42 protein-coding genes (2 of these 42 only partly in view) are annotated in these 57,671 nt (G+C 39.3%); 16 read left to right on the forward strand and 26 right to left on the reverse strand.

The genetic code is table 11. The annotated features are described in order from the left end of the window. Nucleotides 1-255, reverse strand: the 5' end (the start) of a protein-coding gene (locus ACO6S2_RS13070; RefSeq protein ID WP_422359003.1) for an O-methyltransferase. 396 nt of this gene lie to the left of the window's left edge; the window shows 255 of its 651 coding nt (coding positions 1-255); the start codon lies at nucleotides 253-255; the stop codon falls past the left edge of the window. A gap of 152 nt (nucleotides 256-407) precedes the next feature. Beyond that, complete coding sequence (gene apaG / locus ACO6S2_RS13075) at nucleotides 408-794, reverse strand: Co2+/Mg2+ efflux protein ApaG (protein ID WP_084370606.1); 387 nt, start codon at nucleotides 792-794, stop codon at nucleotides 408-410. An 80-nt stretch (nucleotides 795-874) separates the two neighbouring features. Between apaG and ung the strand changes: the two genes are divergently transcribed. Further along, the gene (ung, locus tag ACO6S2_RS13080; protein WP_422359004.1) at nucleotides 875-1,537 is read left to right on the forward strand and encodes a uracil-DNA glycosylase; all 663 of its coding nucleotides are present in this window, start codon (nucleotides 875-877) and stop codon (nucleotides 1,535-1,537) included. 56 nt (nucleotides 1,538-1,593) lie between these two features. On the opposite strand, the gene lepB is transcribed toward ung, so the two are convergent. The 7 genes from lepB to ACO6S2_RS13115 all read right to left on the reverse strand — a co-directional run bounded on the left by lepB (nucleotide 1,594) and on the right by ACO6S2_RS13115 (nucleotide 9,556). After that, nucleotides 1,594-2,685: a signal peptidase I gene (lepB, locus tag ACO6S2_RS13085; RefSeq protein ID WP_422359005.1), complete on the reverse strand. Its 1,092-nt coding sequence runs from the start codon at nucleotides 2,683-2,685 to the stop codon at nucleotides 1,594-1,596. A gap of 41 nt (nucleotides 2,686-2,726) precedes the next feature. After that, complete coding sequence (gene dapB / locus ACO6S2_RS13090) at nucleotides 2,727-3,440, reverse strand: 4-hydroxy-tetrahydrodipicolinate reductase (RefSeq protein ID WP_422359006.1); 714 nt, start codon at nucleotides 3,438-3,440, stop codon at nucleotides 2,727-2,729. Nucleotides 3,441-3,496: 56 nt separating this feature from the next. Continuing rightward, entirely contained in the window at nucleotides 3,497-4,084 is a 588-nt protein-coding gene (locus ACO6S2_RS13095) for a DUF5683 domain-containing protein (protein WP_422359007.1), read from the reverse strand. A 7-nt stretch (nucleotides 4,085-4,091) separates the two neighbouring features. Next, complete coding sequence (locus tag ACO6S2_RS13100) at nucleotides 4,092-5,006, reverse strand: ParB/RepB/Spo0J family partition protein (RefSeq protein WP_422359008.1); 915 nt, start codon at nucleotides 5,004-5,006, stop codon at nucleotides 4,092-4,094. 32 nt (nucleotides 5,007-5,038) lie between these two features. After that, the gene (locus ACO6S2_RS13105; RefSeq protein ID WP_422359009.1) at nucleotides 5,039-5,821 is read right to left on the reverse strand and encodes a ParA family protein; all 783 of its coding nucleotides are present in this window, start codon (nucleotides 5,819-5,821) and stop codon (nucleotides 5,039-5,041) included. A 260-nt stretch (nucleotides 5,822-6,081) separates the two neighbouring features. Beyond that, the gene (gene yidC, locus ACO6S2_RS13110) at nucleotides 6,082-7,917 is read right to left on the reverse strand and encodes a membrane protein insertase YidC (RefSeq protein ID WP_422359010.1); all 1,836 of its coding nucleotides are present in this window, start codon (nucleotides 7,915-7,917) and stop codon (nucleotides 6,082-6,084) included. A 4-nt stretch (nucleotides 7,918-7,921) separates the two neighbouring features. Then, the gene (locus tag ACO6S2_RS13115) at nucleotides 7,922-9,556 is read right to left on the reverse strand and encodes a CTP synthase (RefSeq protein ID WP_422359011.1); all 1,635 of its coding nucleotides are present in this window, start codon (nucleotides 9,554-9,556) and stop codon (nucleotides 7,922-7,924) included. 203 nt (nucleotides 9,557-9,759) lie between these two features. On the opposite strand from ACO6S2_RS13115, the gene ACO6S2_RS13120 reads away from it, so the two are divergent. From ACO6S2_RS13120 to ACO6S2_RS13140, 5 genes are all read left to right on the forward strand, one after another. Continuing rightward, nucleotides 9,760-10,299 carry an RNA polymerase sigma factor gene (locus ACO6S2_RS13120; RefSeq protein ID WP_422359012.1) on the forward strand — a complete coding sequence of 180 codons (540 nt, stop codon included), beginning with the start codon at nucleotides 9,760-9,762 and terminating at the stop codon, nucleotides 10,297-10,299. Nucleotides 10,300-10,342: 43 nt separating this feature from the next. Further along, nucleotides 10,343-10,786, forward strand: a complete 444-nt coding sequence (locus ACO6S2_RS13125) for a hypothetical protein (RefSeq protein ID WP_422359013.1) — start codon at nucleotides 10,343-10,345, stop codon at nucleotides 10,784-10,786. 22 nt (nucleotides 10,787-10,808) lie between these two features. Beyond that, nucleotides 10,809-11,324: a hypothetical protein gene (locus ACO6S2_RS13130; protein WP_422359014.1), complete on the forward strand. Its 516-nt coding sequence runs from the start codon at nucleotides 10,809-10,811 to the stop codon at nucleotides 11,322-11,324. A 45-nt stretch (nucleotides 11,325-11,369) separates the two neighbouring features. Continuing rightward, nucleotides 11,370-12,425 (forward strand): hypothetical protein, encoded by a 1,056-nt coding sequence (locus tag ACO6S2_RS13135; protein WP_422359015.1) that lies wholly within the window; start codon nucleotides 11,370-11,372, stop codon nucleotides 12,423-12,425. Nucleotides 12,426-12,526: 101 nt separating this feature from the next. Then, on the forward strand, nucleotides 12,527-15,058 hold the full coding sequence (locus ACO6S2_RS13140; RefSeq protein WP_422359016.1) for a PAS domain S-box protein: 2,532 nt from the start codon (nucleotides 12,527-12,529) through the stop codon (nucleotides 15,056-15,058). On the opposite strand, the gene ACO6S2_RS13145 is transcribed toward ACO6S2_RS13140, so the two are convergent. The 8 genes from ACO6S2_RS13145 to ACO6S2_RS13180 form a co-directional block, all read right to left on the reverse strand. Continuing rightward, nucleotides 15,055-16,032 (reverse strand): ROK family protein, encoded by a 978-nt coding sequence (locus ACO6S2_RS13145; RefSeq protein ID WP_422359017.1) that lies wholly within the window; start codon nucleotides 16,030-16,032, stop codon nucleotides 15,055-15,057. The two genes, ACO6S2_RS13140 and ACO6S2_RS13145, sit on opposite strands and share 4 nt — an antisense overlap. Beyond that, nucleotides 16,032-16,889 (reverse strand): hypothetical protein, encoded by an 858-nt coding sequence (locus ACO6S2_RS13150; protein ID WP_422359018.1) that lies wholly within the window; start codon nucleotides 16,887-16,889, stop codon nucleotides 16,032-16,034. The genes ACO6S2_RS13145 and ACO6S2_RS13150 overlap by 1 nt, the downstream gene beginning before the upstream one ends. A gap of 108 nt (nucleotides 16,890-16,997) precedes the next feature. After that, entirely contained in the window at nucleotides 16,998-18,089 is a 1,092-nt protein-coding gene (locus ACO6S2_RS13155) for an acyltransferase family protein (RefSeq protein ID WP_422359019.1), read from the reverse strand. A 57-nt stretch (nucleotides 18,090-18,146) separates the two neighbouring features. Continuing rightward, the gene (nagB, locus tag ACO6S2_RS13160) at nucleotides 18,147-20,111 is read right to left on the reverse strand and encodes a glucosamine-6-phosphate deaminase (RefSeq protein ID WP_422359020.1); all 1,965 of its coding nucleotides are present in this window, start codon (nucleotides 20,109-20,111) and stop codon (nucleotides 18,147-18,149) included. A 138-nt stretch (nucleotides 20,112-20,249) separates the two neighbouring features. Continuing rightward, nucleotides 20,250-21,341 (reverse strand): family 20 glycosylhydrolase, encoded by a 1,092-nt coding sequence (locus ACO6S2_RS13165; protein ID WP_422359021.1) that lies wholly within the window; start codon nucleotides 21,339-21,341, stop codon nucleotides 20,250-20,252. A gap of 240 nt (nucleotides 21,342-21,581) precedes the next feature. After that, nucleotides 21,582-24,878, reverse strand: a complete 3,297-nt coding sequence (locus ACO6S2_RS13170) for a VCBS repeat-containing protein (RefSeq protein WP_422359022.1) — start codon at nucleotides 24,876-24,878, stop codon at nucleotides 21,582-21,584. Nucleotides 24,879-24,951: 73 nt separating this feature from the next. Further along, on the reverse strand, nucleotides 24,952-26,505 hold the full coding sequence (locus ACO6S2_RS13175) for a SusD/RagB family nutrient-binding outer membrane lipoprotein (RefSeq protein WP_422359023.1): 1,554 nt from the start codon (nucleotides 26,503-26,505) through the stop codon (nucleotides 24,952-24,954). Between the two features lie 19 nt (nucleotides 26,506-26,524). After that, nucleotides 26,525-29,614, reverse strand: coding sequence for a SusC/RagA family TonB-linked outer membrane protein (locus ACO6S2_RS13180; protein WP_422359024.1), 3,090 nt, complete (start codon nucleotides 29,612-29,614; stop codon nucleotides 26,525-26,527). Nucleotides 29,615-30,101: 487 nt separating this feature from the next. Between ACO6S2_RS13180 and ACO6S2_RS13185 the strand changes: the two genes are divergently transcribed. From ACO6S2_RS13185 to xseB, 4 genes are all read left to right on the forward strand, one after another. Then, nucleotides 30,102-30,977, forward strand: coding sequence for a sensor histidine kinase (locus tag ACO6S2_RS13185; RefSeq protein WP_422359025.1), 876 nt, complete (start codon nucleotides 30,102-30,104; stop codon nucleotides 30,975-30,977). Continuing rightward, nucleotides 30,967-31,680 (forward strand): LytR/AlgR family response regulator transcription factor, encoded by a 714-nt coding sequence (locus ACO6S2_RS13190; protein ID WP_422359026.1) that lies wholly within the window; start codon nucleotides 30,967-30,969, stop codon nucleotides 31,678-31,680. The genes ACO6S2_RS13185 and ACO6S2_RS13190 overlap by 11 nt, the downstream gene beginning before the upstream one ends. A 63-nt stretch (nucleotides 31,681-31,743) precedes the next feature. Then, on the forward strand, nucleotides 31,744-32,973 hold the full coding sequence (xseA, locus tag ACO6S2_RS13195) for an exodeoxyribonuclease VII large subunit (RefSeq protein ID WP_422359027.1): 1,230 nt from the start codon (nucleotides 31,744-31,746) through the stop codon (nucleotides 32,971-32,973). After that, nucleotides 32,970-33,161, forward strand: coding sequence for an exodeoxyribonuclease VII small subunit (gene xseB / locus ACO6S2_RS13200; protein ID WP_422359028.1), 192 nt, complete (start codon nucleotides 32,970-32,972; stop codon nucleotides 33,159-33,161). The genes xseA and xseB overlap by 4 nt, the downstream gene beginning before the upstream one ends. Here the strand turns inward: xseB and ACO6S2_RS13205 are convergent, their stop codons facing one another. The 3 genes from ACO6S2_RS13205 to ACO6S2_RS13215 all read right to left on the reverse strand — a co-directional run bounded on the left by ACO6S2_RS13205 (nucleotide 33,162) and on the right by ACO6S2_RS13215 (nucleotide 36,763). Next, the gene (locus ACO6S2_RS13205; RefSeq protein ID WP_422359029.1) at nucleotides 33,162-34,220 is read right to left on the reverse strand and encodes an alpha/beta hydrolase; all 1,059 of its coding nucleotides are present in this window, start codon (nucleotides 34,218-34,220) and stop codon (nucleotides 33,162-33,164) included. Between the two features lie 293 nt (nucleotides 34,221-34,513). Beyond that, nucleotides 34,514-35,176: a response regulator transcription factor gene (locus ACO6S2_RS13210; RefSeq protein WP_422359030.1), complete on the reverse strand. Its 663-nt coding sequence runs from the start codon at nucleotides 35,174-35,176 to the stop codon at nucleotides 34,514-34,516. Nucleotides 35,177-35,188: 12 nt separating this feature from the next. After that, the gene (locus ACO6S2_RS13215) at nucleotides 35,189-36,763 is read right to left on the reverse strand and encodes an ATP-binding protein (protein WP_422359031.1); all 1,575 of its coding nucleotides are present in this window, start codon (nucleotides 36,761-36,763) and stop codon (nucleotides 35,189-35,191) included. 505 nt (nucleotides 36,764-37,268) lie between these two features. Between ACO6S2_RS13215 and ACO6S2_RS13220 the strand changes: the two genes are divergently transcribed. Next, nucleotides 37,269-37,478, forward strand: a complete 210-nt coding sequence (locus ACO6S2_RS13220) for a YgaP family membrane protein (protein WP_422359032.1) — start codon at nucleotides 37,269-37,271, stop codon at nucleotides 37,476-37,478. 4 nt (nucleotides 37,479-37,482) lie between these two features. Here ACO6S2_RS13220 and ACO6S2_RS13225 read toward each other — a convergent pair whose 3' ends face one another. Both ACO6S2_RS13225 and ACO6S2_RS13230 read right to left on the reverse strand, forming a co-directional pair. Then, a complete protein-coding gene (locus ACO6S2_RS13225) occupies nucleotides 37,483-38,223 on the reverse strand; it encodes an alpha/beta hydrolase (protein ID WP_422359033.1) in 741 nt (246 codons plus the stop codon). 42 nt (nucleotides 38,224-38,265) lie between these two features. Beyond that, nucleotides 38,266-39,081, reverse strand: a complete 816-nt coding sequence (locus tag ACO6S2_RS13230; RefSeq protein ID WP_422359034.1) for a 2,3,4,5-tetrahydropyridine-2,6-dicarboxylate N-succinyltransferase — start codon at nucleotides 39,079-39,081, stop codon at nucleotides 38,266-38,268. Nucleotides 39,082-39,499: 418 nt separating this feature from the next. On the opposite strand from ACO6S2_RS13230, the gene ACO6S2_RS13235 reads away from it, so the two are divergent. From ACO6S2_RS13235 to ACO6S2_RS13250, 4 genes are read left to right on the forward strand one after another with little or no spacing between them, the layout of a single operon-like run. After that, nucleotides 39,500-40,705 (forward strand): acyl-CoA dehydrogenase family protein, encoded by a 1,206-nt coding sequence (locus tag ACO6S2_RS13235; protein WP_422359035.1) that lies wholly within the window; start codon nucleotides 39,500-39,502, stop codon nucleotides 40,703-40,705. A gap of 10 nt (nucleotides 40,706-40,715) precedes the next feature. Further along, nucleotides 40,716-41,801, forward strand: coding sequence for a phosphotransferase family protein (locus ACO6S2_RS13240; RefSeq protein ID WP_422359036.1), 1,086 nt, complete (start codon nucleotides 40,716-40,718; stop codon nucleotides 41,799-41,801). A gap of 3 nt (nucleotides 41,802-41,804) precedes the next feature. Further along, nucleotides 41,805-42,791 (forward strand): NAD-dependent epimerase/dehydratase family protein, encoded by a 987-nt coding sequence (locus tag ACO6S2_RS13245; protein WP_422359037.1) that lies wholly within the window; start codon nucleotides 41,805-41,807, stop codon nucleotides 42,789-42,791. After that, complete coding sequence (locus ACO6S2_RS13250; RefSeq protein WP_422359038.1) at nucleotides 42,778-43,527, forward strand: DUF1295 domain-containing protein; 750 nt, start codon at nucleotides 42,778-42,780, stop codon at nucleotides 43,525-43,527. The genes ACO6S2_RS13245 and ACO6S2_RS13250 overlap by 14 nt, the downstream gene beginning before the upstream one ends. A gap of 50 nt (nucleotides 43,528-43,577) precedes the next feature. On the opposite strand, the gene ACO6S2_RS13255 is transcribed toward ACO6S2_RS13250, so the two are convergent. Together ACO6S2_RS13255 and ACO6S2_RS13260 are read right to left on the reverse strand one after the other, a co-directional pair. Continuing rightward, nucleotides 43,578-44,747 carry a mechanosensitive ion channel gene (locus tag ACO6S2_RS13255; RefSeq protein ID WP_422359039.1) on the reverse strand — a complete coding sequence of 390 codons (1,170 nt, stop codon included), beginning with the start codon at nucleotides 44,745-44,747 and terminating at the stop codon, nucleotides 43,578-43,580. Between the two features lie 121 nt (nucleotides 44,748-44,868). Next, nucleotides 44,869-45,441, reverse strand: coding sequence for a DUF4202 domain-containing protein (locus ACO6S2_RS13260; protein ID WP_422359040.1), 573 nt, complete (start codon nucleotides 45,439-45,441; stop codon nucleotides 44,869-44,871). A 77-nt stretch (nucleotides 45,442-45,518) separates the two neighbouring features. Here ACO6S2_RS13260 and ACO6S2_RS13265 point away from each other — a divergent pair, with 77 nt between their 5' ends. Further along, nucleotides 45,519-46,022: an FKBP-type peptidyl-prolyl cis-trans isomerase gene (locus tag ACO6S2_RS13265; RefSeq protein WP_422359041.1), complete on the forward strand. Its 504-nt coding sequence runs from the start codon at nucleotides 45,519-45,521 to the stop codon at nucleotides 46,020-46,022. Between the two features lie 66 nt (nucleotides 46,023-46,088). Here ACO6S2_RS13265 and ACO6S2_RS13270 read toward each other — a convergent pair whose 3' ends face one another. Beyond that, entirely contained in the window at nucleotides 46,089-46,793 is a 705-nt protein-coding gene (locus tag ACO6S2_RS13270) for a DUF2490 domain-containing protein (RefSeq protein ID WP_422359042.1), read from the reverse strand. A 168-nt stretch (nucleotides 46,794-46,961) separates the two neighbouring features. Further along, nucleotides 46,962-57,671, reverse strand: the 3' portion of a protein-coding gene (locus tag ACO6S2_RS13275) for a T9SS type A sorting domain-containing protein (RefSeq protein ID WP_422359043.1). It continues 90 nt past the right edge of the window; the window shows 10,710 of its 10,800 coding nt (coding positions 91-10,800); its start codon lies off the right edge, out of view; it ends in the stop codon at nucleotides 46,962-46,964.

The following is a 57,671-nucleotide window of genomic DNA, read 5'->3' on the forward strand; positions in this document are numbered from 1 at the left end:
TGGCTCACTCATATAAATGGTATTTAATCCTAAAGATGTACCCAATTCTAATACCACTTTACAAGACTGATACTCCAATAAATTGAAAAGTATTTCAGATTGCTTTCTGTTAGATATACCAGCTTGTGCTATTATTTTAACCTGTTTCGATCGAGGGGCTGATAAACTAGAGCCGGAACCAAATCTATTCATTTGTATCTCTCTACTATCGCTGAGAAGCCGATGACGTATCGCCTCTACTTCTGGACTATTCACTTGTCTCCTTTTTGACGGGTTTAATGCTTGTTGGTACAGTTTAAATAAAAAAGGAGACTGTAGACTATGCCCATCTACCGCTAACAGCCAGTACCTAACGTATCGAGTAATTCGAAAGAAAATGATTTTTATACTCAAGAAAAAGAAATGATCTAATTGAACCGGTCAGGAACTACCATAACGAATTCTGGGATTCGTACTTCAATTTTTTTACCATCAATGATTCGCTCGATCAGATAGGTTCCAATCATTTTACCCAAACCACTCTTTAGGTTGCAACCTGAAACGTAGACATGCTCTTGCCCGGGCTCTATTATAGGCTGCTGACCTACAACACCCTCACCTTCTATCTCGCGATCACTGTAGGCCGCGTCCTTAATATACCAGTGCCTTGATTTGAGTTGAACGGTATGTTCACTTTGGTTTTCGATAGTAACCTTATAGGTGAAGACATAGTGAAATTGTCTGGGGCTGGAATACTTTGGTTGGTATTCCGTCTCCACACTCACTTTAATGCCTTTTGTTATCTCTGTTACCATCAAAAAATATCACTATCAATTGTAAAATAGGATTAGGATTGAGTATACAAGTAAGTCAATTTATTTTATTTTCGAAAATAATGGATGTAAAAATTGAAAAAAGCTGGAAGACAAGACTTCAAGTAGAATTTGAAGCAGAATACTTTAAGAACTTGACAGACTTTGTGAAGTCTGAATATCAAAACCATAAAATTTTTCCACCAGCCAAAAATATATTTAGTGCATTTGAGCTTAGCTCTTTTGATGACACTAGAGTAGTAATTATAGGACAAGACCCCTATCATGGTGATGGTCAGGCGCATGGCCTATGTTTTTCCGTTCAAGAGGGCACTCGCATGCCTCCATCTTTACAAAACATATTCAAAGAAATTAAGGATGATCTGAATATAGACCTGCCCCTTCATGGATGCCTCAACCGCTGGGCAGAACAAGGAGTTCTACTTTTAAATGCGACTTTGACAGTACGAGCACATCAAGCTGGGTCTCATCAAAACAAAGGATGGGAGGAATTTACGGATGCAGTAATTAAAGCACTATCAAGAGAAAAAGAGAACTTAGTCTTTCTCTTGTGGGGAGCTTATGCCCAACGCAAAGGAGAATTGGTAGACAAGTCTAAGCATTACGTCTTAGAATCCCCTCACCCTTCGCCTTTTGCAGCTCATCGTGGGTTCTTTGGGAACAAGCATTTTAGTAAGACGAATGCCTTCCTGAAGAATAATGAATTGAAAGAAATCGAGTGGTAAAATTGGATACAAAAGTCAAAATATAAGATATAACCTTGACTCTTGTTTCTTGTCTTTTAGTTTATACCATTGAACAGCCTAGACCATCTGATCTTACTCAAGAAACTCTCATTGGGGTCGATGGACATCCAAATAAATGATGCCTCTCCCACTACATGATCACCAGGCACAAATCCCCAAAACCTTGAATCTTCAGAATTGTGACGGTTATCACCCATCATAAAGTAATAATTTTGACTGAAGGTGTAGGATGTGGCTTTTTCTCCATCTATGAATAGTTCCGTTTCTTTTAGCTCAACATTCTCCAATCCTTCATAATTGCGAATGGTCGTACCATACATGGCTACATTGTCCTCCGTCAACTCAATAGTCATACCCTCTGCCGGGATAACCAATGGACCATAAAAGTCTGCATTCCATGGAAATCTAGTAGCATTTGGGAATATTCTTGGATTTATAAAGTCTTCTGGCTCTTTGTGAGGAATCACCTCCTGCACAAAATCTAAGTTTTCAAACTTCTTGGCATCTTCTGGACGGGCATGCATTTGATAAGCACTATTATCACTAAATCTGTTATAATCCCAAACCCCATTCTTCTTAAAAACACGATCATTAATCTTGCTATCCGTCCTTAAATAGTAAGCAAACTGCATATCCTCTGGATTCTCTCCTTTTTCACCATTTACGTACACCTGAGAATCTCTAACTTCTATCGTATCTCCGCCCACAGCCACACATCTTTTGATGTAATGCGTCTTAAGGTCAGTAGGATGCTCAAATTCTGGTGGGTAGTTAAATACCACGACATCATTTCTTTCCACATCTCCAAAACCAGGAAACCTGAACTGAGGTAATTGAATGGCATCCGTGTATGATGGAATGTTCGTACCCCATATTTTGGCATGTGTCAATGGGAATTGCAATGGTGTCTTTGGGGTCCTCGGACCATAATTAATCTTACTTACAAATAAGAAATCGCCCACTAACAACGAGTTTTCCATTGATGGCGTAGGAATCGTAAATGCCTCCATAAATGCCCATCGAATAAGCGTAGCTGCCACCACTGCAAAAACAATGGCATCTACCCATTCTTTTACAGGTCCTTTCTTCTCTTCTTTCTTTTTGGGCTTAAAAAAATTCCAGTTCATAGTTGATTTAATTTCGGCAAATATATGATTTAATCTGAATCCTAAAGTTTGAGCAAATCGTCCATAGAAAAGACACCCTTCTTACCAGCTAAAAACTCAGCTGCAAGTACGGCTCCTTGAGCAAAGCCTTCCCGGCTGTGTGCCACGTGGCTGATTTTAATGGTGTCCACTTCAGAATCATAAGTAATATCGTGTGTACCAGGTGCAGGATCTACACGTTCGGAGATAATTTCGAGTTCCTCAGGATTAGAAGATTTTCCATTTACCCATTTAGTTTTATCCTCAGTATTAGCAATCACACCTTCTGCTAAAGTAATCGCTGTTCCACTCGGAGCATCCAATTTCTGCGTGTGATGAATTTCAACCATGGAGCTTTTATACCCCTTTCCATTCATCATTTTAGCCAGTTGTTCGTTGAGCTTAAAGAATATATTTACTCCTAAACTATAATTTGACGCATAGAAAAATCCAGTGCCCTGAGTCTGACAAAAGTCAACCACTTCTTGATAATGATCCAACCAACCTGTACTTCCTGATACCACAGGAACTTTGTTTCCTAATACAGTTTTGATATTGTTGAGTGCGGATTCAGGAGCGGTAAATTCAATAACCACATCAGTATTGACAGGTGTCATTTCACTGATTTCATCTGCGTTATCAATGTTTATAACTTTTGAAATGGAGTGTCCCTTAGACAGAAGTATCTTTTCAATGGCTTGTCCCATTTTTCCATACCCTACCAATCCTACATTCATAATTCAGTCCTTTAAAAATTTATAGTTGATTAGTTACGGCAATCTCTGATTTATTACTATTTATTCAATTTAAAAACCAAAGACATGCCTACATTTTGGGCAAAGTATTTCTCTCGAGGATAATAGGTTGGTTGTAAAGCCAAATCATCATTAAGGTTAAACTCAATCAAATGGGCAGACACATGTGCGTCCACGATCTGAACCAGATAGTAAACTACTCCCATGATAATCATAAAATCCCTATTACGCTTGAATCGTTCAGCGTTTAGTTGCAAAGCTTCTTGAGAAAATTGAGGGAATGGATTATCACTACCTTCCTCTACAGCCAAGTATGCATTGCGAAAAGCATTATAAAAATCGTTGTTGTATTTTATAAAATGACCAATTACGATAGCTCCTCCATAAAGTATTGGAAGCTTCCAATATTGCTTGTTATACATCTGGCCTAGACCTGGCAACACAGCCGCATAAAGCGCTGCCTTGTCTGGATCCAAGGTCGATTTACTTTGAAAAGTTTCTATTCCCGCTAAATCAGTGGCTACTACCGTAGTATCCGCATTCGCCCGAATAATCGTTTCATTTTGAGCTACAGCCGATGTGCTGATGATCAAGCATCCTATCCAAACTAATACCGATGATTTCACTCTATAATTAAGCGTCAATGATTTCCAAAATACGATTCAATTCCGTAACGGAAGCGAATGGTATTTTGATCTCTCCTTTGTTGTTATCTTTCGAGGCGATATTGATTCTCGTCCCAAAGTGCGAAGATAACTTGTCTTGAACACTTAATATATCTTTACTCACTACTTTTTGTACAGGTTCCTCTTGTGGTTCGTCCGGAAATGATGCCTGCTTCACCAATGCTTCTACTTTTCTAACCGAAAGATCTTCATTTAGAATCTTTTTAAGCAAATCCAACTGCAACGTAGTGTCCTCTACATTGATCAGTGCTCTGGCATGCCCCATAGATATTTTACCATCTCTCACTGCTGCCTGAATATCTGGTGGCAGCTTCAAGAGTCGTAAATAGTTATTTACAGTAGACCTTTTCTTTCCTACTCTATCTCCAAGCTGTTCTTGCTTTAGATCACATTCAGAAAGTAATCTTTGGTAGCTGAGGGCAACTTCCATTGCATTCAAGTCCTGACGCTGAATATTCTCAATCAAAGCCATCTCCAGCATCTGCTGATCATCTGCAGTCCTGATATAAGCAGGTATTTTGTCTAAACCCGCAAGCTTACTTGCCTGAAACCTTCTTTCTCCTGATATAAGCTGAAAAGAATTGTTATTCAGTTTTCTTAGTGTGATAGGCTGAATAATTCCCTGTACTTTGATAGACTCAGAAAGTTCTTGCAGCGCTTCCTGATCAAAGTCAGTTCTTGGCTGGAATGGATTAACCTCGATTTGATCAAGGTTGACCTCAGAGATACTTCCGGCAGAAGCACTTCTTTCTCGGAGTGGTTTTTTTGCCAGTACGTTTTTTTCTGCACCACCATCATCACTTAATAGCGCACCTAACCCTCTGCCTAACGCATTCCTCTTATTTCCTTTCTTTTGGCTCATCTAAGTAATTATTTTATTGATCAGCAAGTACTTCAGGCCATTTCGGCCAGTTGCTCATTATTGGCTACAATCTCATTTGCCAGATTCAGGTAACTGATCGCTCCCTTACTCTCAGCATCATGAGAGATTGCTGGCAATCCAAAACTTGGAGACTCACTCAATTTGATATTTCTTGGAATCAAGGTATCGAACACCATTGATTTAAAGTGCGTAGTCACTTCCTCGACTACCTGATTAGACAATCTCAATCTCATGTCATACATGGTCAATAGAATACCTTCAATTTCCAGGTCAGGATTCAATCTTGACTGAATTATTTTAATGGTATTCAACAGTTTACCCAATCCTTCCAATGCGAAGTATTCACATTGAACAGGGATAATGACAGAATCTGAAGCAGTTAATGCATTAACAGTAATTAAACCTAAAGACGGCGAACAGTCAATGATAATGAAATCATAATCTTCTCGGATTGAATCCAAGGTAGCCTTCATTTTCATTTCTCTCTCATCATAATTGACCAATTCAACTTCCGCACCTACGAGATCTATATGTGAAGGTAGTAAGTCCAAATAATCAATGTCAGATTTCATGATGCACTCATAGGGATCAATAGCATCCACCATGCATTCATAAATCCCCGCTTTTACCTGTTTTGGATCTTCTCCAATACCAGACGTGGAATTGGCCTGAGGATCAGCATCAACCAATAGCGTTTTGTACTCTAATGCTGCTAAACTTGCTGCTAGATTTATGGCAGTAGTAGTTTTTCCTACTCCACCTTTTTGATTTGCAATTGAGATGATCTTACCCATAAAGCTCGTTGTCAGATTTAATGAAAATTGTCAATGAGTCGATAATTACACTTCATCGACCTTGGCAAATATAATTTTCGTTTCCGCATTTCTTCTATTTGTATCTGGAAACTTCTCCACATACAAATGTTGATAAACTCATAAGTCACTGAAAACTAAAATGTCCCGCCCCGAAGGTTATCGGAACGGGACATTAAATTTACTTCTTTTCTTGCTTACTTAGAGTAATACTAAATCTAAGCCAATGACAGAATAACTATCTACTTTTTCTTCTTTCCTTTTTGCTTGCGTTGTTCTTCGCCAGCCTTCATCGCTTCTTCCAGTTTCAGCTGGAACTTCGATTTCTTCTTGTTGGCGTTTTTCTTTCTATTCTCTTCCATCACTCTGATGATTTTATCCTCATCCACAAACTTTCTAAACAAAGCCATTTGACCAAATGACACAATGTTTGAAACGAAGTAATAGAACGTCAAACCAGCAGAGAAACTGTTCAGGAAGAACAAGAACATTATTGGCATCATGTACTGCATCGACTTCATTGGCCCTTGCATTTGAGAATTCATCTGGCTGTTTGACCAGGTATAGAGCAATGTTGATCCTGTCATCAATAAACAAAACAAACTCACATGAGATCCATAAAAAGGGATTTCAAATGGTAGATTTAACACATTATCATATGTAGATAAATCAGATGCCCAAAGAAAAGCCTGCTGTCTCAGCTCAATCGAATTAGGGAAAAAGTTGAACATAGCAAGTAAGAAGGGGAACTGTAGCAGTACTGGAATACAACCACTCAATGGATTGATACCTGCTTTGCGATAAAGTTCCATAGTCTCCTGCTGAGACTTCTGCATATCTCCATCATGCTTCTCTTTTATCGCATCCATTTCAGGCTTCAGAACTTTCATCTTGGCCATTGACATGTGTGACTTATAAGTCAACGGAGCCAAAATCAATCGAATGACAAATACCAAAATGATAATGATGATACCGTAATTTGAAATCACTCCTTCCAATAAGTTGAATATCGGAATGATCAACCATTTGTTAACCAATCTAAAAATAAACCAACCCAGGTCTACATTTTGTTCAAAACCGTTTACAACCTCTTTCTGTATCGTATAATCATTTGGCCCAAAGTAGTATTGAAATTTACCCTTGCCTGTTTTTAAATCTCCAATGGGTAAAGTCAAAACAGCTGTACCTGTCTTTACAGTAGAGCTATCGGCAGGGTCAACTATGGTGCTCAATGTAGATTTTCCTATTTTGTTATCAGCGATTAGCGCGGCGGAAAAGAAACGTTGCTTGAATGCAAACCATTTTAAACCTTGCTCTATGGTCTCAGACTCTGCGCCCTCTCCTATCCCAAGGTCATCAAAGTCATCTCCAATCGGTTGATAGTTGATCGTAGTTTTAGCTCTGGATTCTTTGAGAGTATGCTCAACATTTTTCATGTGATCCACCCAGGTGAATTGTGCATCCTGATTGTCGATCACGCCATCCATTCCTACCAGATTGATTTCATATTTCAACTGAAAACCTGTTCCTCCGAGCGTGTACTTATGCTCAAGGTATCTTCCATTTTCCAAAGCCATTTTGAAGCTAACAGTCAAGGAATCTGTCCCTTCAACTTTCAACTTACGGTAGTCAGCCTGATAGTATAACTCTGAGACATTGATTGGCTTATAGTTGCTTGCAAAAAGCAAATCTGATTGGCTACTGCTCCCATCAATCAAAATCAAAGGATCTTTGTCGTAAGTCAAATAATCTTTAAGCTCAACTCTCTTTACTACACCACCCTTGCTAGAAAGGACGATCTTGACAGACTCATTTTCTATTTCGATATCCTTTGCTTCACCTGTCGCAAAAGGAGCAAAAATTCCATATCTGTCTCTATGAATAGCTGAAGCCAATGAGTCATCAATAGCTGTAGGCTCAACAGCCGTCATTTTCGTGTTTTGGACAGTTGCAGGTGCTGTGGTTTCAATGGGTTCTGTTTCAACAGGCTGCTCAGGAACTTCCGGAGCGAAAAATTGAAAATATATGGTCATTAATGCAAGCATTAAGACCAGGCCTGTGATCTGATTTTTATCCATCTAATTAGTTATTGTTTTCTGATAAATTATCTTTCTTATATGATAGGGCCGCTTTTACAAATTTTACAAAAAGCGGATGTGGGTTGAGCACTGTGCTCTTCAGCTCTGGGTGAAATTGAACACCCACAAACCATCTATGATCTTTAAGCTCAACGATCTCAACCAAATTAGTTTTAGGATTTCTTCCTGAAGCAATCATTCCATTATCTTCAAAATCCTGCAAATAAGCGTCATTAAATTCGTATCTGTGTCTATGACGTTCCTGTATTTTGGTTTGTCCATAGACGTTATACGCCTTAGTTCCTTTTTTGATTTGGCAATCATAAGCACCCAATCTCATAGTACCTCCCATCTCAGTGATGTTCTTTTGATCCTCCATGATATCAATGATAGGATGCTTTAGTTTCTCCGCCATTTCTTTAGAATTTGCGTCTTTATGTCCTAAAACATTTCTTGCGAATTCAATGCTGGCACATTGCATACCCAGACAAATTCCAAAGAACGGAATCCCTTGTTCCCGAGCAATTTTAATGGCTTCAATTTTCCCTTCAATTCCTCTTTCTCCAAATCCCGGAGCTACTAATAACCCATCTACGCCTTCAAGCTGCTTAGCCGCATTGTCTGGTGTAACATCCTCAGAGGAAAGCCATTTTACTTTTACCTTACATTCGTTTTCCGCACCCGCATGCACAAATGCTTCAGAAATAGACTTGTAAGCATCTTGAAGCTCTACATATTTACCAACTACAGTAATGTTTACCTCATTGACAGGATTCTTAAGCTTACCTAGAAAAGTCTTCCAATGCTCCAATCCTGGCTCCTTCTTATACGAGAACTTCATTCTAGCAAGCACTCTTTCATCGAGCTTTTCTTTACGCATCAGTAGTGGCACATCGTAGATGGTATCGGCATCTTGTGCTTCTATCACACAATTAACTGGTACATTACAGAATAATGCTATCTTTCTTCTTAGATCAGCACTTAGCTTGTGTTCACTTCTACACACCAAAATATCTGGTTGCACTCCCGCTTCTAGTAATTGCTTCACGGAATGCTGAGTTGGTTTTGTTTTTAACTCACCAGCTGCTGCCAAATATGGTACTAAGGTCAAATGGATATTGATTGCATTGGTAGGACCTAACTCAAAGCGAGCTTGTCTCATAGCCTCAATGAACGGTAACGATTCAATATCACCTACACAACCACCTACTTCAGTGATCACAAAATCATATTTTTCGGTCTTACCCAATCGGTAAATACTTTCTTTGATCTCATCGGTAATGTGAGGAACTACCTGAACTGTTTTTCCTAAAAACTCTCCTTCTCTTTCCTTCTTAATTACATTATAATAGATACGACCTGTTGTTACATTATTCGCTTGAGAGGTCGGCTCATTCAAAAATCTTTCGTAATGACCAAGATCTAGGTCAGTTTCGGCGCCATCGTCAGTTACATAACATTCACCATGCTCATAAGGGTTTAACGTCCCTGGGTCAACGTTGATGTACGGGTCTAATTTTTGAATCGTTACCGAAAACCCTCTGGCTTGCAATAACTTACCTAAAGATGCTGAAATGATTCCTTTACCAAGAGAAGAGGTTACTCCACCCGTAACGAAAATGTATTTTGTTGATGTCATTTGATGTGAATTCGAAACTTCTGTTACGGGGCTCAAAGGTATGACATTCGCCGCAATAATCTTTGGGCGGGCCAGATATTATTTTGAGAAGTGTGGTAAAAACAGGAAGTTTGGGTCAGGTACCACTTGATGATTTAGTTTTTTTTAAATACAATTTTAAACCTTTACCAGCATCAAGCATCTAAGTTGCAAATTGCACTACTTTGACTGACCACGAATTAATAAAAAAACTCAGCAATGAGGAGAGCCGAAATCATGGGTTCAATTTGCTGGTACGAGAGTATCAGGAAAGAATCTATTGGCATATTAGGAAGATGGTAATAGATCATGATGACGCTGATGACTTAGTTCAAGATGTATTCATAAAGGTCTGGAACAACATTCACAAGTTTCGAGAGGATTCCAGTTTGTATACCTGGATATACCGAATAGCAACTAATGAGTGTTTAAACTTTTTAAAAAAGAAAAGAAATAAATTTTTCCTTCCGATAAATGATGTAGCCAATGAGCTATCGAATAAGTTGGAAGAAAGCACTCATATTACTGGAGAAGAGATTCAACTCAAGTTGCAAAAGGCATTGTTGAAACTTCCAGACAAGCAAAGATTAGTGTTTAATATGAAGTATTTCGATGACATGAAATTTAAAGAAATTGCCAAAATCACCAACACAAGTGAGGGGGCTTTAAAGGCCAGCTATCATCTGGCTGTAAAGAAAATTGAACAAAGTATTAATTTGGATTAAACCTTTTAATCTGAGGATTGTCTAATCCTCAGACGCTGATTATATGAAAAAGAAGATAGATATCGAATCACTCGAAAGAAAAAGTATCCATCAAGTACCTGATGGCTATTTTGATGAGTTGCCTTTGAAAATTCAGTCAAGAATTACTGAACAACAAGAGGTATCCTCTCCTATTTTCATACCTAGAATGCAAATGGTTTGGAGTATGACCGCTGCCATAGCAATTTTTCTCATTGGATGGTTTTTTTATCCTCAGAATACCAAGCCATCAACAGAACAGTTACTGGCCTCCATTGATTCAGAAGCATTGATTGAATATTTGTATGAAGAAGATATTAGCACAGATGAAATTTTGGCCGCCATAGATGAGAGCTATATCCTGGAGGAGTTAGAAACTATAGAGACTGAAATAATTGATGGAGAATTATCTGATGAGGATCTAGAATCCATCTACTCGGAGCTCGACTATTCAACGGAAATCATGTAAGCACCTATATAATAGAAAAGCCATGAATATATTTGTAATGATGAAAAGACTACTATTCGCAGCACTTATGCTGTCATTGGCCACGGCTGCACAAGCACAGAATGATGAGGCCAGACAAAAAATTGAGTCAGCAAAAATTGCACTCATAAGTGAACGATTAGGCCTCACTCCCGAGGATGCGCAGCAATTCTGGCCCATTTACAATGAGTACAGCCAAAAACGTCGAGAAAACCATAAGGAGTTTGCTCAGGCAAGAAGAAAATTCAACCCTGAAACCGCGACAGAACAAGAAACTCAGGATATGCTCAAGCTGGGTAGAGAAGTAAAAGAAAGACAGCTAAAGTTAGAAGGTGAGTACTCGGAGCGCATGCTCAAAGTGATCAATTCTAAACAACTCATGTCTTTACAAAATGCTGAGAGAGATTTTAAAAGAATGCTACTGGATCGCCTGGATCAGCGACGACAGCAACAACAAAACTCAAATGAACAGCTCAGAAGACAAAACAATGAACGAATGAGAAATAAAAGAAACAACTAACTCTTCTATTTGCGTCTTAATACTTTAACCATATTGGCCACCTTCTTGGCAGGCTTATTAAGCCTTTCTCACTCTTGTGATGCCCAAAATGACCTACAAGAAGAATTGGCTAAACTTGACGCCGAATTAGATGCAATTTTTGAAAACGAAGCCGATTCAGCTTCACTTTTCGCATTGATAGATGAACTCCTCAAGCCGGCTCCCAAGCAGTCTCAGTTGCAATTGAGATTTGGATATTCCAGTCGAGTGACTTCTGCCGGTAGAGATTTTGGCATTGATCAACAAGGACTAACTCCTGGTGTCTCTTTTTACCATCATTCTGGTTTGTATGTTGACGCTACCGGATTCTGGAATAGCGAGTTCGATCCGAAATATAATCTCACCGTTTTAACACTCGGGTATATTGGCCAAATGACGAAAAAAACGACTTACAGTCTTACCTATGACCACTCTTTTTTCACTGAAAAAGACGATACACAAACCCTAACCAACTCTCTAGGCGGTTCTATTACACAAGACTTCAAATATGCCTATACAGGGCTAGATTACTCTTTTTCTTTCGGATCAGAAACTGCGCATCGACTCATTTGGAACCTAACAGGAAATTTTGGCTTTAAAGGATTCAAACCCTTCAAAAGAATAACCATACTGCCTTCTATCGCTGTGCTCTTTGGGAACCAAAACATCACTACTCAATATACCCGCACCAATCACTTGACCAGATTTCAAAATTCGAATGATAGAGAGATGGTGTTTTTTGCGAATCGTTTACGTGATGCAGGATATACCAATACTACCGCTGGTTTCTTGATTCGCCTAAGAGATTCTATAAACTCGGGTGAGGATTTAAATTCATTTCAATCGCAAGCCTATGAGTTTCTTTTCCTTTCTAGCTCCTCTGAGGATACGTTTAGCTTAATGAATTACTATTTGACTCTTCCAGTTTTATTTGAAACTGAAAAGGTCAACTTTTATTTGAGCTACAATTACAATATCCCTAGAAATCTAGATGGCTCTGAATACGAATTCGAATCGAACGGGTATTTTGGGTTTGCTATTTCCTATAATCTTGCGATAAGTAAAGTAAAATCGAATCTCTAAAGGAGAATGGTGTTTCATTCTTTTTCCATTTACTATATTGTAATAGGAATTGCATATGCCCAAAGGCGGGGATTTAGTCAAATACACTTATAGGCCCATTTATGACTACTATTCGAATCACAGCACTTACTATACTACTAGCTGTTTGTGCTATTCTGATTTCGATTAACTACTACACATTAAAAACCACTTCTGCAGTCAGGGCATATATCAATGGGGAATCTCAATATTCCAAGGGTCAAAAGGCAGCTTCCACGCACCTCATACTTTATTTAACATCAAAAGAGGACCAATACTGGAAGGAATTTCTTGCAGATCTTAACGTTCCTATTGGCGATAGCTTAGCTCGAATTGCCATGCAAAACAATCTGAATCGGCTAGAAATAGAAAAGAGGCTTTTGCAAGGAAATAATCATAAAGAAGACATAGAAGGAATGATTTGGCTTTTCAGAAGTTTTGGCCATGTATCTTTTATGAGTGAAGCCATTTCACATTGGTCGAACGGCGATCAACTCATTGGTGAACTGCATCGGCTAGGTTTTGAAAGCAGAATTAGATTACTCGACGAAAATTGGACTGAGGCAGATTTACTAGTTACTCTAGGAGAAATTGATCGACTGTCTTCGGAATTAACCAAGGTTGAGGAGGATTTCAGTAAGGTCCTGGGTACTACCGCAAGAAAGCTAGATAGTTGGTTGTTTATCACCAACAGCGTGCTGATAATTCTAGTGATTGGCCTGACAACGAGATACGCCCTGAGGTCAATAAAAAAGTTAAAATCCGCTAATGAATTACGGAAAAATTTAACCAATGCCTCATTTGAAGCATCTATATGGTATGATCACGAAAGCGTGATTACCTTTTGGAACCCGCAGGCCGAAAAAACATTCGGTTGGAAAGCGGATGAAATTATTGGAAAGAAACTCACCGAAACAATTATACCAGAAGAGTATCACGAAAAGCACACACTTGGAATAGATAACTATGTAAAAGTCGGAATTCCTCCTTTGCCTAATCCAAGAGTAGAAACTGTTGCACGTCACAAAAATGGATCTACCATACCCATTGAACTGTCCATATTAGCACTCCTTGAAGGAAAGGATGCCCTATTCTGTGCTCATATTTTTGACCGCAGTTCCATTTTAGCTCAAAAAGAAATTGAAAATAAACAAACCTCATATCTTAGGGCAATTTTAGAATCTACGGATGATGGAATTTTAGCAACAAGGAGTGATGGCCAAATCCTAGAAGCCAATCAAAGGTTTTTAGAGCAATGGGGAATTGATTTGGACTTCATCAAGACAGCTCCATTTGACGAAGTGTCACTTTTTGTGCTAGATCAGATTGAGGATGCAGAAAATATCTTGACTGAAGTCAAAGAACTTTTCACTTCTGATAGGGTTCACACTCGATTGGTATATCACAAAGATGGCCGAATATTCGAACGACATTCTGTCCCAATGATTTTAGACAAAGAGACAATCGGAAGGGTTTGGTCTTTTAGGGATATTACTGACAAAGTCAAAGCCGAAACTGATTACAGAAACCTGTTCGAAAACTCTGCTGAGGGTATTTATATTGGTTTAGGAGGAGGAAACGGCACCCTAGTTACTGTAAATCCAGCAATGGCGAAAATGTATGGTTTCAATTCACCCTCCGAAATGCTAGAAGAGGTAAAAGAGCCTGCTCTCCAATTTTTTGTAGATCAAAAAGATCGCCAAGAAATTAGAAATCAACTAAAAGAAGGTAATACTAAAATTGAGGCTGAGTACAGAAGTTTTAAAAAAAATGGAGATATTTTCTGGGTTCGTAATCACCTCAAATTCACCGTTGATGAAAATGGTGCCCCACTGAGGTTTGAAGGTTCAGTTGAAGATATTACTGCCAGAAAACACACCCAGGAACAGTTGGTTCAGCAAATCGAAGAACTCAAAAAAGTCAACTTCGAGTTAGATCGGTTTGTTTATAGTGTATCCCATGATTTGCGTGCCCCACTCCTATCAATCAAGGGTTTGGTAAACATCTCTGAATCAGAAAACCCATCATCGACCTTGATGAAATATCTTGGCATGATCAGAACCAGCGTCGAGCGTCTTGACAAGTTTATTATGGATATTTTAGATTATTCAAGAAATTCCAGACTCGAGGTTCAGCAAAATGAAATTGACTTCAAAACATTGACCAATGAAATCATTAATAATATGATTCATATGGAAGGTTATCAGCACGTTTTGTTCAGTTTAGATGTAAAATTGAAATCAAAATTTGTTTCTGATAAACGAAGAATAGAGGTCATATTAGCCAACTTAATTTCAAATGCGATTAAATATCAGGATCTGAAGAAATCAACTCAAAACATTGACATTTCAATTGATGAGCAAAAGGAACAAAGTCAACTCTCTATTATTGTGGAAGACAATGGGGTCGGAATAGAAGATGCCAGTCAAGGTAAAATTTTCGACATGTTTTATCGAGCTAGCGACAGGTCCAAAGGAGCCGGATTAGGCCTTTATATCATTAAAGAAACTGTAGAAAAAATGAATGGCTCAGTGGAGCTCAAATCCAAAGAAGGTGAGTTCACTAAATTCACTATTAACCTTCCACTAACGAATAGTTCGAAACATTCCGGTTAAACCGGAACGCTCCTTTTGTTTTCAATATCTTCAAGAATTAAACTCGCTGCACCAATAATCGGGGTATGCGTACTATCCAACTCAGATGGCAAGATTTTGATCTTACCTTGATACACATTTAATAAATTCTTTTCAAAATGTTTTATTGTTGGCTTAAAAATCAATTCACCAGCTTTAGCCAAGCCACCCATAATAAAAATAGCCTCTGGGCTCGTATGGCCTACCGCATCGGCAAGTTTGGCACCTAGAACTTTTCCCGTATAGTCAAACGCCTCCTTAGCGACTACGTCTCCATTATTTGCTGCATCAGCAACCATCTTGGTGTTCAAGTCATCAAAACTGTATCGCTTCAACTCACTATCCATATGGTGGTCAGCCAATAATTTGTATACTGTCCTTTTCAAACCTGTGGCAGAAACATAAGTCTCCAAACATCCTTTTTTACCACACTTACACAAACGTCCGCCGCCTATTTTGTAGGCTATATGACCTAGCTCACCCGCATGTCCATCATGTCCTTGAATCAATTGACCATTAGCCACAAATCCAGACCCCAGACCAGTACCAAGTGTGATGGTTATAAAGTCCCCCATGCCCTTAGCTCCACCAAACATCATCTCTCCCATGGCTGCTGCATTAGCATCATTGGTCAATTTAACTAGCAGATTAAATTCTGCTTCCAACAATTCAGCAATTGGAATAGAACCTGACCATGGCAGATTTGGCGCATCTTCAATCGTTCCTTTTTTATAATTACCATTTGGCGCTCCTACACCCACTCCAATCAGCTCTACATTTTCGTCTAACGAATCAACTGAGTTTCTGACCGCTCTGGCTAGCTCAGCTATGTATTCATTTATATCAGGATTATCGGTAGCAATGCTACTATGAATTCTCACCTTGCCAGAAGTATCTACCAAACCAAATTTGGTACTCGTACCTCCTATATCTATTCCAACTATTAATTCAAGCATTATTTTGTTGTGTAGTGTTTATTAATATGATATTGTACTAATTGCTCAATGGGTTCTTTAATTATTTTACCCAGAGCAATTTCTTTTTCAATTAATATTTCTCTCAAAATGTCTTCGAAAAAGAATGGTATAGAACCCACAAAATTGACTGTGTAGTTCTTGTGATCTGGAAAGCACTCCAAATAGATTTCAACATATTTTCTAATTCCCTCTTTCAGAATGACTCTGAAAAATGAATGGTCCATGTGCTGATGAATAAATTCGGAAAACGAGGCCAAATACACATTTGCAAAAGGTTTCATGTAAACATTTTGCAAAATATCATGCTTGGTAATGTTGTATGTTTGTTCAAATGCTGTTGCTATTTCAGGTGGTAACTGCTTTCGCAAAAAGGATTGTAGCAGTATTTTTCCAAAATATGCTCCACTACCCTCATCGCCCAATACGTAATCAATACCAGGTACTTCTTGTCTAACAATATCGCCATCGAAAAAACAAGAATTGGCACCAGTACCCATTAAGCAGGTAAAACTTGGTGTACCGTCGTATGTAGCAAAAGCGGCTGCTACAATATCATGATTTACGTAGATGTGAGATTTTGTAAAAATCTTGGAAAGCGCCCTCACCACTATGTTCTGCAGTTTTTTACTAGAACAACCACTACCATAGAAGAAAACAACTTCGATATCTGCAGCATGCTCAAGTAATTCACTCAAAGAACGAACAGATACTTCTATGATGTCTTCGGTATGAAAATACGGGTTAATACCACTAGAACTCATATTCAGTACAGCCTCGCTGCCTCGAATGAGTTGCCAATCGCATTTAGATGATCCGCTTGTTCCTATAAGTATCATATGATCTGTTGACTTAATTTCAAAACTAATTGTAATCTCCTTTTCACTTCATTTTCTTAGAAAGAATTACAACAAAATTTAAAATTATTACGACATTTTTAATTCCTCCTATACTTTGATAAAAATCTTCTTTCTGTACAATACTAAAATTGGAAGATAGCAAAGTGCCACAAATCCAATCGCATATGATAAAGATGCAAAATGGTAATCACCAAAAATATCAACCAAGCCACTATACAACACTTGATGAATAGAACTATCAGCGAGGGGAATTATCCCAAAAAGAGAAGCTAGTACCCCAGACAACGTATAGGCGGTTATAGCATTGGAACCAAAAACTTCAAAAGGGAATGTAAGTTTGGAACGGTACTTTTGAATATCAAGTAGCCAAAACAAAATCCCGTAAAAATTCATGGCAATCCCACCAGTATATAAAACAAACGAGCTGGTCCATAAACTTTTATTGATTGGAAAGATCATATCCCAAGCGAGTGCAATTCCGATTAAAACATTACCAAGCACAAATACTCTACTCAGTCCTAGTGCCTTATTTTCAGCAGCAAACAAAATCTTACCGGTAAAAACACCTAGCAACCCAGTGACGACAGCGGGCAAAGTGCTGAGCAATCCCTCAGGATCCCACGTTTCACTCAAGCGCCACATATGGCCACTAAGAAATAATCGATCAAACCAGGCAGAGAAATTAGTTTCAGGCTCAAGATTAGCTTCGCCGATACCAGGAACAGGTATGAAACTCATGATTAGCCAATATCCAACAAGCAACAAAATTCCAACTATCACCTGAACTCTTTCTTTTAGATAATGATGCATTAAAGCGATCGATAGAAAAACTAACGCTATGCGCTGTAAAACACCTGGGATTCGAAGAGTAGATAGTTCAAAATATGGAAATCCATTGAGAAAGAGACCAATCAGAAACAGATACAAGCTCCTTTTTAGAATTTTTTTGGTGATTAATTTTCGATCCTCCCCCGTTTTTGGCTTACCTAGTGAAACAGCCATACCGACCATAAATAAGAAAAACGGAAATATTAAATCCGTAGGTGTACAACCATGCCATTTCGCATGAAGCAGCGGTGCATAAACGTATGACCAGGAACCTGGATCATTTACCAATATCATGGCTGCTATGGTCAGGCCTCTAAAAACATCAAGGCTTAGGAGTCGATCTTTATTCAAATTGTGAAGTTTAATTAAGCTCGGCGAAATGCTCGCCGAGCAACTTATTTTAATGATCTAGAGGAAATGATATCTTCTAAATCCTTCTATAGCCTCATATTCGGCTAATCCAAGACTATCATACATTTCGGCTGTCTCTCTATTTCTATCTTCAGATCTTTGCCAGAACTCTCGGCTATCATCCCCTTGAAACACTACGCCATCTTTTTGAGATTGATGCCTAAAAATAGCCATTCTTTTCTTCATCAATTCTTCAGGACTAATAGGCACTGCCATTTCAATTTCATCTATTGGGTACTCATGCCAAGCTCCTCTGTATAGCCAAACCCAACAGTCCTTCATAAACTTTTGCTTTTTCAGATCTTCCAAAGCGGCAAATATACCTTTCAGACAAACCTCATGAGTACCATGTGGATCGGCCAAGTCACCAGCCGCATAGATTTGATGTGGTTTCACCTCTTCAATGAGGTTCTTAATGATCTCAACATCGGCCTTTCCTAATGGGTTCTTTTCCACTTTACCCGTTTCGTAAAACGGTAAATCCAAGTAATGGACCTGACTATCTGGAATACCATAATAACGGCAAGCACTTATAGCTTCACCACGTCGAATCAAACCTTTTACTTTCCTGACATCTACAGGAGTGATTTCTTTTTTAGACTTACTGTTTAGTTCTTTGAAGATCTTATCAAACACTTTAGTGTCTGCCTTATCACCTGCAGCATACTCGTACAACTGCTGAGCAAATTCAGCGAATCGATTGGCTTCATGATCAGCTACTGCTATGTTTCCGGAAGTTTGATAAGCTACATGCACTTCATGTCCCTGATCCACTAACCTCAAAAAAGTACCACCCATTGAGATCACATCATCATCAGGGTGTGGACTGAATATAATTATTCTTTTTTTTGTGGGTGTCGCTCTTTCCGGTCTATTTGAATCATCAGCATTTGGTTTTCCTCCAGGCCATCCAGTAATGGTATGCTGGAAATGGTTAAACATTTTAATGTTAACCTCATAAGCACCACCTTCACCTAATATCTCTGACATGCCGTGATCATTGTAATCTCTGTCGGCGAGTTTAAGAATTGGCTTATTCAGTTTTTGGCTCAACCAAACAACAGCCTTTTTCTTTAAATCCTTGGTCCACTCACAGTCACCAACAAGCCAAGGCGTCTGGAATCTGGTAAGATCCAGAGATGCATTCTCATCAAGCACAAAAGTCACATCCTCATGATCTTGTAGGAAAGAAGCTGGGACGTCAGTTGACATTTCTCCTTCTACTGTCTTTCTTACAATCTCAGCCTTTTTCATTCCATAGGCCATGATTACGATTCGTTTGGCCTTGAGAATAGTACCTACTCCCATCGTAACTGCCTTTCGAGGTACATCCGCCATACTATTGAAAGCAAAGGCATTGTCCTGTCTAGTTAGATAATCCAAAGTAATCATTCGCGTGGTTGAATTGATCTTGGAGCCTGGTTCGTTGAAACCAATGTGACCGGTTCGTCCAATTCCCAATAGCTGGAAATCTAAACCACCGTAACTTTCAATTTTTTCTTCGTACTGTGTACAGTACTCAGCTATATGTTCAAAAGCAATTTTTCCACTAGGAACATTAATGTTTTCAGAAAGTATATCTACATGATCAAACAAATGATGATGCATAAAATGAATATAACTCTGGTTATCCGTCTTGTCAAGCCCATAGTATTCATCTAGATTGAAGGAAACCACATTTTGAAAACTCAATCCTTCTTTTTTATGCATTCTGACTAGCTCTGCATATACTTCAATCGGCGAAGAACCTGTGGCTAATCCTAAAATACACTTTTCATTTCTTTCCGTTTTATATCTAATCAAAGCCGCGATTTCCTGGGCAATGATTTTAGATGCCTTATCTGAGTCATTAAATATTTCGGTATGTATCTTCTCAAATTTGGTAGATTCCATCGCACTCCACTCCTTTCGACTGGTCCTCTTCGATGCTATTGCGGTATCTTTTACCATTGTTATGCTCATATCCAATTTCTTTTAAAAAGTGCGTAATCCCACTTTTACCTGATTAATTATGAAATAAAGCTAGATATTCAATGAATGGAGAGGAAAAATATTAGCTAAACTGGCATTTTTTGAAGCTAAATGGATTTTCTAACAAAACTACTCTTGCCAAACTTCCGTCAGTTTTTTTAAGCAGTCTGCTGATTTGTCCCTATCGTTTGAGGTATCCTTCCCCGTGTACGATGCCATAAAACGTTCTGCAGATCCCCAACAGGTATGAAGCATTCCCAAATACTTAGGGTTCATTTCTGAGGTTGAGTTGTTTTTGAAAGTTTTCATTAATTCATGCTGAGCGATCGCCAGTTGAGGTTTTCTCCACGAACAAGAAAGTACTTGCAAACCTTTAGCGGCAAATAGGAAAGCTGTAGGGTCAGCTCTTTCATAATGCCAATCACAGACCACCACATCTTTGGGTATCATATCAATGGCTCGGTATGTATTGTTGTAGCTGCCTTCCCAAAGCCCTATGCCTGTCGTGCGACCATCTATCAGACGGTCTCCCCACATCCATAACTTCCGGTTTTTCAAATTGAGATAATTGCGTAATGTAGTCACCTCATCAGCAAACAACTGTGCTTGATCTCTACCAGCGCATCTAGGACAGTTCTTCTCTCCAAGATAAAACACTTCGTCCAATCCAGCGTGAAAAGCATCTGACTCAAATGCCTCGCATATTTCGTCGATTAAGTCAAACACGATGGGATGTAAATCAGGATGCCTGGGGCAATAACTTTTACAATAATACCCATCAGCATTCGGCCATTCATAAGTACCAGGAGCTGGGAGCTTTACATTTGGTGTTTCGTCAAACTGGGGATACACTTTGAGCAGCATACCTATCCGGTCGTCCCAGCTCTGATGACCTAGCAAATTAATCTGGGGAATAAGGTTGATGCCGTTTTCTCGACAAACTTTAACAATTTTTTTCACATCTGCCTCGGTCAATGGGTTTTCATCAACCAACTCAGGATGTGATTTAAATTGATATCGATAGTCAACTCGCAGGATGAGCGTATTTAGTCCATCTTCAGCTAGGTCCTTTTCAATAAACTTGCACCAACTATCTACATTTTGAGCTTCAGGAGCAGCAATGCAGAGACCACGAACTGAGTAAGGGGATTGAGCAATAGACAGGCTGAATGTAAAGAGACTAAATACGCCTAACAAGATAATTATAAATGTGTATTTCATATTTCCAGTTATTGTTTCTAAACAACCAAAGCAGCGAGATCATCCGCACCCAACACACACTAAAATTAGTTAGCCTTATAACAAAGAAAAGATCACGCAAAACGTGACCCTTTCTAACCCAAAACTCTAATTTAATTTCTTGTACTACTACTAATTGTGATTACTAAGGTATGTCTGCCATAAGAACAAAAGAAAGTATTTAGCTGATTGGCATAAAATTGAAGCTGAATGGAGACTGAATTAATCCTCTTTTACCCTATGAAAAAAAAGAGGCCTTTCATTTGTCGCTGAAATCACAAATTGTTGATGATTCACGATCACCTTACTCAACTTTCTTACTTCACCTTCAACAAAAAAACCAGAGACATCGGCATCCATGGTCAAGAAACCGCCAAGTCCATCCCCCTTGAGAAGCAAACCATAACTTGCATCGTTTCTTGGAGTTTCTATTTCCGACTGATATAAATTTCCAGCCAACAACAAATCTATATGACCATCTTTGTCCCAATCCTCAATTAGGAAATCGTTCACACTGGACAATTGTGCTACATTAGGAAATGGCATAAATTCAAATCCTGCTTTGGTTGTCAACAGTACACCACTAGAAAAATTGGTAGCCTTATAATTTAAAACATTCGACTTGTTGCCTAATTCATATATTTCTGCTAGTGACGAGCTTCCAAAACTGTGATAATTAGTGAATTCTTTTTTTAGTTCAGGAACTTGCTGACTGGAACATTGCCGACCTCTGACCGGATAAAGTTCTCCAAAGTTGTAGTAACCCAAAACAATGTCGTTAGACTCATTCCCATCAAAATCTGCATAGTATATTTCAAATGGTTCTGAAACTGACGCTTGATATTTATAATTGTTTCCCAGGTTCCCTAGAAGGTAATCCAAATCACCATCTTGATCAATATCAACGGCATTGACAGAATTGTACCACCCTCTTAAGCTATCCAATGTTGAATTTGAAAACCTAGAGAACCTTCCATTATCGAAAGTAAATATCGATGGCACCATCCATTCGCCCACAATAATCATGTCTTTAATCCCATCCTGATTTACATCAGCCCATTCCATATCAGTAACTAACCCTAAATCATTAAGTCCAATGGCAAATTCGTGCGTGACATCTACAAATCCACCGCCTGTATTTTTAAATAGATGACTGGAAGCAGGACTTGGATAGTCACCTGGGTTATGTCTGGTTCCAACGAAAACATCAAGTAATCCATCTTGGTCAAAATCTTGCACTTTGACTACAGAGCCGCTTTCATAAATATCTGGTAGTAATTCGGATGCATCTCTAAACTCTCCTTTTGTGTTGATATAAAATTTATCAGCGTACCTTTTATCTTTTTCTTCAAATTCATTACCTCCATTCACCACATACAAATCCAAATCTTCATCTCCATCAAAATCGAAGAATACTGCGTCAATGGCTTCATTATCCCTATCATCAAACTGCTGAGACTGAACGAATTTACCTTTTGCTGTCTGCAAATAAAGGCTAGACTTATATCCATTTGCCTGCCCTATAAAAAGATCTTCGAGGCCATCATTATTTATATCACCAACTGAAAGAGCAGGGCCTAGTTGGGAGAGTTTATGAGGTAATAAAACCTGTTTAGAATAGTCATTGAAATTGTTTTCATAATGGTGAATTTCAACAATTTGCTCTGCCGTAAATATTTTTGGTTGATCTTGAGGTTTATTAGGTTTTTGTGTAGCATTCCCTTCATTTAATATTATTGTCTGATTGGATTTAACATCAGTAAGTAGATTAGAAAATCCATTGGGCCACACTACTCTAATTGAATCAATTCTATCGCCCTTACCCATCCCTGCTACAACACCATCAGACACGCTGGACTGGAATCCTCTAACCCGATAATGTTCATAATACTGGATTTTTTGATCCTGATAGACCCAAATCTTCACTCCTATTCCTTCAGGGTTTTGTGCCCGCCCTTTAAGTTTAAGTTTGATATAGTTATTTGTTGAGTTGTTCTGGTAGATTGATGCCTTACCATCCATATTATTGATGACAAGCTCCAAATCCCCATCATTATCCAAGTCTGCGTAGGCAGCTCCATTAGATAAAGATTTTGAAAGACTTGGACACCAGACATCTGAAACCTTCTCGAATGAGAGGTCACCATTGTTTCGGTAGAAGTAATTTTTTAGTGGCTTTTGAGGAATTTTATTCATTACCCCCACCATGTTTTTTGGATTATCCAAATAAGAAGGATTCGAAGACATTATCTTTTTGAGGTAGATATTAAAATCATTGTTTCGAAAGTCTCTCTTTATCCCGTTGGTTATGAAAACATCTTTCCAACCATCATTGTCGAAATCGGCCAGCAAAGGAGCCCAGCTCCAGCCAGTATTGGTAAACCCTGCTTGCCGTGCTGCATCGGTAAATTTAGGAATCCCTTCATCATCAACGAATGTCGAATTTCTCTGAAGTGTATTATACATGTATTGATAATGGAAATCTTGTTGAACTCTCTTGTTGAAAAGTTCCGGGTTCATAGAAGGCATACTTGTTTTAATCCCATAGTTATCTTCTGACACCATATCCAACACCAATACATCTAGAGCACCATTGTTGTCGTAGTCAGCAATATCGTTACCCATAGAAAAGTTCGAAACGTGTCGCGTTGCAAATTTGACCGCCTCCTTAAAAGTCTTGTTCTTTTGATTGATATAGAAATAATCCATTTCTTCATAATCATTGGAGATATAGATATCAGGCCAACCATCTTTGTTTAAGTCTCCAACACCAACACCTAGTCCATAAGAGATTGCATTTGAGTATATCCCAGATTCTTTGGTCTTTTCGACAAACGTTCCATCTTGGTTTTCAAAAAATTGATCACCAACTTCACTAAGTTTATCTCTGCCTTCCACCAATTCGTTTTCTGTAATTCTCGATGGATTGTGGTTCAAAAGAAACAAGTCTAAATCTCCGTCTAAGTCATAATCTAGGTATGCTGCTTGCGTAGAAAACGAACTACTAGCCAATCCAAACTCATAAGCTTGCTCCATGAATATTGGATTCCCTGATTGATCATTTCCTTGATTTATAAAAAGTTCGTTGGTTCTCAACGAATCATTTTCAAAAGGGCCTGAATAGCATACATAAATATCTAGCTTTTCATCGGCATTAATATCCACCATACTTACACCGGTAGTCCAGCCCTGCTTCCCCTCTATTCCTGCTTTTTTACTAATATCTACAAATTGAAAGTCACCAGTATTTAAATAGATAGCATTAGGACCAAGATTACTGGTAAAGAATATATCCTCCCAACCATCACCATTAAGGTCTCCAGTAGCAACGCCACCACCGTTGTAGTAATATTCATAAACAAATGAGTTCATGCTAGCCGATTCTGGGACCTCGTTTTTGAAATTCACCCCGGATGTCAGCGCACTTATTTCTTCAAAAAGAGGGCTATTGTCTGCTTCCTCGCGTTGTGTACATGCAAACGCTACCAAAACCAAAATTGACAGAATATATTTTTGCATTAATTGCTTTTTTTTATCAATGAAAAAAGACCACCCCAGCGGGATGGTCTTTTAAATTTATAGATAACTTCGATTAATTAACGTCCCACCAAAGTTTGGTAGTCATTGCATCATCTCCTCCATTCAATGAATTACCCTGCTCTACACCTGCTGCATTCAACAGTACTGCATTTGAAGAGTATCTCAATCTTTTCGGCAACACATTGCCTGCACCGCCAACAGTGTTTGCAAAACCTGGTGTGCCAGTACCTGAGGCAGGCTTAGAATCGAATCCTAACTGCTCAGCAACATTCATTCGTCTTGAAATTGCCCAAGCCTCATATCCATAAGTATAAGCAGCAAACCATCTTTGCAAAGCAATTTGATCAAATGCAGTAGCAGCTACTAACGTAGCAGATGGATCAGTCAAATATGTAGTAATATCAGCTGCTGGCACTCCCCAGTATTCCATATGACCTTGTATGGCATTGGTAAAGTGTGTCTGAGCCGTACCAAGATTTCCTGCGTCCAAAGCTACTTCAGCTTGAAGCAATTCAGCTTCTGCATACGTCATTACTAAAGAAGACATGACATCACTTTGATCAGAATAAATGCTCGCATTTGGTTTAGAAAATGACTCAAACGTGTTCGCATTGATATAATCAGTATTAGCTCCAACAATTGAACCTGAATAATCAGCTGAGTTACCTGCAGTACCGCCATCTATAGGCTGAGCAAAAGCAAATAATCTAGGATCATTGTTAGTTTTAAGTGCATCCACTAGTGTGCTACTTAGTACCCACTGAGCTGCCGGACTTGGATCCCATGTCCACCAAATATCACTATAGCCATTGAACAAGTTATTTGCATTTGTATAATCTCTATCAACAGAGAAGGTGTCATCATTACTGCTTAAAAAGCTCCCTTCCGCCATCGCTGCAGATATAACTGCATCTGAATTACTTCCAGGAGCATCCTTTGCTCTTAAAGCCATTCTCAAACGAAGCGTATTCGCAGCTTTAATCCACTTAGACACATCGCCTCCATAAACTATATCATTTCCAGCATAAGCATGAGTAGCTCCTACGGCTTTAAGTTCCGTAATAGCTTCACCCAATTCAGCCATGATATCATTATAGACATCTTGTTGTGATTCAAAAATTGGTGCTGCTGTACCTGTACCAGCTTCAGAGTATGGAATAGCTCCAAATTGATCCGTCATTCTTTGATAGAAGAAACCTTTCATCACTCTAGTAATAGCATTGATAGCTGGATCTTCGGCTGTTGCGCCTTCAGCTGTCCCATCCAAAAGAGCTACCAAATTAGCAGATACTTTTGAATAAGGATCATCCCATGCGGCATCGGTCCAGCCTGCATTGTATGAGAATCCTGCAGCGTTTCCAAACCAAGTACCAGCAAAACTGAATGACCATTGATCAGCAAATCTTGATCCGAAGATCAAGTTACCTCTCCAGGTATTAAACCTAGTCTCTGCAAAAGCATGTCTTTGCACATAGGTAAACACGGGAGCTAAGTTGTCACTTCCAGCTGCGGAAGGACTATTTGGACTCGTATTCATATCCTCAAAGTCATCTGTACAAGAGGCTACAGCTACGAATACCAAGATTATTGATAATATCTTTTTCATAGTTCTTATTCTTTATTTTTTAGAAATTAACCTTAAGGTTGAAACCATAACTTCTGGTAGCAGGCAATGCATAAGCTTCTATGCCCTGACCGTTACCACTGTTGTATCCAGAAACTTCAGGATCAAAATCCTTGATAGTTCTTGATAGGAAAAATAGATTTCTTCCTGTAACACCTACAGATACTCTATTGAATGGTGTATTGGCAAGAACGCTTGAAGGCAAATTATATGAAAGAGTTACTTCCTTAAACTTCACAAAACTTCCATCCTTCACGTAATCTTCGATGATATTTCTTGAACCATAATTAGATCCCCAATATCTCATAGCAGTAGCTGACGTAGTATTAGGGTCACCTGCCTCAGTAACACTATTAGGAACCACAATACCTCCATCACGTCCTTCTAATGACCTTTCACTACCACCATTTCCGTCAAGAACAGCGCCGGTAACAGACATGATCTTTCCACCTTTTCTGAAGCTAATCAAGAAATCTAGCGCAAAGTTTTTATAAGTAAAGGTATTTGTTAATCCACCCAATAAATCTGGGTTAAAATCTCCAAAAGAAATTCTTTCTTCTGTAGCCAAAGGCAATCCTTCAGAATCAACAATAATTTGACCAGCATCATTTCTTTGATAACCAAACCCTCTAATCTCACCGTAGTTTCCTCCTGCCACAGCAGATACGAAGAATACTCCGCCGCCACCGCCTTGAGCTAGGTCAAGTGTTTCAATTCCATTTTCAGGATCCAATTCAATAACCTTAGTCTCGTTAGAAGACATGTTTAAATTTGCTGTCCAGGTAAATTCACCTCCACGAAGAATTTCTGCACTAAAGGCAGCTTCCCAGCCTTTATTTTCAACCTCTCCGGCATTCACCCAAGCTCTTGAATAACCAGATTCTCTAGCTGTAGAAATTGGCATAATCTGGTTTGTTGTATTTGATTTGTAAAGAGCAAAATCAACACCAAACCTTCCTTCTAAAAATCGAACATCAATACCAGCTTCTACTGCATTTGTTTTCTCAGGAACTAGGTTTGCATTTGCTTTATCTGGGTTGATGCTTGCAGTATTCAAGCCCAAATATGAATCACCATCTACAATAAATAAGTTACTCAACTTATAAGGATCAGTATCATTACCAGTTTGAGCATATGATGCTCTAACTTTTAGAAAGGATAATGCTCCCCCATTTAATCCATCAATCAAATCTGAAACTACAACACTAGTAGAAACAGATGGATAGAAATATGAATTGTCAGATGCTGGAAGAGTCGAAGACCAGTCGTTTCTAGCTGTCCAGTCAACAAAGATTGCATTTAAGTATGCAAACTGACCACTAGCATATATTGATTGTACTTCTTTGTCATAAACACCTGCACCAGCGTTTACCGTTTTTGTGTTGGTATTTAGAATGTTATATACCCCTGGGAAACTATAACCACTTCCTTGATAACCAGCAGTTGTATTCTTATTTTTTCTCAGATTACCCCCTAAGTTCACTCCTACAGAAAAATCTGACGACAAATCCTTATTTGCGGAAACCAAGAAATCAAAGTTAGACTCTTGTGACGTGTAAGTAAGGTCATTAAGTACCGAACCGTTGAACGGATGGTCTGCTTTTGTATAAGAGAATATTTTTTGAACAGTATAATCCGTTCCGCCTCTTAGCATTACTTTCAACCAGTCAGTTACATTATAATTTAAAGAAGTAACCCCGTAAACTCTATTACGAGTATCTTCATTAAACATCTCATTAACTGTATAATATGGGTTGTTACCATAAGTACTAACAGGTGTTCTTACAACCCCATTTGCATCATAATAATCGGCTAACTCGTCCATATCGGTGTTTCTTGGCATGCCAACCAAGTTTAACATTACGTTGTCTCCCCATCCAGACATACTCGGACGATTTTCTACTTTCTGGTTAACATAAGAAACCTTTGCATCAGCTGAAAGCTTAGGAGTCAATTGAGAATTTACTCTTACGGTGAATGAATTTCTATCCAAGCCACTATTTGGAACAATTCCTGAGTTAGAGACATTCGTATAACCCAACCTGAAAGAAGTTTGCTCATTTCCACCATCTAGAGAGATCGTATTGGTCCAAGTTTTTCCTAGATCAAAAAATTCCTTCATGTTATCAGGTTGAGCACTGTAAGCTCCGTTCTCGCCAGTCCAAAGCAATGCATTTTGACCTGCCATAGCTGGGCCCCAAGAACCTGCACCTCTTACTGCATCAACATCTGTCAAGAAGTTTCCATCAGCTCCTTGGCCATAAGTATTTTGTAATTCAGGAAAATAGGCAGCCTCTTCAAACACCACGTTAGAAGTATATGAGACACCAATTCCAGAACCAGATTTACCTTTTTTAGTTGTAATTAATATTACGCCATTAGTAGCTCTTGAACCATATAGTGCAGCTGCCGTAGCACCCTTCAATACGGAGATGGTTTCTATGTCTTCCGGATTGATATCTCCAATACCATTTCCATAATCCATATTATTACCCCATTCGTCTACTTGAGTACCGTTGGAAGTATTATCGAATGGAATACCATCAACTACGTAAAGTACATTGTTATCTCCTGTTAAGGAAGAATTACCTCTTAGTACCACTCTTGCTGACCCAGCAACCCCACCAGCATTTTGTGAGACCTGAAGACCAGCTACCTTACCAGACAGTGAATTTACAAAGGTATTTTCCTTTGCCTCACTTACTTGATTACCTCCGAGTTCAGTTACCGCGTATCCAAGAGATTTCTTTTCTCTCTCGATACCCAAGGCAGTAACAACTACTTCTTCAAGTTGCTCAGCATCAACAGCCAAAATAATGTCCGCTACACTTCTACCTCCTACTGTGGCTTCTTGAGTAGCATAACCAATATATGAAAATACCAGAACATCTGCGTCTGACACTTCCACCTTGTAGTTACCATCAATATCTGTAATGGTACCTGTACTTGTGCCTTTTACAGACACGTTCACCCCCGGTAAAGCAGCGCCATCGTCTGCTCCGGTGACTTTACCAGTCAAAGTCCGGGTTTGGGCTTGTGCCATTAGCACCATACCCATGACAAAACTTAATAAAAGTATTCTCTGTTTCATAGACTTAATTTTAGATTTAGTCATTATTAATAGATTTTAGCATCCTCTATTTTCACAAATCTTTAAGCCTTATTAAAAATAAATAGCTGAATGGTGGGATTTTACCTTCGAATGAAGCCTTCTACTCTAATGTATCTCTCAATAGTGAATTATTACCATTAAGCTTTTACTCACAGCCATAGAGCGAAATATTGAGACTCCTTATTAAATATTTGATATTATATCGGACATTTTCATTTTACAACTGACAGTAATAGTGTTAACTTCCGATCATCTTTTTTTTAAGCCAGAAGAAACCTCTATGCAAAGGACATTGAGCTTTGCCAAGCGACCAGTTGTATACCATACCTTGTTTTGGGTTATTTACTTCTCATTTAATTGGGTGCGCTGGGGTTCATATTTTGATGACTACGCCTATTCCTTCCGATCTAACCTGGTTGAGTTTCCATTGCATATAGTAATAGTATATTTTAATATATACTACCTGATGCCTAGGCTCATTCCCAAAAAAATTACTTGGTATATAATTGTACTCTTCCTTTCTACCCTTGGGATTACTATTGTTAGAATCATTATTACCTATTTATTTGTCACTACAGAAGTATATAAAGAATCAGGTATTCAGGATTTGTCGCTATTCAATTTTAACTATGTGATGGCCTCGTTTATTGGGGAGGTATATGTAGTGGCGATCGGCACCGCTATCAAAATGACAATAGACTGGATTCAATTCAAAAACAAAACCGCTCAGCTTCAAAAAGTAAACCTTGAAACTGAACTGGCTTTCCTAAAATCTCAAATTCAGCCTCACTTTTTCTTTAACACGCTGAACAATCTTTATTCACTAACCTTAGACAAATCGAACAAGGCACCCTATACCGTTCTCAAGCTATCGGAGTTGATGAGTTATGTCATCTATGACGCTAAACAAAAGAACGTACCACTCGTCAAAGAAATCAAGCACATTCAGAATTACCTTGATCTTGAAATGCTTAGGTATGGTGAAAGACTCAATGTAGATCTAGAAATATCGGGAGACATTGAGGGTAAATTGATTCCTCCTGTCCTGCTATTACCATTTATCGAAAACAGTTTTAAGCATGGCACTAGACTCATTGGTCAAGATATTCCAATTCTCATTTCCCTTAATGTCAAAGATGGAAGACTTACTTTCATTACGGAAAACAACAAATCACCAGGACCTATTGCAGACAATGGACTAAAAACATATAATCACGGGGTTGGTTTAGAAAATACAAAAAGAAGGCTTAAATTGATATACGATACGGATTTCAAGCTAGATTTGATCGAAGGAGAAGATAAATATAAGACTGTTTTAAATATACCGCTGAATGAAAATTAATTGTTTGATAATAGATGACGAACCACTAGCCATTAATGTGATTAAGAACTTCTTGGTCAATTTTAAGAATTTTGAAGTGGTTGGGACTTGTAAAGACGCGGTTGAGGGGTTTAATTTTCTATCCAATCAAGAGGTAGATGTTATATTTCTTGATATTAATATGCCCACGATTTCAGGTCTGGATTTTCTAAGAAGCTTACAAAACCCACCTGCTGTTGTCATTACTACAGCCTATAGAGAATATGCTGTTGAAAGTTTTGAACTTGATGTTATCGATTATCTAGTTAAACCCTTTTCTCTACAGCGTTTCATGAAAACTGTCAACCGCATAGAGCAAAGAAACACAGAAAAAGAGTCTACTGACGGAAGTAGCTCAGACGATGGAGAAAAAGCACATGTGTTTTTCAAGATTGATAAAAAAATGATCAAGGTCTACTTAGACGACATCTTATATATAGAAAGTCTAAAAGATTATGTTCGAATCAAAACCTACGATGAAAGTCTAATCAATCACAACAATCTGGTCGGCATAGCTGAAATTTTACCTGGTGATGACTTTGTAAGAATACATCGATCATATATTATAGCCATTAATAAAGTAAAGGCCATAGATGGAAACCAGGTTGAAATTGCTGACAAGCTCCTACCTATCGGTCGAAACTACCAAAAAGACATCAAGAACCTACTTTTGGGAACTGAATAGCAAAACCTTTTTTTCATTACGCAAAGTTTTGGGAATTGATCAAGATTGATCCACTTTTGACTTGTGAATCATTACTCCCTCCACGAATTCAACTTACTAGTCAAAGGTGCCTTATCCAACAGCCTTGAACGCTCCTACTGGATCATTGCAGAAATAGGGCAGATCAATCTACATGGCAATGGTCATTGCTATCTTGAATTGGTAGAAAAAGAAAACAACTTCGTCAAAGCAAAGTCCAGAGGAACTATCTGGGCCAATGTGTTTCGCGAGATTCATCCGTGGTTTGTCTCTCAGACGGGAACTGAACTCAAACAAGGAATGAAAGTATTGTTTAACGCTTCCTTGGAGTTTCATGAAGTCTATGGCCTCAGTCTCAACATTCGAGACATTGATGCCAATTTTACCATTGGAGAAAGAGAGCGAAAAAAACAGGAGACGCTCAATCAGTTGGAAGCTGAAGGAATCATTGACATGAACCACTCATTGGAGCTGGTACTCGTTCCTCAGCGGTTGGCTGTCATTAGCTCCGAATCTGCGGCAGGGTATGAAGACTTCATCAATCAGTTTGAAAGCAATCCCTACCAGTATCAAGCAACCTTAGATTTGTATCCAGCTACCATGCAAGGTGATTCAGCCCCGCAGTCGATCATAGAAGCTCTCCACAAAATCCATGAGTCTGAGCTTGGCTATGAAGCGATCATTCTCATTCGCGGTGGTGGATCCAAGATGGATTTAGACTGTTTTGATGACTATGACCTATGCGCACACCTTGCTCAATTTCCATTACCCATAATCACTGGCATAGGACATGAACGAGATCAGTCTATTGCTGATTTAGTGGCACACACAAGGTTGAAAACTCCTACCTCAGTCGCTGAGTTTTTAATAGCAAGAATGCTCTCTTTCGAATCCGAGATAAATCAAATTCAAGAGTCGATCAATCATCAAACACAAGAACTGCTCTATCGCCAAAACGAGGTAATCAATCAGTTGAATTTTAAATGGCAGTTGAGTGTAAATCAAATATTACAAGAGCACAACCTTCGACTCAAACAATTTGTTCAACTTATTGAACACAAACCTTCAAGCATACTGAACCGTCAAACAGATAATTTAAATCATAATCAAAAACTCATTGACGCTTATAACCCTCAAAACATTTTGAATAAGGGGTATTCGATAACCCGTCTGAACGGAAAGGCATTAAAAAATCAGAACCTAGAGTCAGGAGATCAGATAGAAACTCAAACTGCATCTCAAATCATTATCAGCACAGTAAACAAAACCAAATGAGTAAAAAGAAATTAACCTATCAATCTGCCTACGACGAATTGCAAACTATTTGTGAACAACTTGAATCAGAAGAAGTGGATGTGGACCAAATTACTGATTTGGTGAAAAGAGCCAACGAATTGGTCAAATATTGCCAAGATCGTTTGAGAGGAATCGAAAAAGATCTTAACCAATCGACTGATGTCTGACTAATTCACAAGCTTTGAGCGTATTTTTACTTTCTTTGAAAAAGAAAGGTAACTGACCTCTACTTCAAGGTTTTCATTACCATATAATTCGAACCTACCGTCTTCATGTACTTCACCAGCACTTGGATTAAGTACTTCATAATTCGCCTCATAAGCCAATGAATACCTCAATCCATCCTTACAAGATATTATAGGGTTAAGTCTAGTGAATTTATTTTGAGGGTTCGATTTACTTGGAATTACTTCTATTTCTACCGTCATTTTTGAAGGAATATGAGATTTTTTTCCGGCAAACACCAGGAAAGGCATGTGCACCCGTTGCCTTACATCCTCCCAGGTATGAGCTGCATCTTTTACTTCGTAGTAATAAATCTTATTGTTGATCTCTGCCCCTTGCGCTTTTAGATGCTTTTGAAACGGCACATAATAATTCCATTCAGAAGTACCGATATCAAACCAAATTTTCTGGTTGGGCTTATACTTTTCGACTTCATCAAACATAGCAAAATCTTCAACCCACATAGAAGCAGAAATGCCGGCCGCCATTGAAAAAGTTTCAGGTCGATTCAATAACATCCACAAAGCATTTAAACCACCAAAGGAAAATCCAAAAACGGCCCTTCCATCTGATTTCTGTATTGTACTGTAGTTTTCATCGACATAAGCAACTACATCATCAATGAGGAAATTGGCATAGTGGGAGGCATAAGAGTCACCGTTTGGCAATCGTTCGAATTGGTCATTTTGATAGGGTACATACTTTTCTGCCCTTAGCTGATCTGCAAACACTCCAACAACAATAATTTCGTCCAGTAGCTCTTTGTTAATTAGGCTATCCAATATATCCTGCAAGGCGATCGTTAAGGTGGGGTGCCCAAATAACATTTGACCATCGTTGAAATACACGACTGGATATTCACTTGAAGAATCGTAGGAAGGAGGTAGATATATATCTACAGAAGTACCCTTTATTTTTACTGCGTCAATCTTTCCCTGAGCGCATGCCTCAGCGAAAAAAACTGATAGACATAAGATCAATAATGCATATCTTAATTTCATATTCCCAAAACAATCTTTTTGGCAATATCCATTACTTTAATTGGACTAACTGACTAACTAAGGTTATGCTTCTTTCGAGATAAGAAATACTCTACGTCTACTGGGTTGGGTTTAGGTGCAGTCCAGCCGAATCGTTTCCTGATTTGGCTGATCAGTTTGTGAAAAAATTTCATAATATTAAATAGCTTGGTTAAAGCAAAATTACGAAATTTTAGAATACTTGTTTTGAATAAATGGTTCTCAATGAATTACATGTTCCGAAGAGAACTTATTTAATGAATAAAAAACAAATTTTATAAATCGTCAAACAGGTCTCTTTCCAAAGCATATACTACTAAACCAGCTACATTTTTACATCCTGTTTTCTCCAATAGATTTCGTTTATGGGCGTCTACTGTTCTCATTCCTATAAACAGTTCATCAGATATTTCCTTGTTTGAATACTCCTTGCAAATCAGATGTAGAACTTCCAATTCCCTAGAAGTGAGCGGAATCTCCAAAGATAATCTCTGTTTTGGTTTCTTATCTCCAGACAAATCATTCATAATAATATCTGTCACTTCCTCAGAGTAGAATTTGTTACCTGACATCACAGTTTCTATCGATTTGAATAGTTCATCTTCAGAACAATTTTTAAGCAAATAGCCAGAAACGCCTGCTTTCAGCATCTGCTTAATGTGGTGGTTTTCATTGAGCATGGTAAGTGCTATAACCTTGACTTCTGTATTTTTCTTCACTAACTCTCCAGTGAATTCAATACCATTCATTTCTGGCATGAGAATATCTGTAATCACTAGATCAACTTGTGATGGGTCGTATTTTTCCAGAGCCTCTATCCCATTCTCTGCTTCCAGTACTACATTGTATTCATTACTCTCTTCTAGAAATGATTTAATTCCTTCTCTGATCATCTTGTGATCATCCACCAATAATATTTTGATCAAATTGGTACTCATAAAATCTACGTTTTAATATGGTATTTCTACAGTCAACTGCGTGCCCTTTCCAACTTGACTGTCTAAAAAAAAATGTCCGCCCACTGAAGAAGCTCTGTTTTTCATACTATTCAAACCAAACGATTCAGCATTCATTACCACTTTACTCTTGTCAAACCCTATCCCATTATCTTCAATTGTAAGTATCACTGTTTTCTCATGCTTCATCAACTGAATCGTGCACTTTTCAGCCTGAGCAAATTTGATAATATTACTCATCGCTTCCTGGGTAATTCTAAATAAACACAATTCAATTTTTGAAGAAAGATGTTCTCCCCTTAAGTTATTGTAAAACTCAAACTTGGTGTCAACCACCTCATCTACATTTTCAATCAAACCTTCTACTGCCTCTTCAAATCCATAATCCTCAATTGCCTTGGGCATCAACTTGTGTGAAAGAGACCTGGATTCTTCAATTGCCTTTTGTAAATAGTCATTAGCTATTTCATATTTTCGAATTTCTTTTTCAGTAAAATCAGCCTGGCGCTTTTTTAGAAAAGTAAGATTCATATGAGCCGTAATCAGCAGTTGCTGCAGATTGTCATGTATGTTTCTAGATATACGGCTTCTCTCCCGTTCTTCTGCCTCAAGTGTAGCAGAAAGTACACGTTCGTGGCTACTGACTCTATCAGAAATATCGACAATACAACCTTCAAGGTATTCCTCACCATTATCTATGATTTGAACGCCTTGTTCCCAAAGCCATTTCACTTCCTTACTTTTTGTTAAAATTCTATAGGTTGTTCTGTAGTGTGAACCCTTGATGAGTTGAGTTTCAACGTCCTCCTTAGCCATCAGTTGATCCGACTCATGAATGATGTCATTAAAGTGAATACCATTCTTATGATCCAGAAAGTCCACGGGTTCATATCCGGTGATTGATTTTACATATGAACTGATAAACTCCATAGACCAATTCTCATCATTTTTACATCTGAATATAACTCCAGGAACATTGTCAATTAATGAGAGATATCGTTCGTTTTGATTGAGCAGGGCCTTTTTACTTCGGTCAATTTCATTTTTCAGTCCCTTCTTATACTCACTCGTACTCACCTTGGAGCTTATCACTGTAGCTAGAGAATCCAACGTAACTCTTACCGCCTTTGGCCAATCTCTTTCGTCCTCTATATCAGACATTGCAAGCATCCCCCACAATTCTTCACCAATAAGTATAGGTACTAGCAATACCGACTTACCTCCTGTTGCATCAAAATGTTTTCTTAACTTTTTCTTAGCTTGGCTGTATTTTAGGGTAATTATCTCGCCATCCTGTAGTCTTCTGTTGACATCCCCAAATGAACTTATTACTAGATTTTGATTAATTGCTACTCGATCTTGATCCGGTATCCTCATCCAGGAATGACGCACGTTACTCATCCATTCTTTATCTTCCAAAGAAATTTTAGACAAGAAACAGTCACTATCGAAGGTTTGTCCTACTAAGCGAACGGCATGATCTAGCGCCTGATTTAGATTTTGATTTACAGTCAGTTCATTGATTGCTGATAACACTCCTTCCAGAATTTCTTCAGACGATTTGGTCATATTCAAATATCATGTAATGTGTTCTAAATCTGATAATTATAAACAAGAAATTAAGGATTCAAAACAAAAAAGCACCAAAGACAAATTGTCTTGGTGCCCCAATACCAATCTCATAGCTGATTTGATCTTGTGTATTGTTGAGAATAATTAACAAGAGCTTCTCCTGCTATATCAACTTCACTTTCGCCCTTGTTATCTTCCAAAAACCAACCTTACTTTCTCATAACAACCTGCTGGCTTACAGTCTTTCTCAGTATTAAGAAATCCAGGAGCTACTTCCCTACAAGCCCTATCACTCTAGCTCCCAGACTACTTCCAAAAACCAACCTAATTTTTAATGTTGTTCAACCCTGTTTGAAATCTGTGGTACAAAGATGCCAGCCAAAAACTGGCTATGTAATAGTGAATTGCCTAATGCATAAAATAGGTGAAAAGCCTAGGATGTATCATCACGAGGAAATCTTAGTATTTCTGGTTATCTTTTAGCAACCAAACAAACTCAGACATGCAAAACGTTGGAAAATTTGACAGTATAATTAGGATCATTTTGGGTCTCTGCTGCATTGCTGCCATTGTATACAACTACACGGTAGAAACCATTTTACCCTTGTATGGAGTAATCATAATAGCAATTTTGATTCCGCTGTTTCTAAAAACTGGCATAACAAAATTTTGTCCCGTCATGAAGGGACTTGGAGTTTCCACAAAAAAATAGTGTGCTATAAATACTGGTTGAGAAAGGCTATCACAGCGTCCCAATAACCTCTATTGTCCGAGAATTTACTCCACAAGGCTCGTGAACCATGATTCCCAGATGTTTCTGGTAGGTAGTAAACCTTAGTGTCTGTTGGGATAGCTTCATAAATAGACCACCAGCTATTTTTTTCACTTCTCGCTGAAGTAATGAATGATGAGCATTGTATATTTTTAGCACTGGAGGTAATATAATCTTTAGGTTTTCCCATGGACTGAAAATACTCACCGGGTGAAAACGCCAAAACTCCATTTACTTCATCAAACCGGTCGCCTGCTATTTTCAACACCAACGCAGAAGAATATGAACTACCCCATATAATCAAGGCTCCTTTGGCTAAATAGGTCTTTGCATGAGTGATGGCCGCATTCATATCAGGTAAAGCATTGACATACTTGGTTTCCTTCATGAGTTGGCGGGCACTTGCAAAAGTCTGATTCTCCACATTATTAACAACCTTTCCGGATCGTTGATCAACAGCCATGCAATTGAAGCCTAATTGATTGAGGATAGGTGCTATTTCCAGATATTCTCCCCTGCTCCAGCCAGCTTGATGAAACAACACAATAAACGGCACGGTATCCGGATGTGCTATGTGCAAATCCACAGTAACCTCAACCCCGTCAGCTGCTTTAATTTTTATGGTTTCTGCAGCGTTTGCGCAAAACCCAATAGCTAAGGAAAATATCAAGAAATAGAATTTCATAAGATCAGATTTCAATTACATATTAAATCTAATCAAAGAATTTTATACCGCCACACTGTTTTCTCTAAGCGCATCATTTAGAGATGTTTTCTTATCTGTGCTTTCTTTTCTTCTTCCAATTATGATGGCGCAGGGAACATTGTATTCTCCTGCTGGAAATTTTTTAGCATACGACCCAGGAATCACTACTGATCTTTCCGGCACGTAACCTTTGTATTCCACCGGTTCATCTCCGGTGACATCAATGATTTTTGAACTCGCAGTCAAAGTAACATTAGCGCCCAATACTGCTTCCTTACCAATTCTAACTCCCTCAACAATGATACATCTAGACCCAATGAATGCATTATCCTCTACGATGACAGGAGCGGCTTGAACAGGCTCCAACACACCTCCGATTCCAACACCACCACTCAAATGAACGCCTTTTCCAATCTGAGCACAGCTACCCACTGTCGCCCAAGTATCTACCATAGTACCTTCGTCTACATAAGCTCCTATGTTCACATAAGAAGGCATTAGAATTGTACCACTAGAAATATAGGCCCCATATCTGGCTACTGCATGTGGAACCACTCGAACACCTAGCTTATCATAGTCAGATTTAAGAGCCATCTTGTCGTGAAACTCAAATGGGCCCACCTCAATTTTTTCCATTTTCCTGATTGGAAAATACAAGATCACTGCCTTCTTTACCCAATCGTTTACCTGCCATCCATCAGTCGTTGGTTCGGCACACCTCAACCTTCCTTTGTCCAATTCTTCTAAAACAAATTCTATGGTCTTCACCACCTCTGCGTCTTGAAGCTTTGAACGATCTTCCCAGGTTTCTTCTATGATTTTCTTAATATCTTCCATTTCTCAAATTGTATTTTTCTAGGCCTTTTTTACAGGCATCATTTGTGCAACAAAACTAGTGACATTTCCAAGTTTCAAAAACTTATAGCTTGCTTTCATTTTCACAAGCCTAAAATCATTTGTTAATTTATTAACAACAAGCAAAAGAACTATATTCATCGAAGCATTTGAACACATGCTACACACTGCATCTTAATTTACTTTAAGTCAATTCGCATATTATATTGATTAATAGTTATTTATAATCAAGTACCAAATATTATTTGGTCTAACAAAACAGCGAAAATCATCGTTTATCACAACATACCAACCCATCTTTTAGTCAATAAAATCCTCGTGTACTTCAAATTAGAATACCTCCCTCCCATCGATAAATCCAATCAATTCGTTAACTTCATGAATCAATAAACCGTGCTCAATGACCGATCTTTTTAGTACTCCCAGAGTGGAGAAATTAGTACCAAAATACACTCGATTTATTGAGGAAGAAATTCTTCCTGTCGAGATGAAATTATTGGACATATCCGATAAAGACACACATGAAAATTTGCTCGTACATCTAAGAGTTAAAGCTAAGAATTCAGGACTTTGGGCTCCTCATCTACCGCAAGACGAAGGAGGCCTTGGTTTAGATTTAGTAGAATTTGCTCAGGTCAGTGAAGTGATGGGAACTACCCCATTTGGTCACTATATTTTCAATTGCCAAGCACCAGATATTGGCAATATGGAATTGCTTGAGAGCTATGCTTCAACAGAGATTAAATCTAATTTCTTGAAGCCATTGCAAGAAGGAAAGATAAGAAGTTGTTTTTCTATGACTGAACCGGAACATGCCGGATCTAATCCAAAGTATCTTAGCACAACAGCTATCAAGCAAGACGGTCATTATGTTATCAATGGACACAAGTGGTTTACATCCTCTGCAGACGGGGCTTCATTTGCCATTGTTATGGCAGTAACAAACCCTAAAGCCGAGAGCCCCTACGAGAGAGCAAGCATGATCGTGGTACCTACCGACAATCCTGGCTTCGAACTGATTAGGAACATACCCATCATGGGCGAAGAAGGAGCAGGATATGTAAGCCACGCTGAAATCAAGTATACCAATTGCAAAGTTCCTATATCCAACCTTATTCATAAAGAAGGCCAGGGTTTTATGCTCGCTCAGCAACGTCTTGGCCCAGGCAGAATTCATCATTGTATGCGCTGGATTGGTATTGCCGAGAGAGCCTTTGATATGATGTGCAAAAGAGCAGTCTCTCGCAAAATATCCAGCCAGGAAGTCTTGAGTGACAAGCAAACGATTCAGAACTGGATAGCTGAATCCAGAACAGAAATAGACGCAGCCAGATTAATGGTTTTACATGCTGCGGCTAAGATTGAAAAGCAAGGAAACAAAGCCGCTCGGGTTGAAATATCCTCTATCAAATTCTATGTAGCCAATGTACTCCAACAAGTATTGGATAGAGCTATCCAAGTACATGGGGCATTGGGTATTACTGATGACTTAATCTTGTCTTGGTGGTATAGACATGAACGAGGGGCAAGAATTTACGATGGCCCTGATGAAGTTCACAAATCCGTTATTGCTAGAGCTATTTTGAAAGATTACCAAACCAAATAACTGTATACTGATGAGTCTCAGAGATAAAAATATGTTGATGGACCGATCTGGTATGATCCGTCAAGGCGAAAACATTGACCTTAGCAAGCTTAGTGAGTTTCTAAAAACCTCACCCGACTTTGAAGAAGGCCACATCAATGTGGAGCAGTTTCCGAGTGGGTTTTCTAACCTTACCTATTTGCTAAAATGTAATGATCAAGAGTTTGTATTGCGCCGGCCACCCATAGGTGCAGATGTAAAAGGTGGACATGATATGAAGCGGGAATATGATTTATTAACTAAAATCAATCCTGTTTGTCCCTATTCTCCCCGGCCTATCCTACACTGCGAGGATAAAGAAATTATTGGTGACGAGTTTTTCATTATGGAACGCGTGAGAGGCATTATACTGAGAAATGCCCCACCTAAAAACATGCCCATGACGGCAGAGCTCATGCAAACCATAAGTACCAATTCAGTGGATATACTTTGCGACCTACATCAATTGGATCTTGACAAAAACAACCTATGGGAACTGGGTAAACCAGAAGGCTATGTAAAAAGACAAGTGGAAGGATGGGTAGAACGATATAACCAATCCAAAACTGACCAACTTCCCGGAATGGAGGCTCTGGGTGAATGGCTTACTCAGAACATTACAGAAAGTGAAACAGTGACTCTCTTGCACAATGATTACAAGTATGACAACCTCGTTCTTTCGTTAGACAATTACTCGGATGTCTTGGCAGTGCTGGACTGGGAAATGGCGACTATCGGAGACCCTCTCATGGATTTAGGAACGGCCTTAGCCTATTGGGTAGAACTCATTGACCCTCCTGCACTTAAAGCCTTTAACCTCACTTGGATGCCAGGCAACCTAAACAGACAGCAGGTCCTTGACAGGTACACCGAAAAGACAGGCATTGATACTTCGAATATTCATTTCTATTATGTTTTTGCATGTTTTAAACTAGGTGTAATCTGTCAGCAAATCTATGCCAGGTACAAAAAAGGGCTAACAAAGGATCCTAGATTTGCAGGTCTGATTGGTGTGGTAAATGCTTGTGCTATGAACGGAAAAAAAGCACTTGACACAGGTTCAATTTCTAATTATTAATTGGTGAACAAAACAATTGCAATTACTGGAGGGACTGGCCATATTGGAACAGCTTTGATAGAATTGCTACTAAAAGAAGATTACATAGTCCGAGCACTGCATCATCAATCAAGGCCAAAGATAGAACACAATAACCTTACATGGTTTCAAGGGGACATCAACGACCCCAGCGTCCTGGCCGGCTTAATCTCAGGTACAAATATTGTTGTGCACTGTGCGGCTATCGTGTCTATAAATGACGCAGCTAATAAGAAATTATTCGAAGTCAATGTCAATGGAACAAAATCAGTCATCAACACTTGTCTACGTACCTCAGAAGTCAGACTCATCCATATTAGCTCTTCTATAGTTTCGAAAACAAGGTCAAACCATTCATCTTTTGATGAATCTCTTCCTTATAGAACAGATGATGGAAAAAGTTATGATTCAAGTAAAATTAAGGCAGAAAAGGCAATAATAGAGGCAGTTAACAAACATGATTTGGATGCAGTCATATTAAGACCTACAGCAGTTGTCGGCCCTCCAGATTATCGGCCCTCTCTATTAGGAAACATGATACATAATTTAGCCAAAGGTCATGTACCAACGATCACTACTGGCGGCTACAACATGATAGACGTAAGGGACCTCTGCAAAACAATTATCAATAGTTTTGAGAAAGCACGAAAGGGCGAAATCTACCTACTTAGTGGATCATTTTGCTCAATAAAAAAGCTCGCCAAACTGGCTAACCCGTATAAGAGTTTCATAGCGATTCCGACACAACTTTTATTGGCGACATTCCCTGTTGTCGATTGGTATCTAAAGGCCATAAAATTCGAACTTCCTGTAACAAGAAAAAGCTTGCTAACACTGCAACAATCACCTAAGAACATGTGCGACACGAAAGCAAAGAAAGAACTAAATCATAGTTTCCGAAGTATAGAGACAACCATTTCTGACCTAGTCGATTGGTTCAACAAAAACAGCTCGGGCGATGACGATAAATAAATTTAACACTCTTTGTGGCATTTGGATATTTGTGGCCATAGCTGCATATGTTCTACTCCAGTTTGTGACGGCACCCTATGGTAGGCATACTAAAAAAGGCTGGGGAATTGAAATAAGCAACCAGTGGGGTTGGGTGATTATGGAACTCCCCTCCTTTTTGATCATGATTTATTTCTGTATTAATTCCGAACCCAACAAGTACAGCTTTTTACTAATGGGATTATGGTTGATCCACTATTTTAATCGAACCTTCATTTTCCCTTTACGGATAAGAACGAATGGGAAAAAAATGCCCATAGCAATAACTGGTTCGGCGATATTTTTCAATGCTATCAATGCAAGTTTAAACGGCTATTATCTTTCCTATTTTTCCAGTTTTGATTCTTCAAGTTTTGAAACTATCTATTTCGTGGTTGGGATTGTACTATTCTCAATTGGATTTTTCATCAATCAAAAAAGCGACAACTACCTAATAGGATTGAGAAAACCGGGTGAATACGGTTACAAAATTCCAAGGGGATGGCTATTTGAATACATCTCATGTCCTAATCACTTTGGAGAAATTATTCAATGGACTGGGTTCGCAATCATGGCCTATAATTATGCTGCCTTGTCCTTCTTGGTTTGGACGTTGGCCAATTTGATACCTAGAGCTTTAAAGCATCACAGATGGTACACAGAAAAGTTTCCCGAATATCCCTCTAAAAGAAAGGCACTCATTCCTTGGCTGATATAAAAAACCTCAGCCCGATTAGAGCTGAGGTTCTTAAAAGAGTATTCTTTCGATTACTCTTTTCTAAATTTCTTAAGGATCTGCTCCATGTGCTTGCCAGCAGCCTCTCTGCCTCCCAGACCATAAGCCAAAGCCACAGTTACCGCTAATGAGCCTAAAGTTAGGCCAAAAGCAAGGTCGATTATGCTATTTGCAATGCCCATCGTACGTAATGCAATGGCCAGAAACAAGCCAATAATCGCCATTCTGGCAATACCTGCGGCAAATTCATTTTCCTTTGCCTTCGCCAACGAACCATATACCATCGTGGCCACAAAATTCCCAAGCACCATCACTACCAATCCAAAAAGGATATTTCCCGAAAGGTTTAAAATGCTATGCAACACTTCAGTCAATCGATCCAAGCCTAACAGTTCTATTCCCGATATAATTCCAAAGAATACTATGAAGAAAAGAAGGATATTAGATATTACTTTCGACAGCGACTGATCTTCGTGGATAATGAATAAATGCAGTTGTTTGGTCAACTTGTCCGTTCCGATATTGACCAAAAGGTCATTTAGAAATGAAGTAACAAATCTACCACCGATGAAAAATATAGTGATGATCAAACCTGCTCCAATGATATTAGGTACAGCGTCCATCAGGGTATGTAGAATGTTATTCGCTGGCGTGGTAATGGCTTCCAGTTCCAGTGCATTCAGCCCTTGAATGAACATCGGTACAAAAATAACGATGAAGACAATTTGCTGAACAAAATGAATGAATTTGTCAGTTTCTTTAAAGCCTACCTGATCCGATACGCGATCTAGAAAGCTACCTGCCATCTTCACCAGGTTGGATACAATTTTGGCCAGAATGTAACCAACAAAGATCAATGCCCCAGCTGCCACAATCTTAGGTATAAACCCAACAAACTCGTAAATCGTGTTTTTGATCAGATCGTACTCGTAACCAAAACCTAGCAAGTTCAACACGGCCAGCAGAACAATGATCAGGATAATGTAATATGCGAGATTGGCTAAAAACCTGTTGGTGTCTACGATTGTGTTTCCTAGTAATCTTTCATCCCAATCCGTTCTTTTCATTAAAAAATAAATGAACTTCTTGACTACGACGGCAAAAAGCCAACCAAGGACTAAAACCACCACCGGACCTGACACGCCCGGCATGAAATTGTTAATAGCGTCAATAATGTTTTGTATGTAATAAGGTAGTACCATATTTTCTCAGTTTAGATTTAACTCAATTACAGCGAATAAGTTAATCCAAGCCTAGGAATTATCCTAGAGATGCAGACAGAGATGTATTAGAATAATTCAATACCATCTCTTATTTATCTAATTATTTTAGTGCTTTTTGAATTAAGGCTAGCTCACTCTCTTCGTAGTCGAGCTTCAATGCCATTTCATGACCTTTCTCAGTCATCTTGCCCCAAGTCTTTTGCACAATAGAAATAACCTTCTCGTCCTCATGCTCTGCCGCAAATTCTTCAAAATAATATTTTAAAAAAACTAAACACACGACATCCTCCAACTGCTGCGTCTCCGCATCAGTTTTAAGTCTTTTTTTGGTCACCAAATCTCTCACCTTGTCAATTGTAGATTGATCCACTCCTTCCTCGCCTAACAGTCCCGAAAGAATTTTTCCATGCATTAGCTTCAACTCTGTTCTCCACTTCAAATAACCCTTTCTATCCATTGGGTAATCTGATCTGGGGATGGCCCATCGCTGTATATGCTGACCACGAGCGGCAATCTGCATCGCAATAGAAGGTGTAGCATCATACTCATGCAACATTTCTGTCATTCGCTGACCATAAACCAATTCCTTTGGACAGTCTTCTCCTTGATACAAAACTTCATTTGGATCTTCCGCATTGACGGCATCTATCTTGGCAATTATTTTCTCAATCATACTTCAATATTTAAATCGTAAAGATATAGGATGAACCCCAATTGGTATTCGTCAAATGATAGTTCTAACTTCGCGTTATGAATATAGGAAACGAAAAAGTAGTATCCATCACCTACAAGCTCCAAGAGGGAAATAAGAGTGGTGAAGTAGTCCAAGAAGTGGACAGCAAAGAGCCATTTGTATTTTTGTTTGGCGCTCAGCAGGTATTGCCTGATTTTGAAATTAATTTGAAAGACAAGTCTATTGGTGACACATTCGAATTTGGTATTGAAAGTGATAAGGCCTACGGACCTGTAGATGAAAATGCAGTAGTTAATTTGCCAAGAAATATGTTTGAGGCAGATGGCAAATTGGGAGAGATTGTTAAGGTTGGTAATTTCTTACCAATGAAAGACCAAGAAGGCAATCCTTTGCAAGGCTTGGTAAAAGAAATAACCGATGAGCACGTAAGAATGGACTTCAACCACCCCATGGCAGGAAAAGACCTATTCTTCTCGGGTGTCGTAATAGAAATAAGAGAGGCAACAGCTGAAGAACTAGACCATGGCCATGTTCATGGGCCAGGTGGACACCAACACTAAGATTAGGATCCAAACAAAAAAAGGGGGTGCTGACGCAACCCCTTTTTTGTTTCACTTTAGTATGAACTAAAAATCATACTGAAACATCAATTGAATAGTAGGCATTTCTAAAAAATTATCCCCTACTTTAATTCTCTGACTCATATATCCTAGTTGTACGTTACCTGACTCTGCCACTCGATATCCAAGGCCTGCATAAAACCAGTTTCGATCAAATTGCTCCGGCTTTAACCCATCCTGATGAAACCAAAATTCATCGAAAACATGAGCAAACCACTTTTCGCCGAGATCATGACGTAAAGTCAAGCGATATCTGAATCGATTGGCGAAATTAGTTCCATCGATCTCATAACCTGCAGTTTCATCACCTGCTATAGCACCAATCCATCTATGTTCTTGTCTCAGGCGATGTGAAATCAAAAGTTTTCCTACCATATGATTTAAGGTCACCTGTTCCCAGATGTTATTTTCAGGTACGGTAATACCAGACGGCAACGGACCAAATGAAGAAGTTTTAATATAGGTATACCCTGCGGTGAAAGTGACATCTTTATTCAAAACATAATCAACAAATGGTCTGATCAAAAATTGCTCCTGATCCTTCACTCCATCATACCTTCTTACATGAATTTCGTTACCTACTCGCCATTTCTCGTTGACTGAATAATGATTGAGCATAAAGAACCAAACATTCAAATCTCCTTCCACCTCTTGTCCATTAGCTGTTGACAGGCCTGATAGTAATAGGATAGCGAGTATTATTTTTTTCATTCTAATTAATTCAAACATCTAAAAAAACACAATATTAAGTCTCTAATCTTAAACAATCGTCCGAATTTTTACTGATTTTGACAAGTTGCCATTCGGACTTCATAACTCCATAAAAAAATCACGTTCTAAACATATAGAACGTGATTCACTTATTCCTTTGAAAGGCTTTTATTTTTTAATGATCCTAAATTTCTTCGTACCAAAAGTTGTTTCTACTAACACTTGATAAACTCCTGTTGACAGGTTACCCAGGTCAAGCTTGATCCTTGAGTTACTAACTTTAGAAAAAATATTCTGATACGCAACTTCTCCTGTCACAGAAACTATTTGAATCTTAGCGTCTTGTATAGCCTCATTAGATTCCAAAGTTAGAACATCATCCACAGGGTTCGGATAGTACAATATAGAGAATTCATAAAGTGCAGCTTCAATCCTAATAGTTTCAGAGTGCTCAAACTGACCATCAAAATCAACCTCCCTAATTCTGTAATAATTAACTCCCTTCAACGGAGATTTGTCATTCAATGAATACCGATTAACAGTCGATTCAATATTCACAGCACTCACAGTCCCAATGACACTAAAGGTCTCTCCGTCTGAGCTTCTTTCGACTTCGAAGTGGCTCACATTGATTTCATTAGTTGTAGTCCAGGACAGAGATATTTCACCATCCACAAGTTCTCCCTCAAATGTCAAGAAATCCAACGGTAATGAAATCGTGTTGTCAGTATCTAATTGGTTAGGCAAAACATCGCCATCGTTATCCGGAACACCAGATACACCTCCATATTCCACACCATTTTGATCACTATCAAATAAATCAATGATTCCGTCGCTATCCAAATCTCTGTAAAAGGCATGATCGGTATCGGCAAAATTGAGAATACCGTCGGTATCATCATCTTCGAGCCAATCAGGAATATTATCACCATTGGCGTTGGCTGAATTGTCATAATGACCCGGATCTCCATTTGCAGTTTCATAAGCTGCAGCTCTCGCGAGAAAATCGGCTAATACGTCATCCACACCGTATCCTTCTAAAATGTCTTCATCATCATCAAACCCTTCATATAAATCAGGAGATCCATCATTATCTGAGTCGCTATCCAAATAATCTAGAATACCATCTACATCTGTACTTGTCATGGCTAAAGGTGTACCATCTGTATTATCGGCTAGCCCATCATTATCAGCATCATTGCCGCCAACGGTAAATCTACCGTGATCATCAGTTCCGGCTGGGAAAAAACCTCCATTCGCCTCAGCAGCGTCAGGTATTCCATCTCCATCCGAATCCAAATCTTGGAAGTTGACGATATCATCATCATCAGTATCAGCAATCGTCAATGCCGTACCACCATTGGTACTATCAAAGGTATCTGGCCAGCCATCACTGTCAGTATCGGTTTCGTCGTCTGCCACCCCATCATTAGTAGTATCTGTTCCGCCACCTTCTGTCAAATCAGATATACCGTCATTGTCAGCGTCTCTATCCTCATAGTCGAAATAACTATCTCCGTCTGTATCTGGGATAGTTAAGGCTATGCCACCATTATCAGGATCCAAAATGTTAGCCCAACCGTCACCGTCTGTATCACCAAATGTATCTATGGTCCCGTTACCATCAGAATCATTTCCTCCAACCTCGATCAGTCCTTGGATACCGTCGTTATCGGCATCCAAATCTAAGAAGTCATCATTTCCATCGGAATCAAAGTCTGGTTGTGTACTAGAATTAAAGTATACTCCATCAATTTGAATAGACCCTGCAGTATTGTTGATATTCTCGATACCAATATATCGAGCTGTTGCATTCAACTCAATGGTGAAACTTTGAAACAAAGTATTTGACATCGCCAAGAATTGCTGATCATTGGTATATGCCGCATCTGAAAAAGTATTAGCTGTATGCTGGCTAATCTCCAAATCGTTGTTTCCAACACCTGCTGCATCTACCCGAGCAAATATGGCCACAACAGTTCCAGTGCTATAACTTGCACCAAGATCAATTACCAAAAATTCATTTGTCTGATCTAAATCAGCACTATTCCCGTCAATTACAGAGCTATTTGTTGGATTGGTAACACCATCTCCACCCCCACTGTTATCCTGGGTTCCTTCTGTATAACCGATAGCATCATGTATACCATCAGAGTCTCCATCGGTAAATGCATCAATAGTACCATCATCATTACCGTCTGTCAATTCAGCACCTTCAATCATGTCTAGAATTCCATCATTATCACTATCCAAATCAAAGAAGTTTGGAACTCCGTCTAAATCAAAATCATATCGATCATCAATGTTATCGGCATTCGTATCCACCACAGGATCATTGTAGTTCAACAATCCATCACCATCATCATCTGCAAAAGCATCTCCTAACGAAGCGTCATATTCATTGATATTGAGTATACCATCATTGTCATTATCAAAATCCTGTAGATCTGCTATTCCATCACCATCGAAATCTGCGAAATACAGATAATCTGGAATAGCCCCTCCACCTTGTGTTTTGTCATCGGTCCAATCATTATTTCCATTGGCATCTTCTAGTGACGTATCAATTCCATCTTCATCGTCGTCTGTGTCTCTAACATCTACTATTCCATCAGTATCTGTATCCTGAAGTGCAGCCGACGTGCCCACCACATTATCACTTCCTCTTCCGGCATAGATATCATAGATATCCCAAAGTCCATCTCCATCGGTATCTACATTGTAACCAGTTTCGTCCGTAATGTCATTGTCACTATCAGTATCCCAATCACCGAACCCATTAGCGTTTGCATCAAAGGCTTCAATCATATCGTCAACACCATCATCATCACTATCGTCATCACGGTAATCAGCTTCTCCTCCTGCATCGGTGTTGGTAGGGGTAATTGCAGTTCCCCCATCATCATTGTCGTAAGCATCATCCAAACCATCACCATCGGTATCATTCCCACTAAGTGCAACAAAGGTGGCCTGACTTTCATAGTGATCTGTTACACCATCGTTATCAGTATCCAAGTCAAGAAAATCTTCTAAACCATCAGCATCAAAATCTTCATTAGCCAAAGTGGTGCTTTGTGCATTATTACTAACACCATCATTTTGATCAACATCACTTGAGACTCCATCTCCATCCGCATCGACTCCGGTAAACCTTCCTGTATTAGAATCAAAACCAGCAGCAGCTGTACCATTGTTCGCCTCTATACCGTCATAAATACCATCATTATCACTATCTACATCAAATGGATTAATAATACCATCTTGATCCTGATCGTATTCATCTAAAACTCCATCACCATTGGCGTCTGTAAAATTGTTTCCAAAACCGTCATCATCAGCGTCAACGCTATTCACTTGACCATCTCCATCCATATCATCATCCAGATAGTTATAGATACCGTCATTATCAAGGTCACCGTCAAATATACTTCCGTCATCTGGTCCTCCAGCAGGTAAAGGAATAACACCAAACGGATATTCGTCAATCGAGGCTACACCATCATTATCTGCATCACCATCCACAGTATCTAATACACCATCTCCATCATTATCAGCTGCGAACAAGTAATCTGGTATTGGATTTCCGTTTTGAACAAAATCATTCGTCCAATCACCATCGGCACCACCACCCATTCCGTCGCCAGTATCTTCTGCACTCGTAAGTGTTCCATCATTGTCGTCATCGGTGTCTCTATGATCGGCTTCGTCGGCACCATCCGAATTTTGAAGCGCCTGATTAGATGCATCAATATTAGAGAAGGTTACAAATCCTGTGTTGTCTGTATCAAACACATCCCAAATTCCATCACTATCTGAATCTACATTATATCCAAACTCATCGGTGATATCATTGTCTCCATCCGTATCCCAATCAGCAAATCCGTCAGAATCTGCATCGAATCCTTCAATTAAATCAACAATTCCATCATTGTCCGTATCATCATCCAAGTAGTCTGCCACATCGGCACCATCAGAATTTACAGGCGCTATAGCATTGCCGACAGAAATATCCTCATCATATACATCTAATATACCATCACCATCTGCATCGCCTGCCACCGGTGCCACATAAGTCCCACTTGCCTGCGCTTCCCTATTGTCTGTAATACCATCATTATCTGAATCTAAATCCAAATGATTGGCAATACCATCCGAATCAGAATCAGGAAGAGTAATTGCAGTACCCCCAAAACACGGGCCCGAAGTTACATTGTAATAGATATGATACAATTGTCTTTCTGTTCCTCCGTCAGCCTGAAATCTAATATAATCTGCGTCTGCATTGAGCGTATAAGTGTAATCCGTTGGGGTGGTTAATCCCGTGGCTGACTGCTGCACCGCGTTAGTAAAAACCGTTCCATCTGTAGATTGAGAAGTAGTAAAATTAAAATTACCATTTATAGCTAGGTTAAAAAGCACATCGGTACCATTTGGAATTGTTCGACCGAATTGAACAGTCATATATTCACCATTGGCATTAGTAAATGCATAAGTTCCATCTGGCTCTCCAAGGGCATTGTCTGTATCATCCATGCCATTATTCTCAAAGAGAGTAACGGCATAATAAGAAGTAACAATTGGATTGCCATCACACAATTCATCAACAGAATCTTCCATTCCATTGTTATTATCATCGGTTGTCAGTGTACCATCTAACGCTCCATCTTCATCAGTATCTGCTAATCCAAATTCAACAACATCCGCAATACCATCGTTGTCACTATCTCTATCCATCATATCAGGAATTCCATCCAGATCGTAATCAAATTCATCAATGACTCCATCAGAATTCACGTCAGTTAGATTAAAAGTATCGGTAACATTATCTCCGTCAGCATCAGCATCACTCACATTGGCTATACCATCTCCATCCATATCAAAATCCTGAAAGTTTAGGATTCCATCGCTGTCATTGTCTCCACCTGGGTTTACACCTGTGCCACCATCTTCACTAGCATTAGCAAGGCCGTCGTTATCCATATCATCGTCCATACTATCCGCGACACCATCTCCATCAGAGTCAGGATTACTGTATAAGTAATCTGGAATATTAAAGCCACCTTGAGCAAAATCATTAGTAGGATCCCCATCCACCACGTCTGTATCTTCTGCGCTGGTCAAGGTTCCATCATTGTCATCATCAGTATCTTGAAAATCCCATACATCATCTAGATCAATATCTGTAACTGCTGCACTAGAACCAGTAATTTGAGTAAGTCCAGTTCCAACATAATTATCAAAAATATCAAGGATACCATCTTCGTCTATATCAGAATTAAATCCTGAATCATCAAATGTAGCATTGCTATTAGCATCCCAGTCAGCGTACTGTCCTCGACCGGAGTTATTGCCTTCTACTCTATCGCTCACAGTGTCATCATCTGAGTCGTCGTCTAAATAATCAGCTACTCCTGTACCATCTGTGTTTGGTGGAGTTAGCAATGTTCCTCCATTATTGGGATCATAGGCATCATCCAAGCCATCATTATCAGTGTCGTTACCTGAAGGTGGAACATAAGTGGCTTTGGTTTGACCTTCGATATTGTCTACAATACCATCATCGTCAGCATCTAAGTCCAAAAAGTCGGGTATAGCATCAGGATATAAGCCTCCGTCTGTGTCTATAATAGTAAAGGCCATCCCTTCTTGAGTATCATTCCACCCATTAGAATTGGCATCGGTAAAACCGTTGATCTGACCTGTACCTGCATCAGCAGTAAGTCCATTTTCAATAACATCCAATAAACCATCATTATCGGAGTCCATATCTGCAAAATTTCGTTGACCATCTCCGTCATGATCCTGGATAGCATATGGGTTACTTTCAGTTGCATCATTAAGACCATCACCATCCGCATCAACCATAGAATCAATACGGCCATCAAAATCAACATCTACACCCCCACCTTCAAGAATATCAGGATAACCGTCGTTGTCACTATCCAAGTCTTTGTTGTTGGGAATACCATCACCGTCAGTATCAGTATCGCTGATTGGCGTACCTCCATTATCTGGATCTACGGAATCAGGTAATCCATCACCGTCAGTATCTATTTCAAATCCGTCAACTTTACCATTTCCATCCGTATCAGCTCCTCCATTTTCTACAGCATCTGTAATACCATCATTATCTGAATCAACATCCAGATAATCATCTATTCCATCACCATCGGTATCTGGAATAACTAAGGCACTACCACCATTGTCAGGGTCAATAATATCGGCAAGGCCGTCGCCATCCGTATCTACAAAATTGTCAATTTTCCCATCGCCGTCGGCATCTGTACCTCCGGCTTCCAACAAGTTAGTAATACCATCTCCATCAGAATCTAAATCTGCTGCGTCTCTAAAACCATCGCCATCTGTATCTACAACGACTAATGGTGTTCCTCCATCATCTGGATCTATAACATCAGCTACTCCATCACCATCTGTATCTGTAGTATCATCGAGTAATCCATCGTTATTTGTGTCGGTGCCCCCTACTTCAAACAAGTCAGGGAATCCATCATTGTCAGAATCCAAATCTCTGAAATCAGGTATGCCATCACCATCTGTATCAAAAACATCATACACACCATCTCCGTTGGCATCTACCGTGTCGCTCAATCCACCGGTTACAGCGACATCGTCCGCATCTCTAAAATTAGGTATACCATCCCCATCTTCATCTCCACTTGGATCTATAGCTTCTCCATTATCTTCGTCTACATCAGCTATTCCGTCATTGTCAGAATCTCCGTCCAAACTATCCGGAACCCCATCACCATCAAAATCACCATAAAATAAGTAATCCGGAATATTAGCACCTCCTTGACCATCGGTACGGTCATCACTAAAATCACCATTTCCATTAATATCTTCGTCTTCGGTAAGATCCCCATCATTGTCATCATCAGTATCCCTATAATCTAGGTTATCTATACCATCCGTGTTTTGTCTGTCAGCATTGGAACCAGTACCGTTTATACCTCCACCAAGAACCACGATGTCAAAAGCATCCACCAATCCATCTCCATCTGTATCGGCTCCAAATCCAGCATCATCCGTTAGGTTATTTGTATTGGTATCCCATTCTCCAAATCCGTCATTATCCAAATCGTCACCCTCAACAATATCCAGTACACCATCCTGATCAGAGTCATCATCTAAATAATCAGGGTTATCCTGAACATCCGTATTAACAGGAATTACCAAAGTACCTCCTGCATTTGGATCAAATCCATCGTCAATTCCATTGCCATCTGCATCCGCATTGGCATAAGTAACGGATGAGCTCCCGGCAATACTCTCATAAAAATCTGTTATTCCGTCCGCATCACTATCAATATCAAGTGCATCCACAATCCCATCAAGGTCTGAATCCGCATTGGCAAGCGTAGAACTACCTCCCACTGCGGCAGGACTGTTGTCTACATAGTTCATGAGCCCGTCATTATCTGGATCGTTCAGATTAAACCTACCAGTGGAAGTATTAAAACCATTGGGAACAGCTCCATTGTTCGCTTCTATCGCATCCAAAATACCATCTTGATCTGAATCTCCATCAAGGAAATCAGGAATTCCATCGAGGTCAGCATCGTAAGTATCATAAACACCATCGGTATTAGAATCTGTTGCATCCGCTAAAGAACCAGATATATCGGGATCTCTGTAGTTCGGCACACCGTCGTTGTCAGCATCCTGACTTGGATCAATCGCTTCCCCTCCGTCTTCATCTGTATCTAATAATCCATCATTATCCGAGTCTGCATCGCTTGCATCTGCTAAACCATCTCCATCATAATCTCCTCTAAACAAATAATCGGGAACCGTTGTGCCCACTACGGCAGTTCCTTGACCTTGAGTAAAGTCATCTGTCCAGTCTCCATTACTATTTTCATCCTCACCTGAAGTTAGGCTGCCATCATTGTCATCATCAGTATCTTGAAAATCACCAAAGTCAGCACCATCAGTATTCTGCACGGCTGCGGCCGTCCCCCCATTATCGGTATCGAAAACATCCCACAGACCATCGTTATCCGTATCACTGTTGAATGTAGCCCCAAATGGATCACTGGCGTCTAAGACATTATTATTATCTCCATCCCAATCTCCAAAACCATTAAAGTTGGCGTCATGGCCTTCTATCATATCAATAATACCATCTCCGTCAGCATCTGTATCAATGTAATCTTCAGAGCCATTGCCATCGGTATCAACCGGTACAATTAACGTTCCTCCGTTATCTGGGTCATATACATCATAAAGCCCATTACCATTTGTATCAGCTGCCACTGAAGTAATAAAGGCATTGCTTGCTTGCCCTTCAATATTATCCTGTATACCATCATTGTCACTATCAATATCTAGGTAGTCAGCTAAAGTACCATCACCATCAGAGTCGGGTAAACTCAAGACCCCCACATCCTGACTATCATTGCGTCCATTACCATCGGTATCTGTAAAACCAGAAATACGTCCGTCAGAACCGGCTACCCCACCCGCTTCTATTACATCAACGATACCATCATTGTCACTATCTATATCGGCATAATTGTCAACCCCATCCCCGTCGGTATCGGGTGCCGTAATCGGCGCTCCATCTAAAACATCATCTATACCATTTGCATAGGTTGGTATGAAAGATCTACATTCAGCAGTCGATATGGTATAAGGAGCCTGATTTCTACCTGAGACGGCATCACCTCTTGTGCCATCTTCATTCAAGCCCTGGGTCTGATCGTTACCGTTACCTGGATTAAAATTTGTAGTTAATATTCTAATTTCATTAGTTGTTTCATGCAATTGCATTTGCACAGTCGCTGTGCCCGTAGTATTCCAAAACGGAACACTGTTAAACGTGTAAACGAAAATTTCATTGGCACCAGAGCCATTAACACCATAAGTAACCGTGCCACCCGAACTAGGATCCCAATCTTGTATATTCAGTAATACCGTATTCAAGTAAGTTCCATCTGGAATTGCAGGTGCATCATTACCGCCTCCTGCAGGATTCAAATTCCCAAAGGCAAACCACCCGTTTGGTGCAAGTGTGATGGTAGAGCCCGTGTTATAAGTAGTTTCGTAAAAATCAAAATCAAAGGGTAGAGTTGTGGTAATTTCTGTATCATCCGCAGTCGGCCCGGTAGTATGTCCTCCTGTGGCTTCAAAAGTTGTAGAACAATCTGAACTTTGTTCATAGCGAAAGGCTCCTCCTGACACATCCACAAAACCATCCACAAAACCATCATTGTCGGCATCGGCAAGACCCGCTTCAATAATATCCGGAATTCCGTCATTATCACTATCCAGATCCAGTGCATTTGGAATACCATCCTGGTCAAAATCAAAGTTATCATTTACACCATCACCATTGGCATCTACAAATCCAGCAAAGTCAGTATCTAAATAATCTGGAATTCCATCTGCATCGGTATCTGCCTTCACATCTCCCTCTGTGGAGTCTGGAATACCATCATTATCTCCGTCGTCATCCACATGATTAGCAACCCCATCTCCATCAGCATCACAGTTATACTCAAAATCCAAAATTTGAGTATTGATCTGATAATATCCGAATGACCAAGTATTCAATAAATCATTGTTTCCGCTATTCCAAGTATGCGTATTTACATTGGTTCCGCTCAATTGCACCTCTGGATCAGCCCCGGTAACAACCTGTGAATCATCCCAGTAGATCAAATCAAAACTTGTAGCAGGGCGCACATCGCTCATGCCTATTCCCGTGGGGCTGTCTTCCACATCCCACATGGGCACGTGTAAAGGGCCAGAGGTAAATCTGCCTGAGATAGTAATTTGGGTACCCGAAGCCACAACCTCTCCGGTACCATCTAAACCATCCCAAAGTACTGAATATGACCCTTCAGTTGTTATTTCCTGTTCTACTATTACATCAGTAGTACCATCCTGATAACCCGTCTCTCCATTCATATCAATTAGAATAGCTACCTGGCCGACCTGATTCGTCTCAAAATAAATAGTAGCTTGCCCCCCACCTGTATCGCTACAACTAAAAAATGCGTCTGCAATTACTACTGTTGGTAGTGTACTGGTAGGATACAAGTCTAGATCAGGATTGTTTAGGAAAATATCGTACTCTAAGAGAGCAGTTTCCGTAGTCTGTGATTGTCTTAGTTCAGTAAAATTAGTAGTACCCAAAACCGCTGGATCAGAACCTACAGAATTTGCATATAGAGCAAAAGTGAATGGCTGTAAACCACTAAGATCGATTTCCTTGATATAATTACCTGCACTTGCTCCGCCTACTGTCGATGGAACTCTTGCATACATTTGAAAATCTGTAGACAGCAAATTGGCTCCAGCGGCACTGGTAAATCCCCATTTTTGACAAAACATTCTACCAGGCTTTTCTTCTGTACCATCATAAACGGAAAAATCCCATAAATCATACCAACTTTCTTGGCCAATATCTGTGGCAGGGTTAGTACTGCCTCCGTCATCTTGAATGAAACCAATATAAAAATCCTGATCGGAACCTGTATTATTCGTATAACTCTGAGCATCATACCCTGAAGCTCCTACTACGGCCTCTGGACCTGCTGTTGCTTCTGCATAGCTTTCTATTACCCCAGTTTGTGGTGTATTGAATGTGGCTCTATTAGTACTCCCATCATCATTAGTCAATGTCCAAGATCCCGCAATAGTTCCATCATTTTCATAGAGTACTACGGTAAGGTCCTCTTGATTTGTTCCAAAACTTGAGATTCTTCGAAGTCCCCAGTATAATGTCTCTCCATTATTGATTCGGATGTACGTTCTTTCGGCAGCGGGTGCATCAGCCTGAAGGAAGTCTCCCACTAAACCAGAACTATGAACTAAATATCCTACGAAGGTATTGGTACCTGCTCCAGTACC

The organism is Reichenbachiella sp. (genome assembly GCF_965233835.1).
Taxonomy (GTDB): domain Bacteria; phylum Bacteroidota; class Bacteroidia; order Cytophagales; family Cyclobacteriaceae; genus Reichenbachiella.

Excerpts from the sequence above, each read along its gene's own strand:
- ACO6S2_RS13250 (WP_422359038.1), top strand. The coding sequence starts at position 42,778 with ATGACGATAAATAAATTTAACACTCTTTGTGGCATTTGGATATTTGTG.
- nagB (WP_422359020.1), bottom strand. The coding sequence starts at position 20,111 with ATGAGCATAACAATGGTAAAAGATACCGCAATAGCATCGAAGAGGACC.
- ACO6S2_RS13260 (WP_422359040.1), bottom strand. The coding sequence starts at position 45,441 with ATGATTGAGAAAATAATTGCCAAGATAGATGCCGTCAATGCGGAAGAT.
- ACO6S2_RS13180 (WP_422359024.1), bottom strand. The coding sequence starts at position 29,614 with ATGAAACAGAGAATACTTTTATTAAGTTTTGTCATGGGTATGGTGCTA.
- xseB (WP_422359028.1), top strand. The coding sequence starts at position 32,970 with ATGAGTAAAAAGAAATTAACCTATCAATCTGCCTACGACGAATTGCAA.
- ACO6S2_RS13190 (WP_422359026.1), top strand. The coding sequence starts at position 30,967 with ATGAAAATTAATTGTTTGATAATAGATGACGAACCACTAGCCATTAAT.
- apaG (WP_084370606.1), bottom strand. The coding sequence starts at position 794 with ATGGTAACAGAGATAACAAAAGGCATTAAAGTGAGTGTGGAGACGGAA.
- ACO6S2_RS13215 (WP_422359031.1), bottom strand. The coding sequence starts at position 36,763 with ATGACCAAATCGTCTGAAGAAATTCTGGAAGGAGTGTTATCAGCAATC.
- ACO6S2_RS13170 (WP_422359022.1), bottom strand. The coding sequence starts at position 24,878 with ATGCAAAAATATATTCTGTCAATTTTGGTTTTGGTAGCGTTTGCATGT.
- ACO6S2_RS13145 (WP_422359017.1), bottom strand. The coding sequence starts at position 16,032 with ATGCTTGAATTAATAGTTGGAATAGATATAGGAGGTACGAGTACCAAA.
- ACO6S2_RS13140 (WP_422359016.1), top strand. The coding sequence starts at position 12,527 with ATGACTACTATTCGAATCACAGCACTTACTATACTACTAGCTGTTTGT.
- ACO6S2_RS13225 (WP_422359033.1), bottom strand. The coding sequence starts at position 38,223 with ATGAAATTCTATTTCTTGATATTTTCCTTAGCTATTGGGTTTTGCGCA.
- ACO6S2_RS13230 (WP_422359034.1), bottom strand. The coding sequence starts at position 39,081 with ATGGAAGATATTAAGAAAATCATAGAAGAAACCTGGGAAGATCGTTCA.
- ACO6S2_RS13125 (WP_422359013.1), top strand. The coding sequence starts at position 10,343 with ATGAAAAAGAAGATAGATATCGAATCACTCGAAAGAAAAAGTATCCAT.
- ung (WP_422359004.1), top strand. The coding sequence starts at position 875 with ATGGATGTAAAAATTGAAAAAAGCTGGAAGACAAGACTTCAAGTAGAA.
- ACO6S2_RS13185 (WP_422359025.1), top strand. The coding sequence starts at position 30,102 with ATGCCTAGGCTCATTCCCAAAAAAATTACTTGGTATATAATTGTACTC.
- ACO6S2_RS13165 (WP_422359021.1), bottom strand. The coding sequence starts at position 21,341 with ATGAAATACACATTTATAATTATCTTGTTAGGCGTATTTAGTCTCTTT.
- ACO6S2_RS13100 (WP_422359008.1), bottom strand. The coding sequence starts at position 5,006 with ATGAGCCAAAAGAAAGGAAATAAGAGGAATGCGTTAGGCAGAGGGTTA.
- ACO6S2_RS13255 (WP_422359039.1), bottom strand. The coding sequence starts at position 44,747 with ATGGTACTACCTTATTACATACAAAACATTATTGACGCTATTAACAAT.
- ACO6S2_RS13105 (WP_422359009.1), bottom strand. The coding sequence starts at position 5,821 with ATGGGTAAGATCATCTCAATTGCAAATCAAAAAGGTGGAGTAGGAAAA.
- ACO6S2_RS13210 (WP_422359030.1), bottom strand. The coding sequence starts at position 35,176 with ATGAGTACCAATTTGATCAAAATATTATTGGTGGATGATCACAAGATG.
- yidC (WP_422359010.1), bottom strand. The coding sequence starts at position 7,917 with ATGGATAAAAATCAGATCACAGGCCTGGTCTTAATGCTTGCATTAATG.
- ACO6S2_RS13265 (WP_422359041.1), top strand. The coding sequence starts at position 45,519 with ATGAATATAGGAAACGAAAAAGTAGTATCCATCACCTACAAGCTCCAA.
- ACO6S2_RS13270 (WP_422359042.1), bottom strand. The coding sequence starts at position 46,793 with ATGAAAAAAATAATACTCGCTATCCTATTACTATCAGGCCTGTCAACA.
- ACO6S2_RS13130 (WP_422359014.1), top strand. The coding sequence starts at position 10,809 with ATGAATATATTTGTAATGATGAAAAGACTACTATTCGCAGCACTTATG.
- ACO6S2_RS13220 (WP_422359032.1), top strand. The coding sequence starts at position 37,269 with ATGCAAAACGTTGGAAAATTTGACAGTATAATTAGGATCATTTTGGGT.
- ACO6S2_RS13115 (WP_422359011.1), bottom strand. The coding sequence starts at position 9,556 with ATGACATCAACAAAATACATTTTCGTTACGGGTGGAGTAACCTCTTCT.
- ACO6S2_RS13175 (WP_422359023.1), bottom strand. The coding sequence starts at position 26,505 with ATGAAAAAGATATTATCAATAATCTTGGTATTCGTAGCTGTAGCCTCT.
- ACO6S2_RS13235 (WP_422359035.1), top strand. The coding sequence starts at position 39,500 with ATGACCGATCTTTTTAGTACTCCCAGAGTGGAGAAATTAGTACCAAAA.
- ACO6S2_RS13205 (WP_422359029.1), bottom strand. The coding sequence starts at position 34,220 with ATGAAATTAAGATATGCATTATTGATCTTATGTCTATCAGTTTTTTTC.
- lepB (WP_422359005.1), bottom strand. The coding sequence starts at position 2,685 with ATGAACTGGAATTTTTTTAAGCCCAAAAAGAAAGAAGAGAAGAAAGGA.
- ACO6S2_RS13150 (WP_422359018.1), bottom strand. The coding sequence starts at position 16,889 with ATGATACTTATAGGAACAAGCGGATCATCTAAATGCGATTGGCAACTC.
- ACO6S2_RS13240 (WP_422359036.1), top strand. The coding sequence starts at position 40,716 with ATGAGTCTCAGAGATAAAAATATGTTGATGGACCGATCTGGTATGATC.
- dapB (WP_422359006.1), bottom strand. The coding sequence starts at position 3,440 with ATGAATGTAGGATTGGTAGGGTATGGAAAAATGGGACAAGCCATTGAA.